This is a genomic window from Marinobacter sp. L-46, from assembly GCF_056859535.1.
On sequence record NZ_JBSXOP010000051.1, the window covers coordinates 1 to 54,539 of the forward strand.

Sequence of the window (54,539 nt, forward strand, 5' to 3'; positions counted from 1 at the left end):
TCCCGCTACCGCGTATCCTCCACCCCTGGCCCAGCGAGCGGTTTCGCCGTCGTCACCCGAGGCAGGAGCCGTATGCGGTAATACCGCACGTACGGATCTGTGCGGGGGGTGCCTCGTGAGAGGCATTCCTACCGCAACTAGCCTGGCTTCGCCCGAGCAACAGGTTCAACGCCCTTTGCTGTTGCTGCAGGGATTCCTGAACTGCAATCAATGTCGCCCTGGCACTGGCCGCAGAGCTTTGGGCGCTGTCCAGATCTTCAAGGTCACCCAGTCCCGAGCGGTAACGCTGAAGAATCCACTGTTCGTTTTTTTCCAATAGCTCCGCGCGTTGCTTTTCGATGGCAACGGAGCGATTCAGATTCACCAGTTTCAACCAGCCCTGCATGACCTCGGCTGCGAGCGTATCCCGCGCAGCTTGGTAGAGAGCCAGCTGTTCAGCAACGTCACTGGCGGCAGCCGACGCCTCATCAGAAATCTTCGACCACAAATCCAGCTCCCAGCTGATGCTGACGGTGCCGGTGTAGGCAGTATCTAGACCGTCAGTGTTATTCGCGACGAATCCAGCCTCGACGTCGGGGAGTTGATCCGCCTGAGTCGCTCGGTATTGAGCACGGAGAATTTGGAGTGAAAGCCGTGTTTGCTGGAAATCAGGATTGGCCGCGCGCGCTTCGACAATAAGCGCGTCCAGGTCATGGCTGTTGACCAGCTCATTCAGGTAGGCTGTTTCGAGACCAACCTCCATCTCAAACTTGGAGACGACGTTCTGACGCTCGGAATCGGCCTGAGCGAGATAGTCCGTTCTCGTGGACAACGAACTGCAGCCTGCAATAACCAGGCAGCATAAAGCAGTCAGCACTACTTTCGAGCAGGGCAAGCGATACATAGGTAAAGTCCATTCGGGCGCGGTCAAATCTGCGGTAAACGACGGGATACAGACTATCTAGGAGGTGGTTAATGGAGGGTTAAGACCTTCATGGACCTGCCTATTATCTACGGCGACGACCAATGGATGCTCCATGAAGAACAGGGCCATGCGCGTGTCACGAAGACCAAAGAAGCATTCGAAGCAGCCGCCGCCCCGACGTGGCGGAAGAGTACAAGAACTACTGCGGTGAAGGACGCATAAAATGGCTTAAAAACGGCGAACCTGTCACTCCGCATGTTGCTGAGCGCCGCGAACAGGTAGAACAGGTTGGTGTTCTTCGACAGGCTGCGATCGCGGACTTTGGCATAACTTAACTGCCGCTTGATGGTGCGAAAGGGATGCTCCGAGTTCAAAAAGTCCGTCAACTGGACCAGAGTGTTCCAGTGCAATTCCACGAATCGGCCCGTTAGGCTGGCGCTATCTTCCAAGCTGAATGTTCGCTTTGCGACCAATGTGGCCACCAGGGCAATACAATGGGCGCGGTCTGGAGTGGTGTCCCAGGTTCAGGATCATCAGTTCATCCGCCTCGGTGCGGCCCTGCCAGGCATCGTTATTCGAACTAATCTCAAACCTATATCACCTCTGTGAACCAAGGCACCAACGGTGCCTTCCCTCCCAATTCACAGAGGTAATTCCAATGTCCGAACAATGCCCCAGATGCCTGTCCACCCGGATTGGCAGGAACAACTACGGAAAAAAGGCGGCTGGCGTGGTCGGTGCTGCCGCTGGCGTGTATGGCGGCTACGCCTCCGCAATTGCAGGTGCTCGAACAGGTGCTGTCGTTGGAGCGATGGCTGGCCCGGTGAGTGGTATCGGTGGTGCGGTGATCGGCGGTTTGCTGGGCGGTGTCACCGGTGTCTCCGCTGGCATCATCCTGGGCGATGTGCTCGATGAAGTCGTGCTTGATAATTACCGCTGCCTGGAGTGTGGTCATTCGTTCAGCATCGAACCTGACCCGGAAGACGAGACCACCGATAACCCCACCTCAAAATTCCCTAAGGAGTAACCCCATGGCTCATCTGATCGAGCAAATGGCCTACGTTGGCCAAACCCCTTGGCATGGCCTGGGGAATGAACTCACCTCCAATCAACCACTCGAAGTCTGGGCCAGGCAGGCCGGCCTCGACTGGCAGATCCAGGAAAGCCCTGTTCGCTACGTGACTAATGCCGGAAGCCCGCTGGGCGAGATCTTGTCCTACCCGGATTCCAAGGTGCTGTATCGCTCGGATACCAAAGCGCCGCTGTCTGTCGTCGGTAACAGGTTCAAGGTGGTGCAGCCGGAAGAAATACTGGAGTTCTACCGGGATCTCACCGAGGTCTCCGGCTTTGAGCTGGAAACAGCAGGTGTCCTGAACGGTGGTCGAAAAATGTGGGCGCTGGCCCGCACCGGTCAATCGGGCGTGCTGAAAGGCAATGACCAAACCAACGCCTACGTCCTGTTGGCCACGGCCTGTGATGGCACCATGGCTACTACGGCTCAATTCACCAGTATTCGGGTGGTGTGTAACAACACCCTGGCTGTGGCCTTGAAGGATTCCACGGCCAATGCTGTGAAGGTGAAGCACAACACGGCGTTCGATGCGGACTTGGTGAAGAAGCAACTCGGCATTTCCGTCTCCGCGTGGGATGACTTCATGTACCGCCTGAAAACCCTGAGTGAGCGGAAGGTGAAAGCCACTGAGGCCAGGAGTTACTTCCTGAAGGTGTTCACGGACGATTCCGGTACCGGTGTTGGCAAAACCAACGAACGGTCCATGGCCAAGGCCCTGTCCTTGTATGAAGGGGAGGGCATGGGCGCCACACTGGCATCGTCGGATGGCACCGCCTATGGCTTGCTGAACGCGGTCACCGAGTTCATTGACCATCAACGCCGCGCCAAAACTGTTGACCACCGGCTTGATTCCGCCTGGTTTGGTAATGGTGCTTCCATCAAAAACCGCGCACTCGAGCAGGCCATGTCACTTGTGGCCTGACTTTTATCTCAAAACTCTAAAACCGCCATAAAGCCCACCGGAGCCTCGTGCTCTGGTGGGCTTTTTTATGTCTGGAGGAAAACACCATGGGCATGAGCGCAAACGTCATTCAGAAGCAACGGCCAGCACTGCGGCTGGTTTCAACCAAAGGCCTCAGCCGTGACGAATGGCTGAAGGTCCGTAAACAAGGCATTGGCAGCAGTGATGCTGCGGCAGCGGTGGGCATGAACCCATACCAGTCTCAACTGGAGCTATGGATGGTCAAAACCGGTCGAGATGCCGGTATGCCAAAGCCGGACTCGGATGATCCGGAATCACCGGTTTACTGGGGGCATATCCTGGAACCCATTGTGGCTGAGCAGTACAGCCGACAAACAGGCCGCAAGGTCCGGCGAGTGAATGCGGTACTGCAGCATCCTGATCCAGACAAGCACTGGATGTTGGCCAACCTGGATTATTCCGTGGTGGCTGATGACGAAGTGCAAGTTCTGGAATGCAAAACCGCTGGTGAGTTTGGGGCACGTCTCTGGAAAGGCGGTGTGCCCGACTACATCCAGTGCCAAGTTCAGCACCAGCTGGCAGTCACGGGCAAGCAGGCTGCGGATGTCTGTGTGTTGCTGTGTGGCCAGTCACTCAAGATCTTCCGAATCGAGCGAAACGAAGAGCTAATCGAAGCGTTGATCACACTGGAACGCCAGTTCTGGGATTACGTGGAAACGGATACGCCACCCCCGGTGGATGGCACGGCGTCGGCAGAACGTGCGCTGCGCCATCTCTATCCTGAAGACCAAGGCGAGACCCTGGACTTCAGTGAGAGCAAGGAGCTGTCCGATGCTTTCAGCGAACTGCTGGCGATTCGCTCAGAAATGGAAACCCTCAAGTCCACTGAATCCCATCTGAAGCAGCGCATTCAAAGCCACATGGGCGAGGCCTCCAAGGCCACGTTCCCGGGTGGCGGCGTGAGCTGGAAGCGGAGCAAGGATTCCGTGGGGCTCAATGTCAAACAGCTACTGAATGACCAGCCGGAATTGCTGGAGCAGTATCCCCTCACCAAGCCGGGCAGTCGCCGGTTTCTGATCCATGCCTAATGTCCCCTTGGCCACGCGGGTGTAACGAGTGCCCCCGTGGCCCTTTTTCAGGAGAAGCATCATGATTAAAGGGTTAGCCATCACGCCTCCGGTGTTGGGGCGTATCAGTATCGGTCGGGTTGTTGAGAAAAACGGCATCCGGCTGCCACAGAAAGACAATCAATTCACCATCACCTCCCAAATCCAGGAAAAGGATGGCTGGGTACTGCACCCCCTGGACGAAGAGCTGAGAAAAGACGCGCCCAACAACAAGCTGCGAACCATTCCGGTACGCATGCTCTTCAATGACGCGGATCTCAACCTGCGGGCTGAATACACCATGTTCGACCGCAAAAGCGGACGGCCTATGTGTGTGGGGAACGGCGATACCTGCAAGCGCCTGACGCAATCTGGCGTCCAGTCGTTGCCGTGCCCTGGGCCAACGTTGTGCGAGTTCGGCAAAGGTGGTCTGTGCAAGCCCTACGGGCGCCTGAACGTGAAGATCGGTGACGACGATGATCTCGGCACCTTCATCTTCCGCACAACCGGTTACAACAGCATCCGGACGCTTGCGGCACGGTTGAGCTATTACCAGGCCGTGTCCGGGGGCTTGCTGGCTTACATGCCGCTGGAACTGAAACTGGGGGGTAAAAGCACGACCCAGAGCCGGCGAACGCCCATTTTCTATGTGGATTTGGTGGTCAAGGAAGGGTTCTCATTGCAAGAAGCGGTGGCGGAGGCAAAAGAAACAGCCAACAAGGTGGCAGAGGAGGGTATTGACCAGGCCGCGCTGGATGCGGCGGCTGCCGAGGGGTTTGGGAATGCGTTGTTTGAATGGGATGAGGACGAGATGACTGAGGTTGTTGAGGAATTTTATCCCGCTAATAGCAAAGCGGTGAAAGCAGGTACACAAAATGTGGCGAGTATCGGCTTGTTATTCGACAAATCGAAGGAAATTGATGCTACAAGATCGTAGCTGGTTACTTCGACTTCACCATTGTTAACCAATGGCACGTCTTTCCCCCTCTGTTCTCAGAGGGGGAAAGACGTGAGTACTCTTTTTTTTGTGCTGTTAGAGAATATGAGGTAATTCTCAATTAATACTTGGTCTCGCGACACGTTATGTCGCCATAAACTGTCTCCTTACACCTGGTCGTGGTGGTCTCAGGTGCTTCGAAGCTTTCCTCTAGCGAGTCAAAGAAACGGTTGACTCTATCCGCGCTTCGGTCAGAACGGGCTCTTCGCTGTGCAAGCGTAACGGTGGTGTCGAAGATAACGTTGGTGATGCGTTAGTAAGTTCAAAGTTTCCACCGTGTTTTGCCAAACGGCCGGTAGCCCTATTAAAGGGAACTGCATAGCCGGCTGTTGATGTTGCAAGCCCTCCCACTGTGGATCATCTGACAGCTGGAACGAAGTCTGCGTAGTGAGGGGCTTGCTTGAGGGTGTTATCCGAGTGGAGCGGCTGTTATCCGGTCAAAGCTTCTTCTCTCTTGAGTATTTTTCCGAGATTGGGAATGTACTCTGAATGACCGCCGACGACATCGGTCACATCGACGTTCTCCACTTTGCCATGCTCGATTCTGTGCCTGCCTATCGGATAGCCCTGGAACTTGTCTCCTCTCGGATAGAGAAACTTCAAGACTCCATCATTGCTTGAATGGTAATTCCAGATCTTGTCGATCACAGCGCCTGTTGCATTGTCCCAATTGGTTTTGGTTGACTCGGTGGAGTTGCCGTCTTCGTCAAAGCGCTTGCCGCAGTCGATGGCGCCGCCTAAAAGATGGGCTTCCCTGATAAAAGATTCCGATTTGCTAGCCAGCGCTTCCATACAGAAGTACGCAACACGGGCACCGAGGGAATGACCAATCAAGATGTATTCACGGTCGGTTCGGGCAATCAAGTCCGCGAGTAGTGCTCCGGTCTCAGCGGCTTTAACGCAAGCGATGGACCAGGGATTAGACACCAGTCCGAGAGCAGTCATGCTCCAGCCGAGCGGTGCAGCTTTCTTGGCGGCGGTGCGTAGTCCGCGCTTTCCTGCGATTCTGGCCGAGTGCCAGGCGGTTTGCTTGGTTGCACCGAAAGAGCCAGCGAATTCCGCAATATCTTTGAGCCGTTTAGATTCCCAGGCGACGTGGACAATGGGGTTGTCACGATATTGCCGAATGACAGATTTCAGCCATTCGGCACTTGCGGCTTCGTTGCCCTCATTAAGAAAACCATTGATACAGACAACGGTGGGGCCTTCACCCTCGGTCAGTTGCTCAATCTCAAAACCATCAACATCTCCGAAATAGCCGTTGCTAATGATGCCGCCATCCCGTGCCCCTAGTGCAGCGCCAGTAGCAGTAACCACGCCAACGCCACCGGCCATGCCGAGTCCGCCACTGGCGATGGCGCCGCCGCCGAGTACTGCTAGACCTTTGCTGGTCGCAGCTGCTCCGCTCAGGCCATAAAAGCTGGAACCGATGGCCGCGCCCATTGCGGGAGCTGCCAGGAAGGCCATTGGACCGATGACTGCGGCAGTGCCAACCGAGCATGCGGTGGCTGTACCGATCCTCTTGAAATTTCGACCACTGCGTTCAAAGATTTTTTTGTAATCGCTAATCTCATCGAGTTGGTCATTCAGGTGCTCGAAGTTGGCAATGGTTCCAGAATGGACGGAACAAAACTGATTATCCCACCCCCAGGTTGAGCTGTTTTTATCGTCTTGCTCTTCCTCGGCCTCTTCTGTCTTGTTCTCGGCCTTGGCCATGAACTTTGCGTAATTGTCGCAAACCCGACATTTTACGATGCGGTTTCCGCAGCCATCGCAGCTGTAAACGTTCCTGGAAAAATTTGACGATTCGACGGGGGAGCAAGAATGAAGCTCGAAACACCAGGAACAGTAGTGCTCGCCACCTTCATGAAGCTTAGAGTCTGTGAGTTCACCGATGGTATCGGCTGCACGATCAGCCCATTCGCCTGCGTTTTTAGCCCAGCTTTGAGCTTGGGAAGAGATCTTGCTGCCAAAGGTCTTGAAATTTTTCATCAGGAAATCCCTTTCTGGAAGTAACTATGTGGGGTGTGTAGAGATACGCTGTTTCAGCTCCCACCAGCTCGGGAGGGTAGGTGAAGAGCTCAATGCCTTACGATTCGGTCCAGTTGTAATTACTCAGTCGCTTGTTAGTACACATCATTTTGTGATGATGCTTCAAGGGGGACAGACGGTATTCTGTTCGGTTAATCGTTCCGGAATGCCTATTGGTGTTTCAAACAGATGTAGAAGTCTGAGATTTAATCAATCCCTTCCACCCCAATCCCATTCTTAGCCAACCACCCCTTCCTCCGCTCATAATCCGGCAGAACCCGCTCCACTCGCTTCCAGAACTGCGGCGTATGGTGCGGTTCATGCAGGTGAGTTAGCTCATGCACTACCACATACTCCACAATCTCGCGCGGCAACAGTATGGTCTTCCAGTTGAAGTAGAGTCGGTTTCCCCGGCCGCAGGAGCCCCAGCGATAGCCCAAATCCTGAATTTTTACGCCAGCTGGCTCAACGCCCATGCGTGCGGCGAGTGTCTGGACTTTCTCGTTTAGGTAAATCTGCGCCTTGGTGCTGTACCAGTGAATGAAGTGCTGTTTCGCGTCAGGCTGCAGGTCTCTGCGTAGGCAGAATCGACCTGCTACCAACTTGAGGGGCGTTTGCTGGTCATCAACGAGCTTCAGCCGGTAGCTCCGGCCCAGGTAAAGGAAACCCTCGCCGTTCACATACTCCTTCCGAGGCTGAGGCTTTTGCAGCTCGGCTTTCTCTGCCAACTTCTGGTAGATCCAAAATTTTTTCTCTTGAACGAAGTCCTGGAGAAGTTGATCTTCGACACCTTTGGGAGCGGCAATTACCAGGTCGCCCTCGCGGTCCACGATGATTTCCAGGGTCTTTCGCCGTTTGCTATGGCGCACCTCGAAAGTCAGATCGTCTACCTGCAATTCCATCACGCGTTTACCAACTTGCTGTGATTGGCTTTGGCCAGGTCTATCAGTTTGTCCAGCAATCCATCCAGTTGATCCATGGGGAGTAGATCGAGTTCGAACAGTTCTTCGAACAGCCTGCCTCGCAAACGCTCCTGGTCTGGCAGATGGGCCGGTTTCCAGAAATCCGGGATGCGCAGTTCTTCCTGGATAATTTGAACCGTTGATGCAGTGGCTTGCTCCAGGCTCTCCTGCTCATCGGCTGCAGGGAGCGCATCGGTTCCGTATTTCACTTCGGTCATCAGCCTCAAAAAGGGTAGGTGATTGGAGGGAAGGGCAGACGTCGGTTCATCGTCCGTTGCTTCGTCGTCCTTCAATTTCTTGACCAGACTCGATAAAGCATCCACCTGCTCCTGCCAGAGCCCGTCCAGCTGGTCCAGAATCTCCTTCAGGCGTTCGCTTAACTTGGTGTATTTCACCGGGTCTTCGTCAAGATGCTTGCGCACGTGAGAGCGCACCGCATGCTCCATTTCGGATGCCTTGGCCCGATCACTGACTTGCCGGTTAATGTGCTGATCAAAATCGGTGTCGGTTAATTGCACCGGCGGAATCTTCGGGTTGATGCCCAGAGAGATCATGTAGTCGTCGATCAGCTTGCGGACTTTGTTGCCTACGTCCTTGCCGAGTTCCGGGCTATCTTTATAGCGATTTCGCGCCAGGGCGTGAATGTAGGCCAGTTGTTTTGCATCGTTTACAAATTCCAGCGCTTCCGGGCGGGGCAGCACGTCATCCAGCGTTCGGTTGAATTCCTTCAGCTTAACGATGAACTCGGCTCTCAATCTCTCATCACCCAGGGCGGTAACTGCCTCCTCTGCACCCTCCAGGCTATCAACGCCCTGTTTCCTCAGCACATCGACGACACGCAGGTGGCGGTCCCGTAGCATCGGAATTTCGTCTTTCAGGCTTTGCAGTGCGCCTTCGACATCCTCATCACTGTAGGCGGCAAGTGCCTCTTTCAGGTGATTGGCAACGCCATAGTAGTCCACCACAATCCCACAGCGTTTGCCGAAGCCGGTACGGTTCACCCGGGCAACTGCTTGCAGCAATTCGGCCTCACGGATAGGCCGGTCCAGATACATCACGCCCGCGATGGGGGCGTCAAAACCAGTTAGCAGCATGGATTTGACGATCAGGAAACTGAGCGGGTCCGCCTTTTCAGGATCTTTATGAAACAGCGGTTTCTTGAACCGGCTGATGTTGTGCTCGATTTCAGCCCTGTCACTCCATTGCGCCCAGCCGCTGTCATCGTTGTTGCTGCTACTGAATACCACGGCAAAATCCAGTTTCTGCAACAGGTCGCGGTATTGCCAGGCTTTAATAGCCGCTTGGACTCGCGGTGTTCGAGTAATTACGTCGGTCTCAGCGATGTTCTTGTCTTCAGCCGGCAGTGCCATGGCCTCTTCAAGTAGCTTCGACCGGGCTTGTTTGAGTGCTTCCAGGTATCGGATTGCGGCGCGACGACTGTAGGCGACCAGCTGAGCCTTGAATCCATTCGAAAGAATGTTGGTTACATAGTGGCGGAGAATGTCGGCGGCCTTCTCTTCAATGAGCAGAGGTGCTTCAAAAATCTGGCCCTTGGTCGCGTATTTCTTTTTGATCAGCTCCAGTTCATCTTTGGTTCGCTCCTTGAATAGATCCTCAAACAGATCGTCGAGATTGGCGCCTTCCTTGACGGCACCCTCTGCCGTTCGGCCTTCATAGAGGATGGGTACCGTGGCGCCATCTTCTTCCGCTTCCTTGATGGTGTAGCGGTCAATGTAATCCCCGAAGATATCGCTGGTCTGCTTCTTCTTGCCCATGATGATGGGCGTACCGGTAAACCCGATTCGGGCAGCATTGGGTACAGCCTGCAGGAGATTGGCATGCAGATCACCCGCCTGGGTCCGATGAGCCTCATCGATCATCACCAGAATGTCCGGGCTGTCGTTGATCAGCCCTAGTGGTTTTGCGGGAGTGGGTTTTACCGGTGTGCTGTCAGTTTCTTCTGCTGCATCTCGGCGGTTGAGCTCAAGCCCACGTTCCTCTTTGGGAGGTGGGTATGCGGCAGAAACGCTCTCATGCTCACGGTATTTCTGAATGGTTGCGAAAACGAGTCCCGGGCCGGGCTGCCCCAGAAGTGATTTCAGTTTGCCGGTGTTGTTGGCGATCTTGACGGTTTCACCGGTCAGAGTGGCAGTGGTAGACAACTGATCCTGGAGATCCTTTCGATCCGTGATCACGACGACTTTGAACCGACGAAGATCCGGGTCGGTTCTCATCTTGAGGACCAGAAATACCATCGTGAGGCTTTTGCCGCTGCCCTGGGTGTGCCAGATAATGCCGCCCCGGCGGTCATGCTCGCCATCCTCAATCCGGGTTTTTCCGGTTTTCAGGCGCTGGACGGCGAGTGTCACTGCTCGGTATTGCTGGTACCGGCATACGAGCTTGATGGTTTGGCCACCCGTGCTCATGAACAGCATAAAGTGGCGGACGATATCGAGCAGATTGGCCGGTGGCAGCATGCCAGCGATCAACCGTGGTTGAGAGGACAGTGAACTAACACCGAGCTTTTCTGCTACCTCGGCTTCTGACCGAGGCACCACAGTTTTCCAATTCAGGTAATGGCCGAATCCGGCACCGATCGTTCCCACTCGTGCATCGTCAAAATTCGAGGCCACCATAAACTGATTGGTAGAGAACAGGGCAGGGGCGCCCTCGTGTTCTTCCACTTCGAGATCGTGGTAGCGCTGATCATGATAACGGCGTAACTGGTCTACAGCGTCGGTAAGGCCCTCGGGTACCGTGCGGCCTTTGCATTCGATGACTACGAGGGGGATACCATTAACAAAAAGAACCAGGTCCGGGATCACGTGGCCCTTCCAGCCATCGTGCCCGGGTGGGCATTTGACCTTGAACTGATTCACTACAGTGAAGGTGTTGTTCTCAGGGTTTACCCAGTCAATGAACTGGATGGTTTGCCCCCTGCCGCCGTCCCAGTCTGGCAGGCCCTCTACGGTGATTCCGCCGTGAAGTAGCTCAGTGGCCAGTTGATTGGCTTCCATCACTTTATTGGCGGGAAGGCGGGTGATGGCTGAAACCGCCTGATCAACCCGCCGTTCATCCAGCCACGGCGAGCCGTTCCGGGTATTGATGGCTACAAGCCGTTCCCGAAGCAACGACTCCATGACGACCTGGGCAAAGGTTTCACGATGGGTAACAGCGGGCTCTTCCAGCGAGCCCTCAATGTAATCCCAGCCTTCCTGTTCCAATTGTCGAATGAAAGGGAGCTCGACTTCAGTAAATTCCGGGCCGGGCATTACAACTCCTTTTGTGTCGGTGTGCGGCGCTATGCATGATTGGAGTCTACCAAAAACGACGGAATACCATGAGTATAGAGGAACAGATTCTCGATTCGCCCACTACCAACTTGCTGTTGTCCTGCTATCATTCGCGCTATGGAAAAGATCAAGGGTGTAAACCCATCCCGAATTAACTGGTGCTGTGAAGACCTGGGCATTTCTATAGAAGAATTGGCCCACGAAACCGGCATTGCTCTGGCTACCCTTGAGAAAGCTCTTGAGGGTAAAGAGGCGTTGACTGTTAAACAGTTACAGAAGTTAGCCACGCACTTTAATCGGGGACTGTTGTTTTTCCTGGAAGAAGGGCCCGTCAGCGAGGGACGCGTTCACTCCGTTCAATTTCGAACACTCAACAATCAGAAGCCTCGATTGAGTGCGCGGTTTCGTGCGCTGGTCGAACGTACTGAGCGCCAGCGATTGACCTATCTGAGTCTCCGGGAAGATTTGGGCGAGCCAGTCGAGACAGAGTGGTTCCCGGAAAGTATGGCCGGGACAACACCTAAACCGATACAGGCAGCAAAGTTGGCCCGCGACTGGCTGGGGCTTCGGGAGGGGCAAACCTTTACCGAGATCCGGGCAGCCGTAGAGGCGAAAAACATTCTTGTATTTCTGAGCAACGGTTATGCGGGTAAATGGCAGATTCCGAAGGATAGCCCGATCCGTGGGTTCTCTCTGTATTTTGACCATTTCCCGGTTGTTTTTGTTAAGAAACAGCAGTCCGAGGGTGCCCAGGCGTTCACCATGATGCACGAGCTAGGGCATTTGTTGCTTCATCGAGAAAGCTTCGTTGATGATGAAGACGACTTCCATAGTCACAGCGCCAATGAAGTAGCTGCGAACCGGTTTGCTGGAAACGTCCTCGTGCCACAGGAGTTTCTCGAGACGGTAAGTCTTCAGGATTTCCCCTTAGAAGACGTTACGGCTTACGATCGATTTTTGGAAGATGACGCTCGTCGCTGGTGTGTTAGTCCCGAAGTGATCCTGCGGCGGATGTTGGATTCCAACCTCCTTGCACAGGAAAGCTACCAAGCTTATCGCCGTTGGAAACAATCCCTCCCCGCGCCGGTCCGTAGTAGTGGCGGTGGCTCCCGATACCGCTTCAAGGAGCCAGTGCGGGTATTCGGGAAAGGTTATGTGGGTACCGTTTTGGATGCCCTGCATGAACAGCGTATTACGTTGTCCCGCGCAAGCTCCTACCTGGACAACCTGAAAATAGCAGACCTGCGGCAACTGGAAGATAAGCATGTCTCTATTTGATGCTTCGTCGATTATTTACGCCTGGGATAATTACCCGCCGGAATTATTTCCGCCACTGTGGGATTGGCTGGAGGAGGAACTAGTGAATCAAAGCCTGGTTATTCCTGGCGTTGCGCTCGCAGAGGTTAGCAAGAAAACTCCGGAGTGCGCTGACTGGTTGAAGCGTAATGACATCACCGTGCTGCCTTTGACGTCCGACGTTCTGGCCGAATCGATACGGATAAAGCATCTACTTGGTATCGAGGAAGATCAGTATCACCCGAAGGGCGTCGGTGAGAACGACATCTTTATCATTGCGACTGCGAGTGTAAATGGCTTAACGCTGATTTCTGACGAAGGTCGTCAGTTTGGGAAGCCTGATATTCTTGCCAAGTACAAGATTCCGGCGGTCTGTGAGCTGCCGGAGGTAGGGGTAACTTGTATCAACTTCCTGCAGCTGATTCGCAATAGCGGGGCTGTCTTCAAAAGTTAACGGCAGTTGCCGGCCAATCAGCTGCCGGGCGGCTCGAAAACTAAAACCCGGACAGACGAGAGACTTGCGAGCGCATCTTCAATTTTAGGCTTGACCAGTTTCCAGTCCAGACCACCCAAGCCACAGCCGAGTGGCGGAACAGCAACCGATTGGATCTGTTGCTCAATCAGTATCTTCTTGAGATCTGCCAGCCCTTCCTCTATCCACTCCAACCTCGATGGATCGCGCCAATGTTGTTTGGTGGGAAAGTTAATGATCCAGCGGGGACCTATGAGTGCCTGTTGTTCAGTTATAAACATTTTGCCGGTTTTGACGTGGCCTGACTGGCAGGCTTCAGCGTAAGCCTCGAAATTTTCCGGGAACATCTTTTTGAATGCCAGCGCCAGGCCTTTGCCCATAGCGCCCTGAGTGTTGACGGGATTCACCAGGGCTTCGGCATCTGCTTCAAACAGATTCCCATGGCAATACTGGATCATCCGGCATCCTTGAGTAGTGGAGTGACTCGGACTTGGCCGGTGAGGAGGTCGTCCATCAAACCCACTTTTTTGATTTTCAGTTTCTCAACTAATTTCTTCTCCTCGGCCAAACGGTTTTCCAAGCTTCTGAACCTTTCCACTATTATCTCCTGTTCCTCTACTGGGGGAAGCGGAATTCGATAGGAAGAAAAGAATCGGAAGTCCAGACTCTCCACCGTTGTTCCGGCCTTGAGTGACGAGTTGAGAATACATTTAGCGTGGCCTTGCAAAAGGTAATGAACGAACTCCTTCGAGACGGCCTCTGCTGGCATCAGTGCTTTGATATCCTGATTGACGGTGAAGCATTTAACTACTTTACTAATGGGTTCGAAAGTAAGCGAACATCATTTATAATGTAGGCTCCGTTCACCAAGCTTATCGGATATTTACACACATGCGCCACGATGACGGTCGTAAACTTGATCACAAAACATTAGAAGCCATTCGCGTTCGCGCCGTTCAACGGGTCATGGATGGCGAGAGTCCAGAAGTCGTCATCAAAGCGCTGGGGATGAGCCGAGCACGAATCTATGAATGGCTGGCTGCCTACCGCGAGGGTGGCTTTGACGCGCTCAAGGCCAAGCAGATTTCCGGTCGCCCCAAGAAACTGAGCGGCGCTCAGATCCGGGAGCTGTATATCTGGATAACGACCTTTACGCCGGACCAGTTGAAGTTTGATTTTGCCCTGTGGACTCGGGGCCGAGTGCGTGAGCTCATCCGGCAAAAGTTCAACGTCCGGTTAAGCGATGTCTCGGTCGGTCGTCTGCTTCGAAACCTGGGGCTGACGCCTCAGAAACCCCTGCATCGGGCCTACCAGCAAAAGCCAGAGGCCGTGAAACAATGGAAAGAAGAGACCTACCCGGAAATTCGCAAGGAAGCAAAAAAAGTCGGCGCCACCATCTATTTCGGCGATGAAGCCAGCATTCGGTCTGATTATCACAGTGGCACCACCTGGGCACCCAGGGGTGAAACTCCGATCATCCGTAATACGGGCAGTCGCTTCAGCATCAATCTGATCTCGGCCATCTCGCCTCGCGGCGAGCTTCGCTTTAAGACCATTCAGGGCAACATGAACACCGATGCGTTTCTTGGTTTCCTCAAGGCTCTGGTGCAAGACGTTGACAAGCCGGTTTTCCTGATCCTCGATAACCACCCGGTTCATCATGCTCGTCGGGTTCGAGACTATGTTGAGAGTCTCGACGGCAAGCTCAGGTTGTTCTTCCTGCCGCCGTACTCGCCGGAGCTGAATCCTGACGAGTCTGTTTGGGGCTATATCAAATACCATCACGTCGGTAAAAAGATCATTAACAGCAAAGAACAACTTCGGAGCACTGTTTACCGGCAGCTTCGACGTTTGCAAAAATTGCCACGACTATTGAAATCGTTTTTTGGCCATCCGGATTTGGCTTATATCTTCGGGTAATGTTCGCTTACTTTATTTCGGATTAGTAACTTGGTGAGATAATCTGCCCATGCTTGCATCATCTGCGTCCGCTCTTTCAAGCGAGCAGAGCGGTTATATGCTGCAGCAACCTGGTTGCGCTGTTTGTGCGCAAGCTGTAGCTCAATGACTTCTGGCTGCCATCCTTGCTCATGTAGTAGTGTCGAAGCTGTTGCGCGAAAGCCGTGCCCGACCATCGTAGAGCCATCAAAGCCCATAGACCTCAGGGCAACGTTGATGGTGTTGTCTGAGAGCGGACGGCCCGATTTCACGGACTCGAAAACCAGGTGCTGGTGGCCGGTGATCGCCTGGAGCTCCTTCAGGACAGAAACCGCTTGTTTGGGCAGGGGGACAATGTGGTCCGGCACTAAGCCGGCCCGTTTTGCCTTCTGAGTGCCTTTCATGCGTTTACCTGGCACGACCCAAGTGCTCGACTCCAGGTCGATCTCTGCCCACTCAGCGTTCCTGAGTTCACCGGGTCTCAGAAACAGCATCGGAGCGAGCTTCAGTGCCGCTCTGGTCGATGCGTGGCCACTGTAGGCGTCGATGGCCCGTAATAGTGCCCCCAATTCTGCTTCGGAGGTTATAGCAGCTCTGTGCTGCGTAGGTGCCGTCTTCAATAGGCCTTTCAGTGTGGAAGTCGGATCTGTTTCAGCTCGCCCTTCTGCGACGGCGTACCTGTAGATCTCACCAATGCGCTGGCGTATGCGGTGCGCTGTTTCGTGTTTGCCCTGGTTCTCGATTTCGCGAAGCGTTTCCAGAATCTTGGCAGGCTTGATGTCTGCGATGGGCAGGTGACCTAGTTTTGGGTAGGCCCAGGTCTCCAGTCTTCTACGGGCTACTCTCAAGGTGCCTTCGGAGAGCTCTCCTTTTTTCAGCTTCAGCCATTCTTCCGCAACAACCTTGAAGGTGTCGCTTTTCTCCTGCTCAGTGGCTTTTTCCTGCTTTTTGATCTCATTGGGGTCTACGCCGTCAGCGATTAATGCTCGTGCCTCAGAGCGCCTCTGCCGGGCGAGCTTTAGTGGAACGTCCGGGTATACCCCCAGAGCCAACGTTTTTTCTTTGCCGCCGAACCGGTACTTCATGCGCCAATACTTGCCTGACGGCTGGATATCCAGGTACATGCCTGCACCGTCCGAGAGCTTGGTGCGCTTGCCATACTTTTCGAAGCTGGCAGATTTGATCTGTCTGTCGGTCAGCTTGTCCGTCGCCATTGGGGGTATCCTGCAGCGGTTGGGGGTATAAAACTTACTATAGCGGGGTGCATTTCAGTTTGCACCCCCAGATGTACCCCCAAAGGTTGTGGCTGAGCATGGATGTCAATGGATGTTCATGGACTAAGAATGAGGTAAAAAGTGTTTAAAAACGGTAGGTTGTGGAGGTTGGTGGATCTTGATGGAAGGGTAACTGGTGCCCCCGGCAGGACTCGAACCTGCTACCTTCCCCTTAGGAGGGGGACGCTCTATCCAGATGAGCTACGGGGGCATTTCAGAAGAGGCGGTATGATAGCGGGCAAGGGCTTGTGGCTCAAGGGGCCACAGGCCCCCGCTTACGCAGTTGTTCCAGGATCTGCTTCTGGTTCTCGCCGTCTTTGCCGGTAACAACCATCAGCGCGCGCTCCCGATTAAGCAGGGTCTTGCGGTAGGTTTTCTGCAGGTCTTCCAGTGATACCTTCCTGATGGCGTCTGCCAGTTGCTCCCGGCTGTCGAAGCCTTCGTTATTACGGTCGATTTCGCGCCAGTAGCGGCCAGAGACTTCAGCCAGCTGGCGATCCTGCTGCAGCAACTGGCTGATTACCGCCTGCTTTTCCCGGTTCAGGCGGTTGTCGTCCAGTTCAGCCAACTGGCCTTCAAAGTCTGCTGAAAACGCCTGTACCGCCTGGTCAATGGCTTGTGCATCCGCTTCCGGTGATTGCACCACCAGGCCAAGGGCCGGTGTTTCCAGCATCTCAAAGGCGGTGGCGTACACGATGTAGCCGAGCTGGCGGGTGGTGCGGATCTCTTCATAGAAGGGGCTGCTGACAATCTGTGCCAGCAGGCGGAAGCGGGCCCGCTCTTCATAAGAGGTATCGTTGCCCTGCAGGTACAGGGTGTAGCCGGTGTCCTGGTGGGCAACATCCAGCACGGCCCGGGTCTGGCCTTCCGGTAGCTGGCGGATGTTGGAGCGCTCCACCGTTGTGCGTTCCCGGCCGTCCAGCACCATGGCTTTTACCTGCCGTGCCAGGTTCAGGGCCGAGGCTTCGGTCAGATTGCCGTGGGCCAGCATAACCGGGTCCGTCTGGCGCACCAGTTCCCGGCCGAAGGCTTTGAGTTCATCCAGCGTGACTTCCCTGGCAGCTGCCAGTTTGTCTGCCACCGGATAGGTACCATCAATCAGTGCGGTCTGGATGAATTCAGAGGTTTGCTGCACAGGGCGGTCCTTGGCCTTGTTTTCGAGGCCATCCATCAGGCGCTGGCGAGCGATGTTGAATCGCTGGGTGGTGAACTGCGGGTCGGAAAACTCCAGCAGGATCCGGTTCACCAGCTTGTGCAGTTTGTCGTTATAACCGCCCACGCGGATGGTGATGCCCCGCAGGTGCGGGTACACGCTGTAATCCAGCCCCGCCAGGCTGGCGGAGTAGGCCCAGGCGTTGAGGTTGGTGTTGATGGCATCCACCAGAAGCTGGCTTAGCACCTCACTGCGGGCGGAGGCCCGGGCAGCGGGTGTGCGCAGGCTGATAAATACGTTGGCTTTCGGGGTATTGAACCGGGTGTCCCGGGCGTACCAGATATCCAGCCCGTCCAGCTCGCCCAGTTTTACCGGATGTTCCATGGTGTTGCCGGCTACCAGGTCGAGGTTCTCCGGTACAAAGGGATTGGCGGCGGGCAAGGCCAGCTGTGCAGCCAGTTGGTTATCGGTGGTTTCGGGCACGGTGAGCGGCTCGCGCTGCCACGGGGTTTCGTACCAGTTGGTGAACAGGGGCGTGCCTTCCGGCTGGGCCGGGGCAGATACCCAGACCATCAGGTTGTCCGGCGTCAGGCGATCCAGGATGGCCTGGTACTGTTCAGGCGCGTAGCGCTCCATCAGCCAGGGCGCGCTCAGAATATCCCGGGGCGGGTAATCCCGCAGCAGGCTGGACAGGCGCATGGCTTCCCTCATGGGTTCACTGCGTTCCCGGAAACGGAAGTCGATCACTGCCAGCTGTTTCATTTCATCAAAGCGGTTTTCACTGACACCCTTGTTGCGAACCTTGTCGATATAGCGAAAGCTCAGGGCCAGGATGTCATCCTGCCGGGCCAGGCCTTCCCGGGTCAGAGACATGCTGAGGTCCAGGGTGGCGTGTTCGCCGGTGTCCATGCCTAATCCGGCAGACAGGCTTTCCACCAGCCCGGCTCGCTTGAGCACATCAAACAGGCTGCCGTGGCCTTCATGGCCGAGCAGGTTGGCCACGTAGGAAGCGGGCTTGGTCTGGTAGTTATCCCGTTGCGACGGAATCGGGAAAGACAGGGTCATGTTGCGGCTGTCTTTGAGGGTCTGGGCGGTGACTTTTTCCGGCAGCTGCTCCAGGTCATAAAGCGGTTCCGGGTGGGTCCTGGCTGTCAGATTGCGATTGGCGATGGCGGAAAAACGCTCGCGAACCATGGTTTCCAGCTCATCCAGCGGCTGGGGGCCATACACCGCCAGGGTCATGATGTTGGCCGAGTAGTTTTGCTCCCAGAACTCGATCAGGTCTGGCCGCAGGGGGTTGTCGTCGGTGTTTTTCAGGGTGCTCAGGTTGCCTACGGCGAACTGGCTGAAGGCATGGTCCGGGTTGCCGGCGGCCTTGCGTACCGATAGCAGGCGCCGGCCGTCTTCTTTCAGCTTGGCGCTGTATTCGGAGTGCACTGCGTTACGTTCCCGGTCCACCAGCTCCGCGGTAAACAGCGGGTGGGAGAACTGCTGGGCAAAGCGGTCCAGTGCCGGTTCCAGGAATTCTCCTTCCACGTCGAAGAAGTAGTTGGTGTCTGCGAAGGCGGTGAAGGCGTTGTGACTGCCGCCGTGGCTGCGGATGAACTGCTGGTATTCGCCCGGGTCCGGATATTTTTCGGTACCCAGAAACAGCATGTGCTCCAGAAAATGCGCGAGACCCTCACGGTCTTTCGGATCGTTGCCGCTGCCCACTGCTACATTCATGGAGGCGGCCGCTTTATCAGCGGCCGGGTCTGAGGCCAGCACCACTCTCAGGCCGTTGTCCAGTTCCAGGTAGCGGTATTCGTTCGGATCGTTGGGGCTTTTAACGGGCGATACGCTGGCCAGCGCCAGGGGGCTGAGCAGCAGGTAACCCAGAACAAGCAGGGCCAGGATCTGGAAACGGAACAGTCTATGGAACAGAGAACGTTCGGCAGTCATGGGGCCTCTTTACTGTGCTATGGACGAAAGTGCAGTGGGAAATCCGGGGTCAGTGCATCTGACCGGTTTTGGTGTTCGCCGGCTGCTGGGCCAGGGTTTTCCGGGCCAGGCTGGCAGCTTTTTCCGCATCCAGGTCACCGGTGGCAATCCGTTCGAGTACGGTGGCCATAATCGCGGTGGCTTGGCGGTACTCTGCAAACTCGGCCTGGAACGCCTTGTCGATGGCCTGGTATACGGCATCGATTTTCTCTTCCCGGCTGCCACTGTTGGCGGCGGTATCGTTGATGGCCTTGAGGCAGGCACGGGCAATGGCGATGTAGCGTTCGGTGTTGGGGCTGTCGTTCTGCATGCTGTTTGGCTAAACCTTGGTAAATTGATGTGATTGGATGCGCCGATGCGCTGGAAGTTCCTGATTATCGCATTGCTGCCGGCCGCTTGCATTGCCCGTTGGTAACCCGGCTGTTACGACGCCAGTGACCGAATACTGTGCTAATCTGAAAAGCTGGTGTGTCGGTATTCCGGACATTCCCTGAGCGGGATTTATCCGGTTTTTAGAGTAATGGCTCTATTAAAAACAAAGGGTTACAGAGTAAAAGCTCTAAAAAAGTTCGATACATGAAGATTGCAAATAAGTAGAATGCCCGCGAATGGAGCAAGGCTAAGACTTTAGTCTTATGGTTCGTTGGTGAACAGACAATAACAGAGCAACAGGCAGGATGGAGTATTTATGAATTATTTCCTGACAGGCGGCACCGGTTTTATCGGTCGTTTTCTGGTAGAAAAACTGCTGGCCCGGGGCGGTACCGTACACGTTCTGGTACGCGAGCAGTCGCAGGACAAGCTGGCAGAGCTGCGCGAGCGCTGGGGTGTGGATGACAGCCGGGTAAAGGCGGTTATCGGCGACCTCACCAGCAAGAATCTCGGCATTGATGCCAAGGCCATGAAAGCCCTGAAGGGGAATGTTGATCACTTCTTCCACCTGGCCGCTGTGTACGACATGAGCGCCGATGAAGAGGCCCAGGCAGCAACCAATATTGAAGGCACCCGGGCTGCTGTTCAGGCTGCCGAAGCCATGGGCGCAAAGCATTTCCACCACGTTTCGTCGATTGCCGCTGCCGGCCTGTTCAAGGGTATTTTCCGCGAAGATATGTTTGAAGAAGCGGAAAAGCTGGATCATCCGTACCTGCGCACCAAGCACGAATCCGAAAAAGTAGTGCGGGAAGAGTGCAAGGTGCCGTTCCGTATCTACCGCCCCGGCATGGTGGTCGGCCATTCCAAAACCGGCGAAATGGACAAGATCGACGGGCCATACTACTTCTTCAAAATGATTCAGAAGATCCGCCACGCGCTGCCGCAATGGGTGCCGACGGTCGGCATCGAGGGCGGCCGCCTGAATATTGTTCCGGTGGACTTTGTGGCGAATGCCCTCGATCACATTGCCCACCTGGACGGTGAAGACGGCAATTGTTTCCACCTGGTGGATTCTGATCCGTACAAAGTGGGCGAGATTCTCAATATCTTCTGCGAAGCCGGCCATGCTCCGCGCATGGGCATGCGCATCGACTCCCGGATGTTCGGCTTTATTCCGCCGTTTATCCGCCAGAGCATCAAGAACCTGCCTCCGGTGAAGCGTATTACCGGTGCGGTGTTGGAGGATCTTGGCATCCCGGCATCGGTGATGTCGTTCATCAACTACCCGACCCGTTTTGATACCCGGGAACTGGAGCGCGTGCTGAAGGGCTCCGGTATTGAAGTGCCGCGCCTGCCGGACTACGCCCCGGTTATCTGGGACTACTGGGAGCGCCACCTGGACCCGGACTTGTTCAAGGATCGCACCCTGAAAGGTACGGTGGAAGGCAAGGTGTGCGTGGTGACAGGCGCAACCTCCGGTATTGGCCTGGCGACCGCAGAGAAGCTGGCCGAGGCCGGCGCAATTCTGGTGATTGGTGCCCGCACCAAGGAAACCCTGGATGAAGTGGCCGGCCAGCTGGAGGCCAAGGGCGGAAACGTGCACGCCTACCAGTGCGACTTCTCCGACATGGAAGACTGCGACCGCTTTGTGAAAACCGTGCTGGATAACCACGGCCAGGTGGACGTGCTGGTGAACAACGCCGGCCGTTCTATCCGTCGCTCACTGGCGTTGTCGTTTGACCGCTTCCACGATTTCGAGCGTACCATGCAGCTGAACTATTTCGGCTCTGTACGCCTGATCATGGGCTTTGCACCGGGCATGCTGGAGCGCCGTCGCGGGCACGTGGTGAATATCTCTTCTATCGGTGTGCTGACCAACGCGCCCCGCTTCTCCGCCTACGTGGCGTCGAAGTCTGCTCTGGATGCCTTCAGCCGCTGTGCCGCGGCCGAGTGGTCAGACCGCAACGTCACTTTCACCACCATCAATATGCCACTGGTGAAAACGCCGATGATTGCGCCGACCAAGATCTACGATTCGGTCCCCACGCTGACGCCGGACGAAGCCGCGCAGATGGTGGCAGATGCCATCGTTTACCGGCCCAAGCGCATTGCTACTCGCCTGGGTGTGTTTGCTTCGGTGCTGCATTCCCTGACGCCGAAAATGGGCGAGATCATCATGAACACCGGTTACCGGATGTTCCCGGATTCGCCCGTAGCAGCAGGCAGCAATTCCGGAGAGAAGCCGAAGGTGTCCACCGAGCAGGTGGCCTTTGCCGCCATCATGCGGGGCGTGCACTGGTAACAGTATGCCCGCCATGAAAAAACCCGCCTCGGCGGGTTTTTTCGTTTTGGCTGATCAGCTGGCCGGGGTTTCTTCCGGTTCGATCAGCGGAGGCGGAAAGCCGCCCAGCTCTTTCCAGCGATTGACGATGCCGCAGAACAGGTCTGCGGTTTTTTCGGCATCGTAGGCCGCAGAGTGGGCTTCCTTGTTGCTGAACGGAATTCCCGCCAGCTTGCAAGCCTGGGCCAGCACAGTATGGCCATAGGCCAGGCCTGCCAGTGTGGCGGTATCGAAGGTGGAGAACGGGTGGAACGGGTTGCGCTTGATATCCGCTCTCAGCGCTGCCGCAAACACAAAGTTGTGATCGAAGGTGGCGTTGTGGCCCACCAGCACGGCGCGCTTGCAGTCGAAGGCTTTTACCGCCTTGCGGATAGGCGAAAAAATCTCGCTCAGGCCTTCGCGCTCCGGCACCGCTTCCCGCTCCGGGTTCCACGGATCAATGCCGGTGAAATCCAGGGCAGACTGTTCCAGGTTGGCGCCTTCGAACGGATCGATTTGCTGCACGTGGGTTTCGCCCCGGCGCAGCCAACCGTCTTCGTCCATGGTCAGCAGTACGGCGGCAATTTCCAGCAGGGCATCCCGCTCGGGATTGAAGCCTGCAGTTTCAACATCCACAACCACCGGCAGAAAGCCGCGAAAGCGTTGGGACAAAGGGTGTGGCTGTTTGTTTTCTTCTGACACGCGAACTCCGGTGTTCGTGTAATGAATGGAAAAGGTTTTACGCCAGGCGCCAGTTTACGGTTTCACCGGCTTTCAGGGGCACGATGGTGCCATCGGCCAGGGGCAGTTGCTCCGGCATGGTCCAGGGTTCCCGCACCAGGGTGATGGTGTCGGTGTTTCTGGGCAGGCCGTAAAAATCGGGGCCGTTAAAGCTGGCAAAGGCTTCGAGCTTGTCCAGAATGCCCAGCTCTTCGAATACGTCTGCATACAGGCCGATGGCACCATAGGCCGAATAACAGCCGGCACAGCCGCAGGCGGCTTCTTTCTTGTCTTTGGCATGGGGTGCGGAATCGGTGCCCAGGAAGAAGCGCGGGTCGCCACTGGCAACCGCTTCACGCAGCGCCAGCTGGTGCTTGTTGCGCTTCAGAATGGGCAGGCAGTACAGGTGTGGCCGAACACCGCCCACCAGCATGTGGTTGCGGTTGTACATCAGGTGCTGTGGCGTGAGGGTGGCGGCCAGGTTGCCACCGGTGTGGCTGCGCACAAACTCGGCGGAATCTGCCGTGGTGATGTGTTCCAGTACCACTTTCAGCTGCGGGAAAGCCTGCAGGGTAGGGGCCAGAACTCGCTCCAGGAAGACTTTTTCACGGTCAAAGATATCGATGTCAGCATCGGTGACTTCCCCGTGTACCAGCAGCAACATGCCGCAATCGGCCATGGCCTCCAGTACCGGGTAGATGTTGCGGATATCGGTGACACCGGAGGCAGAATTGGTGGTGGCGCCCGCCGGATAGAGCTTGGCGGCGATAACCCCGGCGGCCTTGGCTTCGCGGATGGTTTCCGGGGTGGTGCTTTCGGTCAGGTACAGGGTCATCAGCGGATCGAAGCCGGTATCAGCAGCTGCCGCCAGAATGCGTTCACGGTAGGCCATGGCCATGGAAGCATCGGTTACCGGAGGCACCAGGTTGGGCATGATGATGGCGCGGCCGAAACAGGCTGCAGTGGCAGGCACCACGCTGTTCAGTACAGAACCGTCCCGTACATGCAGGTGCCAGTCGTCCGGGCGGGTGATGGTCAGTTCTCTGGTCATGGAAGTATCCGCAAGGCAGCCAAAAATTTTGCGGATTATACCAGAAGGTGCCGGCTATTGATCAGCCCGTTCCACGCGGAAGTCAGTAAACCGCGTTCAGCACGTCCAGATGGGCGGCTACGCTTTCAGCCAGCGCTTTGAGGTGATACCCGCCTTCCAGGGTGGAGATGATCCGGTCGTTGGAATGGTCGTGGGCAACGCTGACCAGCATTTCGGTCAGCCATCGGTAGTCTTCGGTTTCCAGGTTCAGCTCGCCCATGGGGTCTTTCTTGTGGCCATCAAAGCCGGCAGAGATCAGCACCAGTTGGGGCCGGAAATCCTGCAGCTTCTTCAGCCAGGCGGCTTCCACGATCTTGCGGTACTCGGTAGAGCTGCAATTGGCCTCGATGGGGGCATTAACGATGTTGTCTGCCTGCCGGTGCACATGGGAGTGCGGGTAGAACGGATGCTGGAAGCTGGAGCACATCAGAATGCGCTCATCTCCACTGACAATATCGACAGTGCCATTGCCCTGATGTACATCGAAGTCGACGATGGCCACTCTTTCCAGGTGATGGAAGGTGAGGGCGCGCATGGCCGCCAGGGCAATGTTGTTGTAAAAGCAGAACCCCATGGACTTGGTGCGTTCGGCATGGTGTCCGGGCGGGCGGGCACAAACGAAGGCGTTGGTTACCTGGCTGCTCATCACCATGTCTACCGCTTGTACGTTGCCACCTGCGGCCAGGCGCGCCGCGTGCAAGGTATCTGGCATCATGGCGGTGTCCGGATCTGTAAAAACGCGGCCACGGGTGGGCTGCATCAGGTCCAGTTGCTGCAGGTAGGTTTCGGGATGCACGGTCAGAAGCTGGTCGCGGGTGATTTCTTCTGGTCTTACCCAGTCGAGATCTTCCTGCAGATGGGTATCTGCAAGGTAGGCCAGGATGCTTGATATGCGCTCAGGGCTTTCCGGGTGTTCCGGGCCCATGTTGTGCTTCATGCAGTCATCGTGGGAAAAGAATGCCGTGGTCATACGTGTAGTCTGTGCCTGAATCTGCTTCTTATTAAAACCATGTTATCAGGGATACCCGAAGTATGTCGTATTTCTTTGGTCTAATGGGCGTGATACGGATTTACATCAGGAAATCCCCATCTAAGATAAGGTATACATTGATAAGCATCCTGTATTACTGGGATTTTTAACCTGAAGCCCGTTGTATCACTCTGGGAGAGTCGCGTTGAGTACCCGCTATCTGGAAAGCCTGTTTAACCCCGAGTCTATCGTCGTGATCGGTGCATCCGAACGGGCAGATAACCTGGGTGGTATGGTTCTGCGTAACCTTCTGGGTGGCGGTTTTCCCGGCCGGCTGGTGGTGGTCAACCAGAGTGAATACGAGAACGTGCACGGGGTGCCCTGTGTCGAGAAGGTATCGAAGCTGGACTTCACGCCGGATCTCGCCATTATCTGTACGCCGCCCAACACCGTGCCGAAAATGGTGCGCAAGCTGGGCGAGCGGGGTGTGCGCACGGCTATTGTGATGACCGGCGGTATGTCCCGTACCCACAGTAAGACGGGACAGCCGCTGATGTACTCGGTGCGGGATGCCGCCCGTGAAACCGGTATCCGGGTACTCGGCCCCAACACCATCGGGCTGATGGTGCCGGCCCGGCACCTGAACGCCACCTACGCCCACATGGGTGCGATTCCCGGCCGGGTGGCCTTTGTGGGGCAATCCGGCACCATTGCCAGCTCGGTACTGGACTGGGCGTTTGCCCGGGGTGTGGGGTTTTCCTACTTCCTGACCCTCGGCGACGGCATGGACATCGACCATGACGACCTGATCGATTACCTGGCCCAGGATACCCAGACCCGCGCCATCCTGCTGCACATTGAAAGCATTCCAAACCCCAGCCGTTTCATGTCGGCGGTACGGGTAGCCTCCCGAACCAAGCCGGTAATTGCGGTTAAATCCGGCCGGGTGCCGGAATCCGAGTGGTTCTCCCACCAACTGCCGGCGGGGATTCGCCGGACAGACCCGATCTACGATGCCATGCTGCAGCGGGCCGGTGTGCTGCGGGTGGATGGCCTGGGCCAGATGTTCGACGCCCTGGAAACCCTGACGCGCATGCGCCCCCTGCGCCGCGAATCCCTGGCGATTATGGGGAACGGGGTAGGGCCAGGTGTGCTGGCGGTAGACCGGCTGGCGGACCTGGGTGGGGAGCTGGCGGAACTGTCTCCGGGCAGGATTGATGCCCTGGCGGAATTGTTGCCGCCGTACTGGACGCGCAAGAACCCCATCGACCTGAACTACGATGCCTCGCCGGAGCTGTATGCCCAGGCTATCAAGATCCTGGCGAAGGACCCGAATGTCGCCAACGTGCTGGTGATGTACGCGCCAACCCTGGTGCAGGACAGCCTGCAGATTGCCGATGCCGTGGTGCAGGCCTCCAAGGGCACGCGCCTGAACATTTTCACCTGTTGGCTGGGCCAGAGCACGGTGATGGATTCCCGGGAGGAGTTCTACCGGGCCGGTATCCCTTCGTTCTTCAACCCGGAAAAGGCCGTGATGGCGTTCATGCAGCACGTGCGTCACCAGCGGGTACAGCGGCTGCTGACAGAAACGCCGGAATCTTTCACCGACCACTTTGCTGACCGGGCCAATACCCGCGGCCTGGTTGCCAAGGCCCTACGTGACGGCCGCAAGCATCTTTCAAGCCGGGAAGCCCGGCGGGTTATCCGTGATTACGGCGTGCATACCATCGACACCATGTACTGTGACGATATGGAAGAAGTGCTGGAGATTTTCTCCATCGAGCGCCGCCCGATCGACGTAACCGTGATCCACGAGCAGGTGTGTCATCCGTTCCTAGATCTCAGCCCCACCCAGCGCCGCTACAAGGGCACCGTAAAGAAGCTCAACAGCGAGCAGGCCATCATTGATGCCTGTCGTTTCCTGGAAGAGGAATACCAGGAGCATTTCCCGGACAGCGGCTTCCTGGGCTTTGCCGTTCAGCACTCCTACCAGCACGTGGGCGGAATTGAATTCAGCGTGGGCATTACCCGGGATGATGTGTTCGGGCCATTGGTGGTGTGTGGCGCCGCCGGTGCCCAGGTAAACATCATGACCGACCGGCAGATTGCCTTGCCGCCCCTGAACATGGTGCTGGCCCGTGAGCTGCTGCGCCGTACTTACATGTACAAGTTGCTGAAGGAACACAGCCTGAAGCCGGAAGAGGATATCCGGGCGGTGTCCGAGACGTTGGTGAAACTGTCCCAGATCGTGATCGACATTCCCGAGATCCGTGGTTTGGAAATTTCTCCGCTGCTGTTCAACGAGCAGGGTGCGGTGGCGGTTAACATTGCCATCAACCTGGACGGCAAGCCGGGTAAGCCGATAATCCAGCCCTATCCGAAGGAGCTGGAAGAGTGGATTGTGCTGCCGAAATCCGGCCGTCGGGTGGTTATCCGGCCGGTACTGGCCGAAGACGAGCCGGCGCACCGCCAGTTCCACGAACACCAGTCACCGGAGTCCATCCGCTACCGTTTCTTCCAGTACCGCAAGAACTTTTCCCGGGAAGACGTGGCCCAGATGGTGCAGATCGACTACGACCGGGAAATGGTCTTCATCGCCAACGCCCCGAGGCAGGATGGTGAGGGTGAGGAAACCCTGGGCACCGTGCGTACCTGGACAGACGCCGACAACCTGCGCTGCGAGTTTGCCGTGATGGTAGACGATCGCATGAAGGGCGAGGGCTTGGGCGTGGCGCTGATGCAGAAAATGATCGAATACTGCCGCGCCCGGGGCACCATGGAAATGATTGGTAACGTACTGCCGGATAACCGTCCGATGCTGCAACTGGGGGAGCACCTGGGGTTCGAGATCAAATTCAATCCCGAAGAAGAAGTGATGGACTTGCGGCTGGTACTGAACGAACCGGAGAAAGACTGGCAGAAAGAACGGCTGAAGAAAGGGGGGCATCTGTAGCCCCCCGTTCCGGTTACTCTTCGACGATGGCGGAGCGGTCTTCTCCGCCCAGCGCTTCCAGCAGTCCCGGAATCAGCCGGGATAATTCCAGGGTCATGATGGTGAAGGCGGCGTCGAACTTGGCCAGGGCGTCGTCTGCGTCCACATCATCCAGCTGGTCTTGCAGGGTTTCGCCGAATTTCAGCCGGCGGATGCCCAGCTCTTCATCCAGCACGAACGATACGTTGTCGTCCCAGGTCAGGGCCAGCTTGGTTACCTGCATGCCTGTTTCCAGGTGATTGCGGATTTCATCGGCTTTCAGGTCCAGGCCCTTGCAGCGCACCACGCCGCCATCTTCTGACGGGTCTTTCAGCTCGCACTCGCTGCCCAGCACAATGGTAGCCGGGTGGTCGATGCTTTCATTCAGCCAGCCGGTGAAGGTAAAGGCCGGGGCCTGTTCCACTGCCGGCGGGCGAACCGGCAGGGAACCCAGGCTTTTGCGCAGGGTAGACGCCAGGTCTTCCGCTTGCTTGGCCGAGCCGGCATCCACCACCAGCACACCGTCTTGGGGTGCCAGGTAGGCAAAGCAGCGGCGGTTGCGGGAAAAGGCCTGGGGCAGCATTTCCAGCATGACCTGTTCTTTGATCTCTTCTTTCTCTTTCTTGCGAACTTTGCGGCCCTGTTCCACTTCAATGGCTTCGGCCCGCTCTTCCACGGCTTCCTTGACCACCGGGCCCGGCAGAATCTTTTCTTCCTTGCGCAGGGCAATCAGGTGATAGCCGTTGGCGCTGTGTACCAGTTGATCGCCGTGCTTGCCCAGCGGTGGAACCCAGCCCTGACGGGTGGTTTCCTGTGGGCCGCACGGTTTGAAAGCATCGGCCTGAAGCTTCTCTTCCAGTGCTTCGGCGGAGATATCAAAAGGCTTGGTAAAACGGAAAATCCGGGCGTTGCGGAACCACATGGGGCTAAATCCTTGCTAGAGGCTGTTGGTACAAAAAGGAGGGGGATGATACGGCTACCGCCGGTAGCCGTAAAGTGACGGCCGAGTGGTCAGATGTGCATGATCTCGACCAGCACGGTCTTCACAAGAAAGCCTACAACGCCCGCGCCCAGCACGGTAAACAGGGCGATGGTGCCAAACTTGCCGGCCTGGGATTTCTTGGCCAGGTCCCAAACGATAAAACCCATCCAGACAATCAGGCCGGTCAGAAACACCAGCATGGCGATCTGGGAAAATACTGCTTCGTTCATGGTTACTCCGATATCAACTGAAACTGATCTTTGCAGGTTGGAACACGCCGGTTACTGCTCGTCTCTCAGGAACACCCAGTTGTTGTTATCGGACTGCTCTTCACTGAAGTAGTAGCCTTCCAGGTTGAATCCTTTCAGGTCATCGGCCTGGGTAATCCGGTTCTGGATGGCATAGCGGCACATCAGCCCGCGGGCTTTCTTGGCGTAGAAGCTGATCATCTTGTACTGGCCGTTCTTCCAGTCTTTGAACTGGGGGGTCACCAGGCGGCCGTCGATGTCTTTCTTCTGAACGCTCTTGAAGTATTCGTTGGAGGCCAGGTTAACCAGCACCTTGTCGTCTGCTGCGAGCAGCTCGTTCAGGGCCTTGGTGAGTTTGCTTCCCCAGAAGGCGTAGAGGTCTTTGCCACGCTTGTTCTCGAACTTCGTGCCCATTTCCAGCCGGTAGGGCTGCATCAGGTCCAGCGGCTTGAGCAGTCCATACAGGCCGGACAGCATGCGCAGGTGCTGCTGGGCAAAGGCGAAGTCGTCTTCGCTGAAGCTTTCAGCATCCAGCCCGGTATAAACGTCGCCCTTGAAGGCCAGGATGGCCTGGCGGGCGTTGTCCGGTGTGAACGGCGTGTGCCAGCTGCGGAAGCGCTCGGCGTTGAGCTGGCCTAGCTTGTCGCTGATGCTCATCAGGTTGCTCGCCTGATGGGGTTCCAGTTCCTTGAGCTGGTCGATCAGCTCGCAGGCATCATCCAGGTAGTCCGGTTGGGTATAGGTTTCCGTGGCCAGTGGGCTCTCGTAATCCAGAGTCTTGGCGGGGGAAATGATCATCAGCATGTCAGCGGATCCTCATTGCAGAAACGTCAGTAACTGGTCCCTGGTAAACGGCCAGCCAAGTTCCGCACCGGTGTCGCTGCGGCGCAGCACCGGAATGCGGGTGCCGTAGCGTTCCACCAGCTCTTCAGACTGGGCAATATCCACCACATCTACCGGGATGGGCTCCGGCATGGGCGTGTTCACCAGCAGGGCTTCTGCCAGTTCACACAGGTGGCAATTGGAGGTGGTGTAAAACAGTAATTCCATTATTTTTTCGGCTGCGCGTCGATTTGCTGGCCGTTTACACCCCGGCTGTCCTTACCCATCAGGTACAGGTACACCGGCATCAGTGCTTCCGGTTCCGGGTTTTTCTTCGGATCTTCCGCCGGGTAGGCCAGCAGGCGCATGCCGGTGCGGGTCGCACCCGGGTTCAGGCTGTTCACCCGAATGTTATTGCGTTCGTCGTCCAGCTCGTCAGCCAGCAGCTGGGCCAGGCCCTCGACAGCGAACTTGGAGACGGCGTAGGCACCCCAGTAGGCCCGCGCCTGGCGGCCGACACCGGAGGAGGTGAAGATCATCGAGGCATCATCGGATTTGCGCAGCAGCGGAATCATCGCCCGGCTGAGCAGGAACGGGGCGGAGGCGTTAACGTGCATCACCTTGTTCCAGGTTTCCGGGTCGTACAGTTCTACCGGGCTGCGGGAGCCCAGAATGCCCGCGTTATGCAGCAGGCCATCCAGCCGACCGAAGTTTTCCTCGATGGTCATGGCCAGTTCTTCGTAGTCCTTGACCGCCGCGCCTTCGAAGTTCATCGGCACAATGGCCGGTTGCGGATGGCCGGCGGCTTCGATTTCGTCGTAGACCTCTTCCAGCCGGCCTACGGTGCGGCCCACCAGAATCACGGTGGCGCCGTGGGCGGCGTAGGCTTTGGCGGCAGCGCGGCCAATGCCGCTGCCGGCTCCGGTTACCATGACAATGCGGTCTTTCAGAAGATCGGCGGGTGCCTGGTAATCTTGCATAACCTGTCTCCGTGTTCAGGCGTTTTCCGGCCCGAATAGTGCCGGGATTGAACGAAAAAGGGGGCTTATTGTAACAGCTTTGCCAGGTCGCTGACGGTGTCGGCAATGATATCGGCTTGCCACAGATCAACCGTGTGGGGTTGCTCGATGTAACCGTAGCGCACAGCGATGGTGCGCATGCCGGCGTTACGGCCGGCTTCGATATCCCGCTCGTGGTCGCCAACATACACGGCCTGTTCCGGCGCAGCACCAATTCTCTGGCAGGCCAGGAACAGCGGCTCCGGGTGTGGTTTGCGTTCGCTGACGTGGTCCGGGCAGATCAGGGTGGCGCAACGTTGGGCCAGCCCCAGTGCCAGTACCAGCGGCTCGGCAAAGCGTACCGGCTTGTTGGTGACAATGCCCCAGGGAATGCCACGGGCTTCCAGGTTTTCCAGCAGTGAGTCCATGCCCTCGAACAGGGTGGTTTCTACCGCTACGCCCGCCTCGTATAGGTCCAGAAAAGCCGTGTGCTTTTCCACGTAGCCGTCATGCTCTGGCTCCAGCCCGAAACCGACCCGGATCATGGCCCTTGCGCCATTGGACACCGAAGGGCGGATTTGCTCGGCCGCCAGCGGTTCCAGGTTATGGAGCTGGCGCAGCTGGTTCAGGCAGCGGATGAAATCCGGTGCGGTGTCGATCAGGGTGCCGTCCAGGTCAAACAGTACCGCAGAGGGTTTTTGGTCAGTCTTCACGAATATCCCGCGCGTGCATCAGGTAGTTGACGTCGACATCACGGCCCAGCTTGTAGCTTTTGGTGATGGGGTTGTAGGTCATACCGGTAAGCTCGCGCACGTCCAGCCCGGCGTGGCGCAGGTAGTCGGACATTTCCGAGGGCCGGATGAACTTCTTCCACTCGTGGGTGCCCTTGGGCAGCATGTTCAGCACGTATTCCGCGCCCACAATGGCAAACAGGAAGGACTTCGGGTTGCGGTTGATGGTCGACACAAACAGGTGCCCGCCCGGGCGCAACATGGCCGCGCAAGACTTGATGACCGAGCCCGGGTCCGGAACGTGCTCCAGCATTTCCAGGCAGGTGACGGCGTCGTACTGGCCGGCATGTTCCGGGTCCCGGGCCAGCTCTTCGATGGTGGTCTGGCGGTAGTCCACCTTCACACCGGATTCCATGCCGTGCAGCCGAGCTACGTTCAGCGGGGCTTTGCCCATGTCGATGCCGGTTACGTGGGCACCACGCAGGGCCATGCCTTCAGACAGCAGACCGCCACCACAGCCAACATCCAGTACTTTCTTGCCTGCCAGCGATACCCGCTCGTCGATGTAGTTCAGGCGCAGGGGATTGATGTCGTGAAGCGGCTTGAATTCGCTGCTGGGGTCCCACCAGCGGCTGGCCAGTGCTTCAAACTTGGCAATCTCGTTCTGGTCTACGTTCTGGTTGCTCATGGAGTGCACCTGGTTGAGATAATTAACTGAGAATCTTGTTGCGCCAGTCGCTGACACGCAGCATCAGGTCTGGCACATCGATACGGGTCAAACGGCCGTCCTGTACCTGAGGTACGCCGTGAATCCAGCTGTGGCTTACTGCCCGGCCATGGTTGCTGTACACCAGGTGAGAGGCCGGGTCGTACACGGGCTGCAGGAACGGGTCGCTGAGATCAACGGCAATCAGGTCGGCCAGTTTGCCCAGCACCAGCGAGCCCAGTTCGTGGTCGCGGCCCAGGGCCCGGGCGCCGTTAATGGTCGCCATCTTGAGTGCGGTGTGTGCCGACACGGCGGCAGCATCCCCGGCCACCACCTTGGCCACCATGGCCGCGGTTTTCAGTTCGCCGAACAGGTCGAGGTCATTGTTGCTGGCAGCACCGTCGGTACCGATCGTGACATTGATGTTGCTGTCGATCAGCTTCTGAACCGGGCAAAAGCCGCTGGCCAGCTTCAGGTTTGACTCCGGGCAGTGGACGATGTGCCCTCCGGCCCGGGCCAGATGCTCCAGGTCGGAATCGTCAATCTGGGTCATGTGCACATACTGGCTGTTCGGGCCGAGTACGCCCAGTTCTGCCATCCGGGCTACCGGGCGCTTGCCGGTGGCTTTGACGGCTTCGTCCACTTCAAAGGCGGTTTCGTGCAGGTGTATTTGCAGGGCCGCACCGGTTTCCTCTGCCAGCTTAACGGCTGCCGTCAGCGGTTGGTCAGACACGGTATAGGGTGCATGGGGGCCGATGGCGGGCATGATGTAGTCGTCGTGCTGCCACTGGGCAATCAGGTCGGCACCTTTGCGCAGGTAATCCTCCGGGCCCGAGCCCCACACCGTCGGGTTGTCCAGCAGGGGGAAGCAGATCTGTGCGCGCATGCCAACGTCGTGGGCCACCTGGGCAGTCACCTCCGGGAAGAAATACATATCCGAGAAGGTGGTGGTGCCGGTGCGCAGCATTTCGGCCATGGCCAGGCGGGTGCCGTCCAGAACAAAGGGTTCGCTGACAAAACGGCCTTCGGCCGGCCAGATGTGGTCGTTCAGCCAGGTCATCAGTGGCAGGTCGTCGGCCATGCCCCGGAACAGGGACATCGCGGTGTGGCCGTGCAGGTTGATCAGCCCCGGCAAGACCACGTGCTGGTCTAGGTTGATGGTTTCCCGGGTGCGGAACTTCTGGTCTGCTTCGCTCTGGGGCAGGATATCGGCAATACGGCTGCCCTGAAGGATAACGGCCTGGTGTTCCAGAACCACGCCAAAGGGTTCCATGGGTATCAGCCAGCGCGCGTTGATCCGGGTGTCGGCCGCAGTAATGGTGTCTGCCGTCATTAACCTGCCTTGTCAGCTATTGGCACGGTTGATCGTGCCGGAAAATTCAACTCGGAAGTATAACCAGCCCGCTGCAACAGAACTACCCCGGCCACCGGGCCAATGGAGGTATAAACGAGGTAGGAAAAAGCTATACTGCGTTTTTTTCACCCCCCTGCGGAGCTGTTTATGGCCAATTCCCCTTCCTCCCGTTCCATGGGCACTGTAGCCATGCGCTGGCATGGCGACCGGCTTGAGCTGCTGGACCAGCGATTGCTGCCTGGGGAGGAGCACTGGATTACCTCGGAGGGCGCTTCCGGCGTGGCTCAGTGTATTACCGATATGGTGGTTCGGGGGGCGCCCGCTATTGGTATCAGTGCCGCCTACGGAGTTGCCCTGGCGGCACGCCATGCCGGTACTGACGATTGGCAGGGCGAGATTGAGCGGGCGATGGATGAACTGGCCCGTTCCCGCCCGACCGCGGTAAACCTGTTCTGGGCCCTGGAGCGCATGGGCGGGGTCTTCCGGGCGTGCCAGTCCTTGCCCGAAGCAGCGGAGCAACTGGCTGCCGAAGCGGTACGTATTCACGAGGAAGACCTGGCAGCCAACCTTGCCATGGCGGACCATGCGCTGGAGGTCATGGACTTACAGGCACCCATATCCGTGCTGACACACTGCAATACCGGAGCCCTGGCCACGGGTGGTTATGGCACGGCACTGGGAGTAATCCGTCGCTTGCATGAGAAGCGGTTGCTGGAACGGGTGTACGCGGATGAAACCCGCCCCTGGCTGCAAGGCAGTCGGCTGACGGCCTGGGAACTGACCCGTGATGAAATCCCCGTCACCCTTAATGCAGATGGTGCAGCGGCCGCCATCCTGGCCAGCGGTAAGGTGAAGTGGATTGTGGTGGGGGCAGACCGTATTACGGCAAATGGAGATGTGGCCAACAAGATCGGTACCTACAACCTGGCGGTGCTGGCACGTTATCACAATGTGGGCTTTATGGTGGTGGCGCCGTCCAGCACCGTGGACATGGCCCTGGCGTCTGGCGCGCAGATTCCCATTGAAGAGCGGGAAGGTACGGAAGTCCGGGAAATTCGGGGTATTGCGCTGGCGCCGGCGGGCGTGGAGGTGTTCAACCCGGTGTTCGATGTTACCCCGGCCAGCCTGATTGATGCGATCGTAACCGAGAAGGGCGCTGTCCGGAATCCGGACCTGGCGGCCATGCAGGCGCTATTTGCCTGATTCTTTGCCGGCCCCGGACTTTCCTGCGGTGGCCTGGCCGGCCTGGAGGTTTGCTTTCAGGTCGGCCACCTGCTTTTCCTGCTCTTCCACGAAGTGCATGGACATCTCAAAGCTGTGGCGGGTGAACTCCAGAACCTTGCGGAAGCCTTCATCCGACAGGGTGCGGGCATCGTCATGGCGCCGGAAAATATTGATAAATTCCCGCTCCCGCTCGAACTGCAGCGGTATGCGCCCGATGCCCCAGTCGTTCAGCAGTTGCCACACCTCCGGGTTGTAGTTTCGGGTGGTGCGCATGATGAAGGGAATCGGGTCGTTGCGGGCAATCAGTGCCGCAAGGCGCAGGATCAGCTCGAAGGACAGGGTAGACGTACCGTTCTCGATGGCTTCCAGCAGCGACTTGTCTTTCAGGTTGAGGGCTTCGCTCATTTCCGAAAGCGTAAGCCCGGCCACTTCGCGGATGTCTTTCATGGACTGGCCGGCGGTGAGCATGGCCCGCAGCTGATCCTGGGAGTTAATCAGCGCGCGGCCCACCCGCAGGGAGGTATCGGTGGCCTTGGCACCCAGGCGAAGGGCAGAACCGGTAAATCCCGCTATCCGCTCCAGTATGCCTTCCGGGCTCCTGGCCTTGTTATCCCGTCCTGCCAGGCTTTCCACTTCGTCCATGGAGCGCATGGCGTGCAGGGCATCCAGCAGCATGTCCCGGAACAGGGCGGCGCGCTGCTGGCTATCCTGGTTGGCTGGCTCCCGGTCGGTGTCTGCCATGCGGTTACCGGGTATCGGCTTTGGCCGCGAACTGTGTGGGCGACAGGATAGAGGCGGTGCGCTGGTCCAGTTCCAGCAGGTCAGCCATGATGTGGCCGCCTTCACGGATCACGAAGTCCAGTTCGTCATCGGTGGTGTCCAGGTCTGCGGCCTGCTCGTCCTGCCATTGCTCGAGGTCTTCCAGGGTGTCGAACGGCTCTTCACCGCGCAATTCCCTGCGGGCGTTGGCAATGGTCAGCCGGGTATTTTCAATCTGGCTGTGCTGCTCCTTCCGCTTGGCGTGGTTCAGGCTTACGTAGTCCATCTGCCGCTGCTGGGTAAGGAATTCGATTTCTTTCTGCAGCAGGCTGAATTCCGGGTTGGTCGCAAACCTGTCTTCATGTCGCTCCCGCAGTTCATCGATAATGCCGCTGAAGTCGAAGTAACGGTTATGGGGCACCGCTTCAATCTGGTCCCAGGGCAGGGCGTGGTCCAGGGCATCTTCGCCGATGCGGGTTTTGTCGATGCGTGACGGAATCTCGATGTCCGGAATCACCCCTTTATGCTGGGTAGAGCCGCCGGATACCCGGTAAAACTTGGACTGGGTAATCTTCAGCTGGCCGTGGTTCAGGGGCCGAACCGCCTGTACCGTACCCTTGCCGAAGGTTTGGGAGCCTACAACCAGGCCGCGACCATAATCCTGGATGGCGCCGGCAAAGATTTCCGAAGCCGAGGCACTCATGCGGTTAACCAGCACCACCAGCGGGCCGTCGTAAACCACGGTGGGGTCTTCATCGTTCAGCACCTGAACATCGTTGTTGGCGTTACGGATCTGCACTGTCGGGCCTTTGTCGATAAACAGGCCTACCAGGTCGTTGGCTTCGTGCAGGGCGCCGCCACCGTTGTTGCGCAGGTCCATCACCACGCCATCGACACCGTCTTCCTTCAGTTCGCTGATCAGCCGGCGAACGTCCCGGGTGGTGCTTTTGTAATTGGGATCACCTGCCTGCATGGCCTGGAAATCGGCATAGAAGGTGGGAATGGTGATCACGCCAATGCGATAGTCCTGGCCCTTACGTTCCAGTTCGATCACTTCCTTGCTGGCGCTCTGTTCTTCCAGCTTGACTTCGTCCCGGCTGATATCGATCGACCGGGTAACGCTTTCGTCCGAGGCGTTGGCCGGAATCACTTCCAGGGTGACGGTTGAGTTGCGGGGGCCGCGAATCAGGTCCACCACTTCATCCAGGCGCCAGCCGATCACGTTGACTGGTTTTTCGCCCTCCTGTGCTACCGACACAATACGGTCGGCCGGTTGCAGCTGGCCTTGTTTGGAGGCCGGGCCGCCGGGAACCAGGCGCACTACCTTGGTGTATTCGTTGTCGGACTGCAGCACCGCGCCAATGCCCTCGAGGGACAGGCTCATGTTGATGTTGAAGTTCTCCGAGGTGCGCGGAGAGAAGTAGGAGGTGTGCGGGTCCCACATGCCGGTGAAGGCGTTCATGTAGGCCTGGAAGGCATCTTCGCTACGAGCCTGGTAGGCGCGCTTCAGCTGGCCTTCGTAGCGGCGGCGCAGGTTGTCTTCGATGACGTCGTCTTCAGTACCGTTCAGGCGCTGGGCCAGCACTGCGTTTTTGATGCGTTTGATCCAGAGCTGGTCCAGTGCGGCGCTGTCGGCTTCCCAGGGTGCTTCGGAGCGGTCAACGCGGATTTGGTCGTTGCCTTCGAAGTCCAGGTTATCAATGCCCTCGTCGATCAGCGACAGGGCAAACCGCAGGCGCTGGATAACCCGCTGCTGCACCAGGTTGTAGATATCAAAGCCCGGTTTCAGCTGGCCGGTTTTCAGGGCCGAGCCCAGGCGGTTACGGACGTTGGAGAGTGCGTCGATGTCCTGCTGGGTCAGGTAAACGCGCTGGTTGTCCAGGTAGTCCAGGTAGGCATCAAACACATCGCCAGAGAGTTCGTCACTGATACCCAGGTTGCGGAAATGGGTGAACTGAAGCTGGCGGGCAATCAGGATGTTGGCCCGGGCCTGGTCGATGGTGGGCGCGACCGGCTTGTAGATAGCCGAGTCATCAAGCTTTGCCTGCAAACCGGACAGTCCCGGCACCAGCAGGGCAAGGCCCAGTGCTGTGCAAAGCCCTGCTTTTTTCAGGGTGGCCGGCCGGGGGCTGTGTTGTCTGATTCTTTCCGCAATGCTCATAAATGCATACCTGGCGATACTGGGTGTCTGGTAACGCGTAAGCCGCTATTCTACCCGTGACTGATAAATTTATTGTAGGCAACCGCTACACCTGTTGCCATAGGCCTTGGGTATAGCTTCGTGACAATATGTCCATATACGTTGCGCCCCGGGGTAGTAGATTGGGGCAGGTTGCGGGAAGTAAAGTGGCCGGAGGGAGGTCCCCTCCGGCCAGGAGGGTCAGGCGAAGGTTTCGTTGTTCTCTGCTTTGCTCATCAGCAGCGCAGGTGGTGCGAAGCGCTCGCCGTACTGGTCAGCCAGTTGCTGTGTCCGTTCGGCAAAGGCCCGAACGCCGTACTGATTGACGAACTGGATGGCACCGCCGGTCCAGGGCGCGTAGCCAATGCCGAAGATGCTGCCGATGTTGGCATCTTCCACGGTTCTCAATACGCCTTCTTCCAGGCAGCGAATGGTCTCGATAGCCTGGATGAACAGGATGCGGTCTTTCAGGTCCTGAAGCTGCACGCTGCGGGCCTTGGCCTGGTCTACGAACAAGTTGTCCAGCTCCGGCCAAAGGTATTTTTTGCCCTTCTCCGGGTACTCGTAGAAACCGGCGCCGGCGGCTTTGCCTTTGCGGTTGTGGGTATCCACCATCGCATCAATGACGGCTTCGGCCGGATGTGGCTGCCAGGTGCCGCCGGCGGCTTCGGTGTCTTTCCGGCTCTGGGCGCGGATGTGCTGCATCAGGGTCATGCTGACTTCATCAGAAATCGCCAGTGGCCCCACCGGCATGCCGGCTAACAAACCTGCGTTCTCGATACTGGAGGGGTGAATGCCCTCGGCCAGCATGCTGATGCCTTCGTTCACGAAGGTGCCGAACACCCGGGAGGTGAAGAAGCCGCGGCTGTCGTTCACCACAATGGGGATCTTGCCGATCTGCTGCACGTAGTCGAACGCCCGGGCCAGGGTGTCATCGGAAGTTTTCTCGCCCACGATGATTTCCACCAGTTGCATCTTGTCCACCGGGGAGAAGAAGTGCAGGCCGATGAAGTTGTCCGGCTTGGCCGAGGCCTGCGCCAGTTGGGTAATGGGGATGGTGGAGGTGTTGGAGGCAAAGATACCGTTGGCCGCCATTTTCGGTTCCGATTCCTGGGTAACCCTGGCTTTCAGGTCGCTGTCTTCAAACACGGCTTCGATGATCAGGTCGCAACCCTCCAGATCCTCTGCGGAGGCTGTGGCCGTGATGCGGGCCATTACTTCATCTTTCTGGGCGTCGGTCATCCGGCCGCGGCTGACTTTCTTCGTCAGCAGGTTCTCGGAGTAGCGTTTGCCTTTCTCGGCGTTTTCAACCGAGACATCCTTCAGCACCACCTCAATGCCGCGGCTGGCAGTGGAGTAGGCAATCCCGGCACCCATCATGCCTGCACCCAGTACGCCCACTTTCTTGAAAGTTTCTTTTTCCACACCATCCGGGCGACTGCCGCCGGCCTTGATGGCGTTCAGCTGGAACCAGAAGGTGCCGGTCATGTTCTTGGCAACCTGGCCAGTGGCCAGCTCGGCAAAGTATCGGGTTTCAATCAGGCTGCCGTTGTCGAAGTCCACCTGAGCGCCTTCCACGGCTGCTGCCAGAATCCGCTCAGGGGCAGGGTAACAGCCCTTGGTTTTTTGCCGCAGCATGGCCGGTGCGATGGCCAGTTTCTGTGCCATGGCTGGATGATGTGGGGTGCCGCCGGGGAATTTGAAGCCTTTCTGGTCCCAGGGTTGCTGGCACTTGGGGTTGGCTTCGATAAAGGCCCGGGCCTTGGCGATCATGTCTTCCGGTGAGCTGGCCAATTCATTCATGATGCCGGCTTTCAGGGCCGCTTTCGGATTCACCTTTTTGCCTTCCATCAGGAACGGGAAAGCCGCTTCCAGGCCAATCATCCGGGGCAGGCGCTGGGTGCCGCCACCGCCGGGCAGCAGGCCCAGGGTCACTTCCGGCAGGCCCAGCTGGGTGCGGTCGTCATCAATGGCGATGCGGTAATGACACGCCAGCGCCAGTTCCAGTCCGCCGCCGAGGGCGGTGCCGTTAATGGCGGCCACCACGGGTTTGCTACAGGTTTCCAGCGCCCGCATATCGGCTTTCAGACAGTTGATCATGGCCTCGAAGTCTTTGGCCTGCTCGCGGGTGACTTTGTACAGTTCGTTCAGGTCGCCGCCGGCGAAGAAGGTTTTCTTGGCGGAGGCGATAATGATGCCTTTGATGTTGTCCAGGTCACCTTTGACCTTGTTGACGGTGTCGGTCAGGGCGGTGCGAAACTCGCCGTTCATGGTGTTAGCGGACTGGCCCGGCATGTCGATGGTCAGGGTCAGAATCTGGTCTGAACCCAGGTCGTATTGGATGGCACTCATGGTCGGTTCCTTTTATTTGAAAGTGGCGTTCAGACGCGCTCGATGATGGTGGCAATGCCCATGCCGCCGCCCACACACAGGGTGGCCAGGCCGTAGCGCAGTTCACGGCGTTCCAGTTCATCCAGCAGGGTGCCCAAGATGATGGCACCGGTAGCACCCAGCGGGTGGCCCATGGCGATGGCGCCGCCGTTCACGTTCACTTTCTCGTCCGGAACGGACAGTTCTTTCTGGAAGCGCATCACCACTGAGGCAAAGGCTTCGTTCACTTCAAACAGGTCGATCTGGCCCACGGTCATGCCCGCTTTCTCCAGCGCCTTGCGGGCGGCGGGGGCCGGGCCGGTGAGCATGATGGTGGGGTCTGTGCTGGTGACCGCGGTGGCGACAATGCGGGCACGGGGCTTCAGACCCAGTTCCTTGCCCTTGGCTTCACTGCCAATCAGCACGGCGGTGGCACCGTCGACAATGCCGGAGGAGTTGCCGGCGTGGTGCACGTGGTTGATCTTTTCTACGTAGTGATACTTTTCCCGGGCCACGCCATCGAAGCCCATCTCACCCATCATCTGGAACGAGGGTTTCAGGCTGGCCAGGGATTCCACGGTGGTGTTGCCGCGCACATGCTCGTCGCGATCCAGTATGACAACGCCGTTCTGATCAGTAACCGGAACGATTGATTTGGCGAAATAACCCTTTTCCCAGGCGTTGGCGGCTTTTTGCTGGGACTTTACGGCAAAGCCATCGACATCTTCACGAGTGAAGCCTTCCAGAGTGGCGATCAGGTCGGCGCCGATACCTTGAGGCATGAAACCTGTATGCAGGTTGGTTTCCGGGTCTGTCGCCCAGGCGCCTCCATCGGAACCCATGGGTACGCGCGACATCGCCTCTACACCACCGGCAACCACCATGTCTTCCCACCCGGAGCGCACTTTCATGGCGGCCAGGTTCACGGCTTCCAGGCCGGAGGCGCAGAAACGGTTCAGGGTAACGCCGGCCACTTTCTCGTCCCAGTCGGCGGCGAGTGCGGCTGTTTTGGCAATGTCTGCGCCCTGGTCGCCTACGGCGGTGACGCAACCCATCACAATGTCGTCCACCTGGGCGGTATCCAGCTGGTTACGTTCCTGCAGAGCCCTGAGCACGGTGGTGAGCAGGCTGATGGGTTTTACGCTGTGCAGTGAACCGTCTTTCTTGCCGCGTCCGCGGGGGGTGCGAACGGCATCGAATATGTACGCCTCGGTGGTCATAGCTGTTCCTCTGATTGTTATCCGGGCTTGTTTTCAAAGAGTGATAACCATAGCGGTTCAGTGTAGTACCCGGTAATGACAGCCGCTGCCAATCCCATTGGCGAAATTGCTCAGCCCGGAAACGAAAAATCCCCGCCGGAGCAGGGATTTCGGATCAGGGAAGCGAGTCGACCTTTTATTCGCTGCCGAGCATAACCTCCAGTGCGCGATTCAGGCGGTCGGCGTTGCTGGCGGATACGTCCTCTACCTCCGGGTGCAGGCACCACAGGGCAATCAGTTTTTCCAGCTCCTGTGCCGGCGCTTCTGTTTCTGTGTTGCCCATACCTTCGGACAGGCGCTGCACCTGGATTTCCATCCTGCGAGGCTGGTCCTGTTCCGGGGTATCGGCGCCGGCGAGGATCTCCGCACGAATGGCCAGGTCCCGGCCAGACACTGCTCGCTGGTTCTGTGCCAGGCGGGCCCAGCTCTCAGGCACGGTTTGCGGATCCAGGGAGTTGTCTACCCGGCCCGCAACCAGGCTTTGCCAGTCGTTGATTTTCTGTTTCAACTTACGGGTGCGGGCGGTCTGGGCCAGGCGCTTTTTCAGCTCCTGAACCTGTTCCCGAACCGGCTTGGACAACGGATTACCGGCCAGGCCGTTCAATTGTTCGATGGCGCCGGCGATGGACTGGTCATCGGAGTCAGTGCCAAGTTCCCGCAGCTGGGCAACGGTTTCGAGTGCCGCCTGGTCTGCCTGTTCGGTTGCCTCCTGCTGTGCGGAGCGCTGGGCATCGCGGCGGGCAAAGATCTGGTCACAGGCTGTGCGGAACGCCTGCCAGAGTTTGCGGTCTTCCCGGTGCCGGGTGATGCCGATGGCTTTCCAGTCGTTCTGCAGGGCCTTGGCTTGCTCCATGGCTTCCTGCAGGGGCTCGTGGCTGATCAGCGCCTCGGCTTTTTCGATGATGCCTTGTTTGAGGGTTTCGTTCTTTTTGCGCTCTTCGTCCAGCGGGCGCTCAAGCTGCTTCAGCAAGTCGTCAAAACGCTTCTGGATTTGCCGGTTGTCGCGGAAGTCCACGGGCCAGGCCGATTTCCACTCCTGCCGGGCAGTCTGGTGAATGCGCTCGGCGCCTTTCCAGTCGATGGCTGTCCAGTCTGCGTTGTCCAGGAAAGTAGCCAACTGGTCGCAGATGGCCTGGCGCTTCTGCAGGTTGGCCTGTTTAAGGTCCGATTTTGCCTCGAAGTAGGCTTTGCAGGGTTCGTAGGCCTTGTCAGACGCGGCCTTGAACCGGCTCCATAGGGCCCGGTCAGACGAACCGCCCAGTTCACGCCACTCGCTCTGCAGCTCCTTGATGCGCTCCGCCTTGGCTTCCGGCTCGATGGGTTGTTCTGCCAGGTATTCCATTTGCTCGCACAGGGATACCTGCTTGGGTTCGGTGGCAAAGCCCTGCCAGTCGCTGAGCTCCCGGAACTGGCCGGCAAGCAGTTGCATGCGGGCCTGGAAGCCACGACGGTTTCGGCCATCCAGTTGCTGGAACTGGTTCTGGGCGGTTTTCAGAAGTTGCTTTGATTCCTTGAACTGCCTGGCTTCCAGGGCAGCTTCCAGGTCCGGAAGGGTGGCCTTCAGAGCTGACATAACCGCGCTTTGCTGTTCCTGGTTGGCATCTGCCGGTTTCGCGGCTCTGGGTTTGCCGGCCAGCTTGCGTACAGGTTCCAGCCTGGCGGGCTGGGGGAATTCTGCCGGCCACTCCAGTTCCTTGAGCAGTTGCCTTGCAGCATCACGTTGCTCGTCGGTTGCCTCGTCTGATCCGGCCGCTTCACCCAGGCTGGCAATGCTGTCTTTCATGGTTTCCAGGCGGCGCACGGCACTCAGGTAGTTGCGCAAGCCCAGTATCTGCTGCTCGTATTCTTTCTGCTCCTGCTTGCTTACCTGGGTGTCACGGGTGGCCTCCAGCCAGCGGTTTTCCTGGGTTTTCTGCAGGGCGTCCAGGGCCGAGGCCGAAGGCAGGTCTTCTGCGGAGGCAGTTTGCAGGTCTGTCAGGGTCTGCTGGAGCAGTTCCAGGGTCTCGGTTCTCTGGCGGGCCTGCTCCTGGTGGCGCTTTTCGTCTTCCTGTACCTGTTTAAACTGTTTCAGCCGCTCCCGGCAGTCGTGCACGGCAGCCAGGAATTGCCCGGCCTGTTCGGCACTGGCGCTGGCTTCAACGCTGCGCCAGCTTTCCTGTGCTGCGTCGAGCCGGGCTTCGTAAAGCTTGGTGTCTTCACTGCGGGCCTGGTCCTGTACCTGGGTGATCAGGGCTTCGATACGCTGTTGTACGGCGGTTTCGGCGGCCTGCTGGTCTTTCACGGTTTGCAGGCTTTGCTTGATTGCCTGGTAGACACCCTTGTCCCGGCCCTTGGCCTGCTTGAGCACCTGCTGCAGGAGCTCTTCCTGCTGAAGGCCGTTGGCGGCTTCCAGGCGAATGGCAGCGGTTACGCCGTCAATGGCAAGCTGGGCGAGTTCGGGCTGTGGCGGATTGTTTCTGAGCTGGTTTTCCTGGGATTCCCGCAGAAGCTGTCGTTCGTTTTGGGCTTCCTGCTGGCTGGCCTCGGCCGCTTTTGGCGTGCTGTTTTTCGGAGCGCTTGCCGGGGTTGCCTTGTGGGATTTGAACAGTCTCTGAATGAATGCAGCCATATAAAGGTATCCTTCGGGATTGAAACCAGTCTGCGGTGGCGGCAAAGTGTGCTGCCACCGGCCACAAGCACGGTCGGGTGTGCCGGGCGGTGTGTGAAATCGGCCGGTAGTCTAGCGTTTTGCAAGCCATCGCGGAAAGGGGCTGTATGGCAAAAAGAGATGAAAATCCCGAAGACCAGGATTACAAGGCCCGCTCGGTGGCGCTGCGCCTGCTGGCTCGGCGTGAACACAGTCGCCACGAGCTGGCGCTGAAACTTCGCCAACGGAAGATTGAGCCGGCACTGATCAACACAGTCCTCGATGAATTCGAGGATGAAGGATGGCTGGATGATCACCGTTTTGCCGATGTGTTTGCCCGGCAACGGATGGATGCGGGCTACGGGCCCCTGAGAATCCTGGCGGACTTGCAGCAGCGTGGGGTGAATTTCAGCCCCGGGTGCCTCAGTGAAACCACCGAAGAGCAATGGCTGGCATCGGCAGTGCGCCTGAGGGAAAGGCGGTTCGGGCTGGCAAGGCTGGATGATGACCTGAAAGAAAAGTTGCGACAGGCACGGTTTCTGGCCGGGAGGGGCTTTTCCCATTCACAGGTTGAGCGGGCACTGGAAGCGCGGGCTCCCGAAGACGAGTAACCCGGTTGGCCGGATTACAGTGTGGGCGGGATCAGCCCCAGCTCAGGTGGCAGTGCGGCTCGCAGGCTGGGTGAGCCCGATTCTGTATTGTCCGCGTTGTTGGAACCATTGGTTCCATCTTCGGCGCTTTCATCTCTGGCATTGAGGGCGGCCAGGTCTACATCGGTTTCAGACGGTTCTGGCAGCTCCGGTTCCGTGACCCTTACCAGCACATCGTAGTAGCGACGGATGTTCTGTACGTAGGCCACCGGCTCGTGCCCACGGGCATAACCGAAGCGGGTTTTGGTGTACCACTCCTTCTGGGCCAGCAACGGCAGGAATTCCTTCACATCCATCCAGCGATCCGGGTTTTTACCTGCCGATTCCGTTAACCGTCGGGCATCTTCAAGGTGGCCATAGCCCACGTTATAGGAGGCGAGGGCAAACCAGGTGCGGTCCGGTTCCGGAATCCGGTCGGGAATTTTCTCGAGCACCCGGAGGAAATACAGGGCGCCACCTTTAATACTTTGCTCCGGGTCCAGGCGGTTACTCACGCCGATATAGTTGGCAGTGGTTCGGGTAAGCATCATCAGCCCGCGCACGCCGGTGGGGGAGACCGCATTGGCGCGCCAGTGGGATTCCTGATAGCCGATGGCTGCAAGCAGGCGCCAGTCCAGGCCGGTTTCCCGGGCGTAGCTTTCGAAGGTGGTCTGGTAGGTGGGCAGCCGGTTGTCCACGTGGGCCATGAAGGTTTGGGCACCCACAAAATTGAGCCGGTCCAGGTGGCCATAAAAACGCTCGGCCAGCTGCTCCATCTGGCCGCTATCACGCTGGGCTTCCATGAAGCTGGCGGCGGCATTGGCCAGCGAATCGTCCTGTTCCGCCGGGAACAGCCAAACCAGCTCTTCCGGCTCGTTCAGGGCGAAACCTTCGTAGACATCGGGGAAGAAGACGTGGTTCAGGTCGAGCTCGTTCGATGAAACCACCGCGTAGGCGAATTCCCCGGTTTCCACCCGGGCCAGAAGGCCAGCGGCATCGATTTCAGCGTGAACGGCAATAACCGGCGCTGGTTCGCCTTCCTGTGCTTCAAGCAGATGTTCGTGGTTGCTGTCAGCCAGCATGTGGACAGTATCGCCCTGCAGGTCGTCGAGGGTTTCTGGCCTGTCTGCATCCCGGTGGTAGACCACTACGGACTGAACACTGGTGCCGGTGGGCACGGTGTGGAACTTGCCTTCGAACTCCGGCAGCCTGGCGAGCCCGGCCATACCGATGTGGGCGTAGTTTCGGGAAAGAACCGAGAGGATTTCGGAGTTGTCTTCAGCAACACGGACTCTCAGCTCTACGCCCAGTTCCCGGGCAAAGTCGTTGACCAGTTCGTAGTCGTACCCGGTCGTGGTTTCCCGTTCCTGGTAATAAATAGAAGGAGCTATACGGGTAATAACGTGCAGGGCACCTTCGTTGCGAACTTCCTGAAGGGCAGTCGGCCGGGAGCAGCCGCTGACCGCCAGTGCAGCCAGCAGAATCATGGCCACAGGCCTGTGGCTGGTTTTAAAGGTGCTGATCAATCGTGACAAATCCCTGCGCTCCGCATCATTCGACGTTCCATGCAGTCAGGTGAATGATCCCTCCTTGCCGGAAGGTGGTCAATTGATCTGTTCAATCCATGTGCAAAACAATGTCAATTGTACGCTTTTCCGGCCGGCTACCTGATGCTGTATCCCGCCGCCCGTTTCGAGTATCATGGCCGCCTTTCAGACGTCTCCCGATTTCGCGCGATACAGGTTGATATCATGCTTGAACTTCGCGGCGCTCCCGCGCTCTCGCCTTTCCGTTCCCGCAAGCTGCACTCCAGGATCCAGGATATTGTTCCGGATGTAGCCCATGTGTATGCCGAGTTCATGCACTTTGTGGATCTCGATGATGACCTCTCCGACGCGGAACACGCGATTCTGGACAGGCTGCTGACATACGGCCCCAGTGTACAGGTTGAAGAACCTGAAGGGGTTCTGTTCCTTGTGGTGCCCCGGCCGGGCACCCTGTCGCCCTGGTCCAGCAAGGCCACGGACATTGCCCGCAACTGCGGCTTGCGCCAGATTCGCCGGATCGAGCGTGGTATTGCCTATTATGTGCAGTCCAGCCGTAAGCTGGGCCTGGAGCAGCGGGAAAAGATTGCCGCCCTGCTGCACGACCGCATGACCCAGACCGTCTTCCACGAAACCGGCGGTGCCGTGCTGCTGTTCAGCCACGACGAACCGCGCCCGCTGGGCCGTGTACCGGTGTTGTCCGGCGGCCGTGATGCCCTGGTTGAAGCCAACGCCCGGCTGGGCCTGGCGCTGGCGGAAGACGAGATTGACTACCTGGTGAAGTCGTTCACCGGCCTTGAGCGTGATCCGACCGACGTGGAACTTATGATGTTCGCGCAGGCCAACTCGGAGCACTGCCGCCACAAGATTTTCAATGCGTCCTGGGATATCGACGGGCAAGGCCAGGAGAAATCCCTGTTTGCCATGATCCGCAACACCTTCGAGATGAACAGCGAAGGCGTGTTGTCGGCCTATAAAGATAACGCGTCGGTTATCGAAGGCAGTGTGGCCGGGCGCTTCTTCCCGGATCCGGAAACCGGTGTGTACGGCTACAACAAGGAGCCGGTACACATTCTGATGAAGGTGGAAACCCACAACCATCCCACGGCTATCTCGCCGTTTGCCGGTGCCGCTACCGGCTCCGGTGGTGAAATCCGTGATGAGGGCGCGACCGGTCGGGGTTCCAAGCCCAAGGCCGGCCTGTCGGGCTTCACGGTTTCCAACCTGAATATTCCCGGCGATGAGCAGCCCTGGGAGATCGGCTACGGTAAGCCGGATCGCATTGCCTCACCGCTGGATATCATGATTGAAGGCCCGATTGGCGGCGCTGCGTTCAACAACGAATTCGGCCGTCCGAACCTGGCCGGCTACTTCCGTACCTTCGAGGAGAAGGTGCCCGGCGCCGCCGGTGAGGAAGTGCGCGGTTACCACAAGCCCATCATGATTGCCGGTGGTCTGGGTAACATCCGGGAAGATCATGTGGAGAAGGGTAATATCCCGGTTGGCGCCAAGCTGATTGTGCTGGGTGGCCCCTCTATGCTGATCGGCCTGGGTGGTGGCGCGGCGTCTTCCATGGACTCTGGCTCCAGTAACGAGAACCTGGACTTTGCCTCGGTTCAGCGGGACAACCCGGAAATGGAACGCCGCTGCCAGGAAGTGATCGACCGCTGCTGGCAAATGGGCGATGACAACCCGATCTGCTTTATTCACGACGTAGGTGCGGGTGGTTTGTCCAACGCCATGCCGGAACTGGTGAAAGACGGCGGCCGTGGCGGCAAGTTCGAATTGCGGGATATCCCGAGCGACGAACCCGGAATGTCGCCCCTGGAAATCTGGTGTAACGAATCCCAGGAACGCTACGTAATGGCCGTGGCACCGGAGAATCTCGACCTGTTCGATTCCCTGTGCCGTCGCGAGCGTTGCCCCTATGCGGTGATCGGTGAAGCCACCGAAGCACACCACCTGGAACTGGGCGATTCGTACTTTAACGACAAGCCGGTGGACCTGCCGATGGAAGTGCTGTTCGGCAAGCCGCCGAGAATGCACCGCAGCATTACCCGCTCTTCGTTCACCAAGCCGGTGTTCGATTCCACCAAGATCGATATCCATGATGCCATTCGCCGTATCCTGCGTTTGCCGTCTGTGGGTTCCAAGAGTTTCCTGATCACCATTGGTGACCGCACAATTACCGGCCTTGTGGCCCGTGACCAGATGGTTGGCCCCTGGCAGGTGCCGGTGAGTGATGTGGCGGTGACCGCTGCCTCCTTTGATGTGCGTACCGGCGAAGCCATGGCTATGGGCGAACGCACACCGGTTGCAGTTATTGATGCGCCGGCTTCCGGCCGTATGGCGGTGGGCGAGGTAATTACTAACCTGGCCGCGGCGCCTATCGAAAAGCTTTCGAATATTCGCCTGTCTGCGAACTGGATGGCCGCAGCCGGTCACCCGGGTGAAGACGAGAATCTCTACGAGACCGTGCGCGCAGTCGGTATGGAGCTGTGCCCGGAGCTGGGCATTACCATCCCGGTGGGCAAGGACTCCATGTCTATGAAAACCACCTGGGAAGAAGACAACGGTGAGCAGAAGAGCGTGACTGCGCCGCTGTCTCTGATTGTCAGCGGCTTTGCGCCGGTTACCGATGTAGCCCGCACACTGACGCCCCAGCTAAGAACAGATGCCGGTGAAACCGACCTGATCCTGGTTGACCTGGCTGCCGGCCAGAACCGCCTGGGTGGCTCTGCACTGGCGCAGGTTTATCGCCAGGTTGGTGCCGTAGCGCCAGACCTGGACGACCCGGAAGACATCAAGGCCTTCTTCGCGGTGATCCAGGGCCTGAATGGCGACGGCAAGTTGCTGGCGTATCACGATCGTTCTGACGGCGGTTTGTTTGTCACACTGGCAGAAATGGCATTTGCCGGCCGCACCGGTGTGGATATCAAGCTGGACGGCCTGGCGGAAGACAGCTCGCAATTTGCCCGCGAGCTGTTTAACGAAGAACTGGGTGCAGTCATTCAGGTGCGTCGTGACGACACCGAGTTTGTCCTGCAGCAGTTCTCGTCGGCTGGTCTGGGCGACCACACCAGTGTGGTGGGTACCCTGAACGATAAAGACCGCGTGCGCCTGAACTTTGCCGGCGACAGTGTGGTGGATGAGTCCCGCACAGAGCTTCAGCGCCTGTGGGCGGAAACCAGCTATCGCATTCAGTCGCTGCGCGATAATGCGGACTGTGCCCAGGATGAGTTTGATAACCTGCTGGACGCTGGAGACCCCGGCCTGAACGCCGAGCTGACCTTCGACATTAACGAAGATGTTGCTGCACCGTTCATCAACACCGGCGCCCGGCCGAAAGTGGCTGTCCTGCGTGAGCAGGGCGTAAATGGCCAGGTTGAAATGGCAGCAGCCTTCGACCGTGCCGGTTTTGAATCAACAGACGTGCACATGAGCGACCTGCTCTCTGGCCGCATCACCCTGGATGATTTCCAGAGCCTGGTGGCGTGTGGCGGGTTCTCCTACGGTGATGTTCTGGGTGCCGGTGAAGGTTGGGCCAAGTCCATCCTGTTCAATGACCGCGTTCGGGATCAGTTTGCCGCGTTCTTCAATCGCCAGGACACACTGGCATTGGGCGTGTGCAACGGTTGCCAGATGCTGTCGAACCTGCACGAGCTGATTCCGGGTAGCGAAGGCTGGCCGCGCTTTGTTCGTAACCAGTCTGAGCAGTTTGAAGCTCGCCTGGTGATGGTGGAAGTAGCACAGTCTCCGTCTGCATTCCTGGACGGCATGGCCGGTTCCCGGATGCCGATCGCCGTGGCCCACGGTGAAGGTCGGATTGAATTTGCCGCCGCTCATAACGCCCAGGCGCTCATCGAAAATGAGCTGGTAGCCATGCGTTACGTGGACAACCGGGGCGAGGCGACGACTCGTTACCCCTACAATCCGAACGGTTCCGAGGCGGGCATCACCGGTGTTACCACCCGTGATGGCCGGGTGACCATCATGATGCCGCATCCCGAGCGGGTATTCCGTGCGGTTCAGCACTCCTGGCGCCCGGATGGCTGGCAGGAAGACGGCCCCTGGATGCGTATGTTCAGAAATGCGAGACGCTGGTTGGCTTGATCAACCCCTGAGTCCGTCTTGACAAAGCCGGCCTGAAGAGCTTCTGTTGGAAGCACCCTTCAGGCCGGTTTTTTTGTGTAAAAAAGTCCGAAAACTTGTCAGTCAAGGTCTTGACTCGCGAACTTTATGCACATTTTTGCGGGTGGGTTGTGTGATCTGTGAACAGAGTCAGAGATTTACGCCTGATTTTTGTTCGACAAATATAAGTTATTGAAAGATAACGATTAAATTAAATGGGCGATTTTGTCGCCAGTTTAAGGAAAGGTCAGTAACAATGGGGCTCAGGGACGGATTCCCAGAAACTATCCCCAGAGTTATCCACAGAAACTGTGGGTAAGTTTGGAAACCCTAATGCTGAGCGAAACTTGATCAATCTGGAGCGGGCTATGTACAAGTTGTGTTACTTCGTGCCGGAGAGTCATCTGGGGCCAACCAAGCTGGCTTTGTTCGATGCCGGTGCGGGGAAGATCGGTGATTACGATCAGTGTGCCTGGCAATGCAAAGGGCAGGGCCAGTTTCGTCCGTTGGAAGGAAGTGATCCTTTTTTGGGGAGTCAGGGCGAGCTGGAGACCGTATCGGAGTACAAGGTCGAGCTGGTTTGCGATGATGCGGTGATCGGCAAGGCGGTTGCGGCGCTGAAGCAGGCTCACCCCTATGAGGAGCCTGCGTACGAGGTTTTCCGGCTGGAAGACTTCTGATCAGTCCTTCTTCGCCATCGGGTGGCGAATGTCTTTAATGTGCACGCCATAGCTGTCGCTCTTCATATCACTGAGGAACAGCTCAAGGGTTTTTCGTACGGTAGGAAAGGAAATTTCGTCCCAGGGGATATCGTCGGGAGTGAACAGCTTTGATTCCAGGGACTCTTGCCCGGCGCCGAATTGCCCGTCTGTAAGGGTGGCGCGATAAAACATGTGCACCTGGTTGATGTGGGGAACATCAATAATCGAGTACAGGCCATGGATGGTAACTTCCGCCAGGGCTTCTTCCCGGGTTTCCCGGGCGGCTGCTTCCATGGTGGTCTCGGCGTTTTCCATAAACCCTGCAGGCAGGGTCCAGTAGCCATAGCGGGGTTCGATCGCGCGCTTGCATAACAGAATCTGGCCTTCCCACACCGGAACCGTGCCGGCAACAATGCGCGGGTTCTGGTAATGTATAGTCTCGCAGCTGACGCAAACATAGCGATGCCGGTTATCTCCCTCTGGAATACGTTGTTCAACCGGCTGGCCGCATGTGCTGCAATACTTCATTGTTTTCCCCGTATACTGAGTGTCCGTTGGTAGTCAGTTTAACGATCCGGACTGCCTGTGTCTCACTCAATATTGGCAAGTAACCGGAGTAAAGAGTGGAAGACCTGCTAACCGAACGGTTGTCCAAATACGCCCCCAGGCAACTGGCCCTGGATTACCCCGAAGCTGGCGTGCTCGTTCCGGTCACCGATGATCACCGCAACCCCGAGATCATTTTCACGCTCCGGTCCGAGCATATGAAAACCCACCGCGGGCAGGTTGCTTTCCCGGGGGGCAAGCGGGATCCCGAAGATGCTTCCCTGGCGGAAACCGCGTTGAGGGAGACCCATGAAGAGATCGGCCTGCCGCCGGACCAGGTTCGGCTCATTTCGCCGCTCAGCCAGGTGATGTCTTTGCACCGGATTGTCGTAACTCCATACGTGGGCCTGGTGCCGGTTGATCACCCGTTACAGGCAAATCCGGCGGAAATTGAAAGTATCTTCCGTGTTCCGGTTTCTTTTTTCCTCGAGGACAAGCGGGAACGAACGGATACCCTCAGCTTCCAGCACAATACCCTTTACGTGCCATGCTATCGCTGGGAGCGTTATCAGATATGGGGTTTGTCGGCCGTGGTTCTGGTCGATTTTCTGAATGCTGTGTACGATGCCGGCATCGATATTCTTGAGCCGCCCCGGTAGGGCGACGGAGGAGTTCTATGTTTTATAGCCTGGGTCAGCGAAAGCCCGAAAAAGACGGCGATGGCCAGTTTGTCGCCCACAACGCCACCGTGATTGGCAGCGTCAAGCTGATGGAGAAATCCAGTATCTGGTTCAATGTGGTGATTCGTGGCGACAATGAGTTGATCACCATAGGCCCGGAATCAAACATTCAGGACGGTTCGGTTCTGCATACCGATCCGGGTATTCCGCTTACTATTGGGCGTGGTGTGACCGTCGGGCACAAAGCGATGCTGCATGGCTGTCAGATCGGGGATTATTCGCTTATTGGCATTAATGCGGTGGTGCTCAATGGTGCAAAGATCGGCAAGCATTGCCTGATTGGCGCGAACACCTTGATCCCGGAAGGAATGGAAATTCCGGACGGCTCCATGGTGATCGGTTCCCCGGGCAAGGTTCGTCGTGAGCTGAATGACAGCCAGAAGAAAATGCTGGAGTTCAGTGCGGCTCACTACGTGAAGAATGCCGAGCGTTACCTGGCTGATCTGCAGCAAGTCGAGATTTAAGCATGAAAACTGCCGATAGAGTTCGCTCCCCCTGTGTCAGCATTTGTGCGCTGGACCAGAATGACACCTGCATAGGCTGTCAGCGAACCGGGGATGAAATACTGCGCTGGACCATGATGACAGACGAGGAGCGCCGGGAGGTTCTTCGAAAGGTGGCTGAGCGTGAAAAGAAAGTTGCTATCTAATCTATACACAGGAAGACAGATTCAATGACTGGTTCAGAGCAGACTGTCCGGATTGGTACACCGCTGAAGCCTGGTGCAACGCGCGTGCTTTTTTGCGGCTCAGGCGAGCTTGGTAAAGAAGTGGTAATCGAGCTGCAGCGCTACGGTGTGGAAGTGATTGCCGTGGATCGCTACGAAAATGCACCGGCCATGCAAGTCGCCCACCGCAGCCATGTGGTTGATATGCTTGATGGCACGGCACTGAGGGCTGTCATTGAAAAAGAGCGCCCGCACCTGATTGTTCCTGAAATCGAGGCCATCGCAACGGCTGAGCTGGTGCGGCTTGAAGAAGAAGGGTACAGGGTTGTTCCGACCGCGCGTGCCGTCAATCTGACGATGAACCGCGAAGGTATCCGCCGCCTGGCTGCGGAAGAGTTGGAGTTGCCCACTTCAGCCTACCGGTTTGCCGGCAGCCGCGAGGAGTACCTGGCTGCCGTCGAAGAGATTGGCCTGCCATTGGTAGTCAAGCCGGTGATGAGTTCTTCGGGTAAGGGGCAGAGCCTGGTAAGAGACAATGCGGAGATAGAAGCGGCCTGGGAGTATGCCCAAACCGGTGGCCGGGCAGGGAAGGGGCGTGTCATCATCGAAGGCTTTGTGGGCTTCGATTATGAGATCACCCTGCTGACGGTTCGCCACCGTGATGGCGTTTCGTTCTGCGATCCCATCGGGCACCGCCAGGAAGATGGCGATTACCGGGAATCCTGGCAGCCGCACCCTATGGCTCCCAAAGCCCTTGAGCGCTCCATGGAAATTGCCCGGGCAGTTGCTGACAACCTGGGTGGTTACGGTGTCTATGGTGTGGAGCTGTTTGTAAAGGGCGATCAGGTCTGGTTCTCGGAAGTATCCCCGAGGCCACACGATACTGGCCTGGTTACCCTGATGTCCCAGGACCTGTCCGAGTTTGCCCTGCACGCCCGGGCTATTCTTGGTTTGCCTGTTCCGGTAATTCGCCAGCAAGGACCAACGGCTTCGGCGGTCATTCTTCCTGAAGGCGAGTCAGTTGATGTCTCATACAGCGGAGTAGAGCTGGCACTTGCTGAGCCGGACACCCAGTTGCGGTTGTTTGGCAAGCCGGAGTTGAAGGGGCGTCGTCGCATGGGGGTGGCGCTGGCAAAGGGGAACTCTATAGAGGAGGCCCGGCAGCGTGCTTTGGCTGTTGCGGATGCCGTTAAAGTAGAGCTTTAATGGCGCGCGTGTAGCCGGAGCGTTGGCGGCGAAAAGGACTTTTCAAAAAAGTTTAAGGTAACCGTTGACACCTGTGCTGAGGTCTGTAGAATGCGCCTCTCGCTTGAGGGGCAGCGCCGGAAACGGAGCAAAACCTCAGCGATAACCGATTGAAAGTATTCGAAAAATTGCTTCAGAAATTATTCGAAATCAACGGTTGACAAGGCGGCGGAACGATGTAGAATGCGCGGCCTTGATTGAGCAGCAGCTCAAACGCTCTTTAACAAGTTAACCA

Annotated in this window: 44 protein-coding genes, 1 tRNA gene and 1 pseudogene; 17 read left to right on the forward strand and 29 right to left on the reverse strand. The window is 57.6% G+C overall.

Annotated elements, in window-relative coordinates:
• Nucleotides 1–52: 52 nt before the first annotated feature.
• Nucleotides 53–883, reverse strand: coding sequence for a TolC family protein (locus tag AC13DJ_RS07165; RefSeq protein ID WP_482932897.1), 831 nt, complete (start codon nt 881–883; stop codon nt 53–55).
• Between the two features lie 275 nt (nt 884–1,158).
• Nucleotides 1,159–1,269, reverse strand: a pseudogene (locus AC13DJ_RS07170) (IS5/IS1182 family transposase); the annotation flags it as partial.
• A gap of 293 nt (nt 1,270–1,562) precedes the next feature.
• On the opposite strand from AC13DJ_RS07170, the gene AC13DJ_RS07175 reads away from it, so the two are divergent.
• The 4 genes from AC13DJ_RS07175 to AC13DJ_RS07190 all read left to right on the forward strand — a co-directional run bounded on the left by AC13DJ_RS07175 (nt 1,563) and on the right by AC13DJ_RS07190 (nt 4,941).
• Nucleotides 1,563–1,931, forward strand: coding sequence for a hypothetical protein (locus tag AC13DJ_RS07175; RefSeq protein ID WP_094625228.1), 369 nt, complete (start codon nt 1,563–1,565; stop codon nt 1,929–1,931).
• Between the two features lie 4 nt (nt 1,932–1,935).
• Nucleotides 1,936–2,898 carry a DUF932 domain-containing protein gene (locus tag AC13DJ_RS07180; RefSeq protein ID WP_474540908.1) on the forward strand — a complete coding sequence of 321 codons (963 nt, stop codon included), beginning with the start codon at nt 1,936–1,938 and terminating at the stop codon, nt 2,896–2,898.
• 86 nt (nt 2,899–2,984) lie between these two features.
• Nucleotides 2,985–3,986 carry a YqaJ viral recombinase family nuclease gene (locus tag AC13DJ_RS07185; protein WP_474540907.1) on the forward strand — a complete coding sequence of 334 codons (1,002 nt, stop codon included), beginning with the start codon at nt 2,985–2,987 and terminating at the stop codon, nt 3,984–3,986.
• A gap of 61 nt (nt 3,987–4,047) precedes the next feature.
• Nucleotides 4,048–4,941 carry a recombination directionality factor gene (locus AC13DJ_RS07190; RefSeq protein WP_482932913.1) on the forward strand — a complete coding sequence of 298 codons (894 nt, stop codon included), beginning with the start codon at nt 4,048–4,050 and terminating at the stop codon, nt 4,939–4,941.
• A 489-nt stretch (nt 4,942–5,430) separates the two neighbouring features.
• Here the strand turns inward: AC13DJ_RS07190 and AC13DJ_RS07195 are convergent, their stop codons facing one another.
• From AC13DJ_RS07195 to AC13DJ_RS07205, 3 genes are all read right to left on the reverse strand, one after another.
• Nucleotides 5,431–6,993: a DUF726 domain-containing protein gene (locus tag AC13DJ_RS07195; RefSeq protein ID WP_474540906.1), complete on the reverse strand. Its 1,563-nt coding sequence runs from the start codon at nt 6,991–6,993 to the stop codon at nt 5,431–5,433.
• Nucleotides 6,994–7,238: 245 nt separating this feature from the next.
• Nucleotides 7,239–7,934 (reverse strand): M48 family metallopeptidase, encoded by a 696-nt coding sequence (locus AC13DJ_RS07200; protein ID WP_474540905.1) that lies wholly within the window; start codon nt 7,932–7,934, stop codon nt 7,239–7,241.
• The gene (locus AC13DJ_RS07205; RefSeq protein WP_474540904.1) at nt 7,934–11,266 is read right to left on the reverse strand and encodes a type I restriction endonuclease subunit R; all 3,333 of its coding nucleotides are present in this window, start codon (nt 11,264–11,266) and stop codon (nt 7,934–7,936) included. The genes AC13DJ_RS07200 and AC13DJ_RS07205 overlap by 1 nt, the downstream gene beginning before the upstream one ends.
• Nucleotides 11,267–11,404: 138 nt before the next feature.
• On the opposite strand from AC13DJ_RS07205, the gene AC13DJ_RS07210 reads away from it, so the two are divergent.
• Both AC13DJ_RS07210 and AC13DJ_RS07215 read left to right on the forward strand, forming a co-directional pair.
• The gene (locus tag AC13DJ_RS07210; RefSeq protein WP_474540903.1) at nt 11,405–12,565 is read left to right on the forward strand and encodes an ImmA/IrrE family metallo-endopeptidase; all 1,161 of its coding nucleotides are present in this window, start codon (nt 11,405–11,407) and stop codon (nt 12,563–12,565) included.
• Nucleotides 12,552–13,037 (forward strand): DUF4411 family protein, encoded by a 486-nt coding sequence (locus AC13DJ_RS07215; RefSeq protein WP_474540902.1) that lies wholly within the window; start codon nt 12,552–12,554, stop codon nt 13,035–13,037. Before AC13DJ_RS07210 ends, AC13DJ_RS07215 begins: the two co-directional genes overlap by 14 nt.
• Before the next feature lie 17 nt (nt 13,038–13,054).
• Here the strand turns inward: AC13DJ_RS07215 and darG are convergent, their stop codons facing one another.
• Together darG and AC13DJ_RS07225 are read right to left on the reverse strand one after the other, a co-directional pair.
• Nucleotides 13,055–13,513, reverse strand: coding sequence for a type II toxin-antitoxin system antitoxin DNA ADP-ribosyl glycohydrolase DarG (darG, locus tag AC13DJ_RS07220; protein WP_474540901.1), 459 nt, complete (start codon nt 13,511–13,513; stop codon nt 13,055–13,057).
• Nucleotides 13,510–13,875, reverse strand: a complete 366-nt coding sequence (locus tag AC13DJ_RS07225; protein ID WP_482932914.1) for a restriction endonuclease subunit S — start codon at nt 13,873–13,875, stop codon at nt 13,510–13,512. Before AC13DJ_RS07225 ends, darG begins: the two co-directional genes overlap by 4 nt.
• Before the next feature lie 71 nt (nt 13,876–13,946).
• Here AC13DJ_RS07225 and AC13DJ_RS07230 point away from each other — a divergent pair, with 71 nt between their 5' ends.
• Entirely contained in the window at nt 13,947–14,975 is a 1,029-nt protein-coding gene (locus AC13DJ_RS07230) for an IS630 family transposase (RefSeq protein ID WP_482932898.1), read from the forward strand.
• Here the strand turns inward: AC13DJ_RS07230 and AC13DJ_RS07235 are convergent.
• From AC13DJ_RS07235 to AC13DJ_RS07250, 4 genes are all read right to left on the reverse strand, one after another.
• A complete protein-coding gene (locus AC13DJ_RS07235) occupies nt 14,960–16,207 on the reverse strand; it encodes a tyrosine-type recombinase/integrase (protein ID WP_482932899.1) in 1,248 nt (415 codons plus the stop codon). The genes AC13DJ_RS07230 and AC13DJ_RS07235 overlap by 16 nt on opposite strands.
• A 194-nt stretch (nt 16,208–16,401) precedes the next feature.
• Nucleotides 16,402–16,478, reverse strand: a tRNA-Arg gene (locus AC13DJ_RS07240).
• A gap of 42 nt (nt 16,479–16,520) precedes the next feature.
• Complete coding sequence (locus AC13DJ_RS07245; RefSeq protein ID WP_482932900.1) at nt 16,521–19,361, reverse strand: insulinase family protein; 2,841 nt, start codon at nt 19,359–19,361, stop codon at nt 16,521–16,523.
• A 49-nt stretch (nt 19,362–19,410) separates the two neighbouring features.
• Nucleotides 19,411–19,710 (reverse strand): hypothetical protein, encoded by a 300-nt coding sequence (locus AC13DJ_RS07250; RefSeq protein ID WP_058340674.1) that lies wholly within the window; start codon nt 19,708–19,710, stop codon nt 19,411–19,413.
• Nucleotides 19,711–20,088: 378 nt separating this feature from the next.
• Between AC13DJ_RS07250 and AC13DJ_RS07255 the strand changes: the two genes are divergently transcribed.
• Nucleotides 20,089–22,074, forward strand: coding sequence for an SDR family oxidoreductase (locus tag AC13DJ_RS07255; protein WP_199457619.1), 1,986 nt, complete (start codon nt 20,089–20,091; stop codon nt 22,072–22,074).
• Nucleotides 22,075–22,128: 54 nt separating this feature from the next.
• Here AC13DJ_RS07255 and rnt read toward each other — a convergent pair whose 3' ends face one another.
• The 3 genes from rnt to AC13DJ_RS07270 all read right to left on the reverse strand — a co-directional run bounded on the left by rnt (nt 22,129) and on the right by AC13DJ_RS07270 (nt 24,872).
• Nucleotides 22,129–22,794 (reverse strand): ribonuclease T, encoded by a 666-nt coding sequence (rnt, locus tag AC13DJ_RS07260; RefSeq protein WP_058340676.1) that lies wholly within the window; start codon nt 22,792–22,794, stop codon nt 22,129–22,131.
• A gap of 37 nt (nt 22,795–22,831) precedes the next feature.
• Nucleotides 22,832–23,863, reverse strand: coding sequence for a dihydroorotase (pyrC, locus tag AC13DJ_RS07265; RefSeq protein WP_482932901.1), 1,032 nt, complete (start codon nt 23,861–23,863; stop codon nt 22,832–22,834).
• A gap of 82 nt (nt 23,864–23,945) precedes the next feature.
• Nucleotides 23,946–24,872 (reverse strand): histone deacetylase family protein, encoded by a 927-nt coding sequence (locus AC13DJ_RS07270; protein ID WP_273132017.1) that lies wholly within the window; start codon nt 24,870–24,872, stop codon nt 23,946–23,948.
• Between the two features lie 205 nt (nt 24,873–25,077).
• Here AC13DJ_RS07270 and AC13DJ_RS07275 point away from each other — a divergent pair, with 205 nt between their 5' ends.
• The gene (locus tag AC13DJ_RS07275; protein ID WP_482932902.1) at nt 25,078–27,825 is read left to right on the forward strand and encodes a bifunctional acetate--CoA ligase family protein/GNAT family N-acetyltransferase; all 2,748 of its coding nucleotides are present in this window, start codon (nt 25,078–25,080) and stop codon (nt 27,823–27,825) included.
• 13 nt (nt 27,826–27,838) lie between these two features.
• On the opposite strand, the gene rdgC is transcribed toward AC13DJ_RS07275, so the two are convergent.
• The 8 genes from rdgC to AC13DJ_RS07315 form a co-directional block, all read right to left on the reverse strand.
• The gene (gene rdgC / locus AC13DJ_RS07280; protein WP_474540379.1) at nt 27,839–28,765 is read right to left on the reverse strand and encodes a recombination-associated protein RdgC; all 927 of its coding nucleotides are present in this window, start codon (nt 28,763–28,765) and stop codon (nt 27,839–27,841) included.
• Nucleotides 28,766–28,854: 89 nt separating this feature from the next.
• Nucleotides 28,855–29,055, reverse strand: a complete 201-nt coding sequence (locus AC13DJ_RS07285) for a DUF2788 domain-containing protein (protein WP_058340681.1) — start codon at nt 29,053–29,055, stop codon at nt 28,855–28,857.
• Nucleotides 29,056–29,106: 51 nt separating this feature from the next.
• A complete protein-coding gene (gene yaaA, locus AC13DJ_RS07290) occupies nt 29,107–29,877 on the reverse strand; it encodes a peroxide stress protein YaaA (RefSeq protein WP_482932903.1) in 771 nt (256 codons plus the stop codon).
• A gap of 12 nt (nt 29,878–29,889) precedes the next feature.
• Nucleotides 29,890–30,123, reverse strand: a complete 234-nt coding sequence (locus tag AC13DJ_RS07295; RefSeq protein WP_022989631.1) for a glutaredoxin family protein — start codon at nt 30,121–30,123, stop codon at nt 29,890–29,892.
• Nucleotides 30,123–30,875, reverse strand: coding sequence for a YciK family oxidoreductase (locus AC13DJ_RS07300; protein ID WP_474540377.1), 753 nt, complete (start codon nt 30,873–30,875; stop codon nt 30,123–30,125). Before AC13DJ_RS07300 ends, AC13DJ_RS07295 begins: the two co-directional genes overlap by 1 nt.
• 65 nt (nt 30,876–30,940) lie before the next feature.
• The gene (gene gph / locus AC13DJ_RS07305; RefSeq protein WP_474540376.1) at nt 30,941–31,606 is read right to left on the reverse strand and encodes a phosphoglycolate phosphatase; all 666 of its coding nucleotides are present in this window, start codon (nt 31,604–31,606) and stop codon (nt 30,941–30,943) included.
• Nucleotides 31,596–32,312 carry a bifunctional 2-polyprenyl-6-hydroxyphenol methylase/3-demethylubiquinol 3-O-methyltransferase UbiG gene (gene ubiG / locus AC13DJ_RS07310; RefSeq protein ID WP_482932904.1) on the reverse strand — a complete coding sequence of 239 codons (717 nt, stop codon included), beginning with the start codon at nt 32,310–32,312 and terminating at the stop codon, nt 31,596–31,598. Before ubiG ends, gph begins: the two co-directional genes overlap by 11 nt.
• A gap of 22 nt (nt 32,313–32,334) precedes the next feature.
• Nucleotides 32,335–33,663 (reverse strand): TRZ/ATZ family hydrolase, encoded by a 1,329-nt coding sequence (locus AC13DJ_RS07315; RefSeq protein ID WP_474540375.1) that lies wholly within the window; start codon nt 33,661–33,663, stop codon nt 32,335–32,337.
• A gap of 168 nt (nt 33,664–33,831) precedes the next feature.
• On the opposite strand from AC13DJ_RS07315, the gene mtnA reads away from it, so the two are divergent.
• Nucleotides 33,832–34,887 (forward strand): S-methyl-5-thioribose-1-phosphate isomerase, encoded by a 1,056-nt coding sequence (mtnA, locus tag AC13DJ_RS07320; RefSeq protein ID WP_482932905.1) that lies wholly within the window; start codon nt 33,832–33,834, stop codon nt 34,885–34,887.
• Here the strand turns inward: mtnA and AC13DJ_RS07325 are convergent.
• The 5 genes from AC13DJ_RS07325 to AC13DJ_RS07345 all read right to left on the reverse strand — a co-directional run bounded on the left by AC13DJ_RS07325 (nt 34,876) and on the right by AC13DJ_RS07345 (nt 44,083).
• Nucleotides 34,876–35,649 carry a helix-turn-helix domain-containing protein gene (locus tag AC13DJ_RS07325; protein WP_232902968.1) on the reverse strand — a complete coding sequence of 258 codons (774 nt, stop codon included), beginning with the start codon at nt 35,647–35,649 and terminating at the stop codon, nt 34,876–34,878. The genes mtnA and AC13DJ_RS07325 overlap by 12 nt on opposite strands.
• Before the next feature lie 4 nt (nt 35,650–35,653).
• Entirely contained in the window at nt 35,654–37,828 is a 2,175-nt protein-coding gene (locus tag AC13DJ_RS07330) for a carboxy terminal-processing peptidase (protein WP_482932906.1), read from the reverse strand.
• Between the two features lie 219 nt (nt 37,829–38,047).
• Complete coding sequence (locus AC13DJ_RS07335; RefSeq protein ID WP_482932907.1) at nt 38,048–40,198, reverse strand: 3-hydroxyacyl-CoA dehydrogenase NAD-binding domain-containing protein; 2,151 nt, start codon at nt 40,196–40,198, stop codon at nt 38,048–38,050.
• A gap of 29 nt (nt 40,199–40,227) precedes the next feature.
• Complete coding sequence (locus AC13DJ_RS07340; RefSeq protein ID WP_482932908.1) at nt 40,228–41,436, reverse strand: acetyl-CoA C-acetyltransferase; 1,209 nt, start codon at nt 41,434–41,436, stop codon at nt 40,228–40,230.
• Nucleotides 41,437–41,611: 175 nt separating this feature from the next.
• Nucleotides 41,612–44,083, reverse strand: a complete 2,472-nt coding sequence (locus tag AC13DJ_RS07345; RefSeq protein WP_482932909.1) for a DUF349 domain-containing protein — start codon at nt 44,081–44,083, stop codon at nt 41,612–41,614.
• A 146-nt stretch (nt 44,084–44,229) separates the two neighbouring features.
• Between AC13DJ_RS07345 and AC13DJ_RS07350 the strand changes: the two genes are divergently transcribed.
• Nucleotides 44,230–44,712: a regulatory protein RecX gene (locus AC13DJ_RS07350; protein WP_474540912.1), complete on the forward strand. Its 483-nt coding sequence runs from the start codon at nt 44,230–44,232 to the stop codon at nt 44,710–44,712.
• Between the two features lie 14 nt (nt 44,713–44,726).
• On the opposite strand, the gene mltF is transcribed toward AC13DJ_RS07350, so the two are convergent.
• Nucleotides 44,727–46,217: a membrane-bound lytic murein transglycosylase MltF gene (gene mltF, locus AC13DJ_RS07355; protein WP_482932915.1), complete on the reverse strand. Its 1,491-nt coding sequence runs from the start codon at nt 46,215–46,217 to the stop codon at nt 44,727–44,729.
• A 264-nt stretch (nt 46,218–46,481) separates the two neighbouring features.
• On the opposite strand from mltF, the gene purL reads away from it, so the two are divergent.
• Together purL and AC13DJ_RS07365 are read left to right on the forward strand one after the other, a co-directional pair.
• Nucleotides 46,482–50,387 (forward strand): phosphoribosylformylglycinamidine synthase, encoded by a 3,906-nt coding sequence (gene purL / locus AC13DJ_RS07360; protein ID WP_482932910.1) that lies wholly within the window; start codon nt 46,482–46,484, stop codon nt 50,385–50,387.
• Between the two features lie 386 nt (nt 50,388–50,773).
• Nucleotides 50,774–51,085, forward strand: coding sequence for a YqfO family protein (locus AC13DJ_RS07365; protein WP_339649302.1), 312 nt, complete (start codon nt 50,774–50,776; stop codon nt 51,083–51,085).
• Here the strand turns inward: AC13DJ_RS07365 and AC13DJ_RS07370 are convergent, their stop codons facing one another.
• Nucleotides 51,086–51,634, reverse strand: a complete 549-nt coding sequence (locus AC13DJ_RS07370; RefSeq protein WP_273131983.1) for an NUDIX hydrolase — start codon at nt 51,632–51,634, stop codon at nt 51,086–51,088.
• Between the two features lie 95 nt (nt 51,635–51,729).
• On the opposite strand from AC13DJ_RS07370, the gene AC13DJ_RS07375 reads away from it, so the two are divergent.
• The 4 genes from AC13DJ_RS07375 to purT are packed head-to-tail and all read left to right on the forward strand — an operon-like array spanning nt 51,730 to nt 54,265.
• Complete coding sequence (locus AC13DJ_RS07375) at nt 51,730–52,311, forward strand: NUDIX hydrolase (protein WP_482932911.1); 582 nt, start codon at nt 51,730–51,732, stop codon at nt 52,309–52,311.
• 17 nt (nt 52,312–52,328) lie between these two features.
• Entirely contained in the window at nt 52,329–52,856 is a 528-nt protein-coding gene (locus tag AC13DJ_RS07380; protein WP_199457600.1) for a gamma carbonic anhydrase family protein, read from the forward strand.
• Nucleotides 52,857–52,858: 2 nt separating this feature from the next.
• Nucleotides 52,859–53,041 carry a DUF1289 domain-containing protein gene (locus AC13DJ_RS07385; protein WP_199457599.1) on the forward strand — a complete coding sequence of 61 codons (183 nt, stop codon included), beginning with the start codon at nt 52,859–52,861 and terminating at the stop codon, nt 53,039–53,041.
• A gap of 24 nt (nt 53,042–53,065) precedes the next feature.
• The gene (gene purT / locus AC13DJ_RS07390) at nt 53,066–54,265 is read left to right on the forward strand and encodes a formate-dependent phosphoribosylglycinamide formyltransferase (protein ID WP_482932912.1); all 1,200 of its coding nucleotides are present in this window, start codon (nt 53,066–53,068) and stop codon (nt 54,263–54,265) included.
• Nucleotides 54,266–54,539 lie beyond the last annotated feature (274 nt).

Excerpts from the sequence above, each read along its gene's own strand:
- AC13DJ_RS07165 (WP_482932897.1), bottom strand. The coding sequence starts at position 883 with ATGTATCGCTTGCCCTGCTCGAAAGTAGTGCTGACTGCTTTATGCTGC.
- AC13DJ_RS07175 (WP_094625228.1), top strand. The coding sequence starts at position 1,563 with ATGTCCGAACAATGCCCCAGATGCCTGTCCACCCGGATTGGCAGGAAC.
- AC13DJ_RS07180 (WP_474540908.1), top strand. The coding sequence starts at position 1,936 with ATGGCTCATCTGATCGAGCAAATGGCCTACGTTGGCCAAACCCCTTGG.
- AC13DJ_RS07185 (WP_474540907.1), top strand. The coding sequence starts at position 2,985 with ATGGGCATGAGCGCAAACGTCATTCAGAAGCAACGGCCAGCACTGCGG.
- AC13DJ_RS07190 (WP_482932913.1), top strand. The coding sequence starts at position 4,048 with ATGATTAAAGGGTTAGCCATCACGCCTCCGGTGTTGGGGCGTATCAGT.
- AC13DJ_RS07195 (WP_474540906.1), bottom strand. The coding sequence starts at position 6,993 with ATGAAAAATTTCAAGACCTTTGGCAGCAAGATCTCTTCCCAAGCTCAA.
- AC13DJ_RS07200 (WP_474540905.1), bottom strand. The coding sequence starts at position 7,934 with ATGGAATTGCAGGTAGACGATCTGACTTTCGAGGTGCGCCATAGCAAA.
- AC13DJ_RS07205 (WP_474540904.1), bottom strand. The coding sequence starts at position 11,266 with ATGCCCGGCCCGGAATTTACTGAAGTCGAGCTCCCTTTCATTCGACAA.
- AC13DJ_RS07210 (WP_474540903.1), top strand. The coding sequence starts at position 11,405 with ATGGAAAAGATCAAGGGTGTAAACCCATCCCGAATTAACTGGTGCTGT.
- AC13DJ_RS07215 (WP_474540902.1), top strand. The coding sequence starts at position 12,552 with ATGTCTCTATTTGATGCTTCGTCGATTATTTACGCCTGGGATAATTAC.
- darG (WP_474540901.1), bottom strand. The coding sequence starts at position 13,513 with ATGATCCAGTATTGCCATGGGAATCTGTTTGAAGCAGATGCCGAAGCC.
- AC13DJ_RS07230 (WP_482932898.1), top strand. The coding sequence starts at position 13,947 with ATGCGCCACGATGACGGTCGTAAACTTGATCACAAAACATTAGAAGCC.
- AC13DJ_RS07235 (WP_482932899.1), bottom strand. The coding sequence starts at position 16,207 with ATGGCGACGGACAAGCTGACCGACAGACAGATCAAATCTGCCAGCTTC.
- AC13DJ_RS07245 (WP_482932900.1), bottom strand. The coding sequence starts at position 19,361 with ATGACTGCCGAACGTTCTCTGTTCCATAGACTGTTCCGTTTCCAGATC.
- AC13DJ_RS07250 (WP_058340674.1), bottom strand. The coding sequence starts at position 19,710 with ATGCAGAACGACAGCCCCAACACCGAACGCTACATCGCCATTGCCCGT.
- AC13DJ_RS07255 (WP_199457619.1), top strand. The coding sequence starts at position 20,089 with ATGAATTATTTCCTGACAGGCGGCACCGGTTTTATCGGTCGTTTTCTG.
- pyrC (WP_482932901.1), bottom strand. The coding sequence starts at position 23,863 with ATGACCAGAGAACTGACCATCACCCGCCCGGACGACTGGCACCTGCAT.
- AC13DJ_RS07270 (WP_273132017.1), bottom strand. The coding sequence starts at position 24,872 with ATGACCACGGCATTCTTTTCCCACGATGACTGCATGAAGCACAACATG.
- rdgC (WP_474540379.1), bottom strand. The coding sequence starts at position 28,765 with ATGTGGTTCCGCAACGCCCGGATTTTCCGTTTTACCAAGCCTTTTGAT.
- AC13DJ_RS07285 (WP_058340681.1), bottom strand. The coding sequence starts at position 29,055 with ATGAACGAAGCAGTATTTTCCCAGATCGCCATGCTGGTGTTTCTGACC.
- yaaA (WP_482932903.1), bottom strand. The coding sequence starts at position 29,877 with ATGCTGATGATCATTTCCCCCGCCAAGACTCTGGATTACGAGAGCCCA.
- AC13DJ_RS07295 (WP_022989631.1), bottom strand. The coding sequence starts at position 30,123 with ATGGAATTACTGTTTTACACCACCTCCAATTGCCACCTGTGTGAACTG.
- AC13DJ_RS07300 (WP_474540377.1), bottom strand. The coding sequence starts at position 30,875 with ATGCAAGATTACCAGGCACCCGCCGATCTTCTGAAAGACCGCATTGTC.
- ubiG (WP_482932904.1), bottom strand. The coding sequence starts at position 32,312 with ATGAGCAACCAGAACGTAGACCAGAACGAGATTGCCAAGTTTGAAGCA.
- AC13DJ_RS07315 (WP_474540375.1), bottom strand. The coding sequence starts at position 33,663 with ATGACGGCAGACACCATTACTGCGGCCGACACCCGGATCAACGCGCGC.
- mtnA (WP_482932905.1), top strand. The coding sequence starts at position 33,832 with ATGGCCAATTCCCCTTCCTCCCGTTCCATGGGCACTGTAGCCATGCGC.
- AC13DJ_RS07325 (WP_232902968.1), bottom strand. The coding sequence starts at position 35,649 with ATGGCAGACACCGACCGGGAGCCAGCCAACCAGGATAGCCAGCAGCGC.
- AC13DJ_RS07330 (WP_482932906.1), bottom strand. The coding sequence starts at position 37,828 with ATGAGCATTGCGGAAAGAATCAGACAACACAGCCCCCGGCCGGCCACC.
- AC13DJ_RS07335 (WP_482932907.1), bottom strand. The coding sequence starts at position 40,198 with ATGAGTGCCATCCAATACGACCTGGGTTCAGACCAGATTCTGACCCTG.
- AC13DJ_RS07340 (WP_482932908.1), bottom strand. The coding sequence starts at position 41,436 with ATGACCACCGAGGCGTACATATTCGATGCCGTTCGCACCCCCCGCGGA.
- AC13DJ_RS07345 (WP_482932909.1), bottom strand. The coding sequence starts at position 44,083 with ATGGCTGCATTCATTCAGAGACTGTTCAAATCCCACAAGGCAACCCCG.
- AC13DJ_RS07350 (WP_474540912.1), top strand. The coding sequence starts at position 44,230 with ATGGCAAAAAGAGATGAAAATCCCGAAGACCAGGATTACAAGGCCCGC.
- mltF (WP_482932915.1), bottom strand. The coding sequence starts at position 46,217 with ATGATTCTGCTGGCTGCACTGGCGGTCAGCGGCTGCTCCCGGCCGACT.
- purL (WP_482932910.1), top strand. The coding sequence starts at position 46,482 with ATGCTTGAACTTCGCGGCGCTCCCGCGCTCTCGCCTTTCCGTTCCCGC.
- AC13DJ_RS07365 (WP_339649302.1), top strand. The coding sequence starts at position 50,774 with ATGTACAAGTTGTGTTACTTCGTGCCGGAGAGTCATCTGGGGCCAACC.
- AC13DJ_RS07370 (WP_273131983.1), bottom strand. The coding sequence starts at position 51,634 with ATGAAGTATTGCAGCACATGCGGCCAGCCGGTTGAACAACGTATTCCA.
- AC13DJ_RS07380 (WP_199457600.1), top strand. The coding sequence starts at position 52,329 with ATGTTTTATAGCCTGGGTCAGCGAAAGCCCGAAAAAGACGGCGATGGC.
- AC13DJ_RS07385 (WP_199457599.1), top strand. The coding sequence starts at position 52,859 with ATGAAAACTGCCGATAGAGTTCGCTCCCCCTGTGTCAGCATTTGTGCG.
- purT (WP_482932912.1), top strand. The coding sequence starts at position 53,066 with ATGACTGGTTCAGAGCAGACTGTCCGGATTGGTACACCGCTGAAGCCT.